Annotated in this window: 52 protein-coding genes (1 of these 52 only partly in view); 28 read left to right on the top strand and 24 right to left on the bottom strand. The window is 59.5% G+C overall.

Features of this window, described 5'->3' with window-relative positions; all coding sequences use genetic code 11:
- Window positions 1-256: 256 nt before the first annotated feature.
- The 6 genes from BLT54_RS18860 to BLT54_RS18835 form a co-directional block, all read right to left on the bottom strand.
- Complete coding sequence (locus BLT54_RS18860; RefSeq protein WP_074646777.1) at window positions 257-985, bottom strand: SDR family oxidoreductase; 729 nt, start codon at window positions 983-985, stop codon at window positions 257-259.
- 23 nt (window positions 986-1,008) lie between these two features.
- The gene (locus tag BLT54_RS18855; RefSeq protein ID WP_074646775.1) at window positions 1,009-1,263 is read right to left on the bottom strand and encodes a nucleoside/nucleotide kinase family protein; all 255 of its coding nucleotides are present in this window, start codon (window positions 1,261-1,263) and stop codon (window positions 1,009-1,011) included.
- The gene (locus BLT54_RS18850; protein ID WP_074646774.1) at window positions 1,256-1,816 is read right to left on the bottom strand and encodes an AAA family ATPase; all 561 of its coding nucleotides are present in this window, start codon (window positions 1,814-1,816) and stop codon (window positions 1,256-1,258) included. The genes BLT54_RS18855 and BLT54_RS18850 overlap by 8 nt, the downstream gene beginning before the upstream one ends.
- Entirely contained in the window at window positions 1,813-2,712 is a 900-nt protein-coding gene (locus tag BLT54_RS18845) for an ROK family protein (RefSeq protein ID WP_074646772.1), read from the bottom strand. The genes BLT54_RS18850 and BLT54_RS18845 overlap by 4 nt, the downstream gene beginning before the upstream one ends.
- Window positions 2,696-3,601, bottom strand: coding sequence for a tagatose-bisphosphate aldolase (locus BLT54_RS18840; protein ID WP_074646770.1), 906 nt, complete (start codon window positions 3,599-3,601; stop codon window positions 2,696-2,698). The genes BLT54_RS18845 and BLT54_RS18840 overlap by 17 nt, the downstream gene beginning before the upstream one ends.
- 278 nt (window positions 3,602-3,879) lie before the next feature.
- Window positions 3,880-4,821, bottom strand: a complete 942-nt coding sequence (locus BLT54_RS18835) for a sugar-binding transcriptional regulator (RefSeq protein WP_083351903.1) — start codon at window positions 4,819-4,821, stop codon at window positions 3,880-3,882.
- Between the two features lie 307 nt (window positions 4,822-5,128).
- Here BLT54_RS18835 and BLT54_RS18830 point away from each other — a divergent pair, with 307 nt between their 5' ends.
- The 5 genes from BLT54_RS18830 (at window position 5,129) to BLT54_RS18810 (ending at window position 10,198) form a co-directional block, all read left to right on the top strand.
- A complete protein-coding gene (locus tag BLT54_RS18830; RefSeq protein WP_074646767.1) occupies window positions 5,129-6,100 on the top strand; it encodes an ABC transporter substrate-binding protein in 972 nt (323 codons plus the stop codon).
- Window positions 6,101-6,156: 56 nt separating this feature from the next.
- Complete coding sequence (locus BLT54_RS18825) at window positions 6,157-7,128, top strand: ABC transporter permease (protein WP_083351902.1); 972 nt, start codon at window positions 6,157-6,159, stop codon at window positions 7,126-7,128.
- Window positions 7,125-7,865 carry an ATP-binding cassette domain-containing protein gene (locus BLT54_RS18820; protein WP_074646761.1) on the top strand — a complete coding sequence of 247 codons (741 nt, stop codon included), beginning with the start codon at window positions 7,125-7,127 and terminating at the stop codon, window positions 7,863-7,865. The genes BLT54_RS18825 and BLT54_RS18820 overlap by 4 nt, the downstream gene beginning before the upstream one ends.
- A gap of 72 nt (window positions 7,866-7,937) precedes the next feature.
- Window positions 7,938-8,900, top strand: coding sequence for a tagatose kinase (locus tag BLT54_RS18815; RefSeq protein WP_074646758.1), 963 nt, complete (start codon window positions 7,938-7,940; stop codon window positions 8,898-8,900).
- Entirely contained in the window at window positions 8,897-10,198 is a 1,302-nt protein-coding gene (locus tag BLT54_RS18810; RefSeq protein WP_074646754.1) for a D-tagatose-bisphosphate aldolase, class II, non-catalytic subunit, read from the top strand. The genes BLT54_RS18815 and BLT54_RS18810 overlap by 4 nt, the downstream gene beginning before the upstream one ends.
- 168 nt (window positions 10,199-10,366) lie before the next feature.
- On the opposite strand, the gene BLT54_RS18805 is transcribed toward BLT54_RS18810, so the two are convergent.
- From BLT54_RS18805 to BLT54_RS18755, 11 genes are all read right to left on the bottom strand, one after another.
- The gene (locus tag BLT54_RS18805; protein WP_074646749.1) at window positions 10,367-11,305 is read right to left on the bottom strand and encodes a LysR family transcriptional regulator; all 939 of its coding nucleotides are present in this window, start codon (window positions 11,303-11,305) and stop codon (window positions 10,367-10,369) included.
- A gap of 63 nt (window positions 11,306-11,368) precedes the next feature.
- Entirely contained in the window at window positions 11,369-12,169 is an 801-nt protein-coding gene (locus tag BLT54_RS18800; RefSeq protein WP_074646746.1) for an SDR family NAD(P)-dependent oxidoreductase, read from the bottom strand.
- Entirely contained in the window at window positions 12,169-13,047 is an 879-nt protein-coding gene (locus BLT54_RS18795) for an amidohydrolase family protein (RefSeq protein ID WP_074646743.1), read from the bottom strand. Before BLT54_RS18795 ends, BLT54_RS18800 begins: the two co-directional genes overlap by 1 nt.
- Window positions 13,034-13,609 carry a carboxymuconolactone decarboxylase family protein gene (locus tag BLT54_RS18790; protein ID WP_074646739.1) on the bottom strand — a complete coding sequence of 192 codons (576 nt, stop codon included), beginning with the start codon at window positions 13,607-13,609 and terminating at the stop codon, window positions 13,034-13,036. The genes BLT54_RS18795 and BLT54_RS18790 overlap by 14 nt, the downstream gene beginning before the upstream one ends.
- Window positions 13,606-14,238: a glutathione S-transferase family protein gene (locus BLT54_RS18785; RefSeq protein ID WP_074646734.1), complete on the bottom strand. Its 633-nt coding sequence runs from the start codon at window positions 14,236-14,238 to the stop codon at window positions 13,606-13,608. The genes BLT54_RS18790 and BLT54_RS18785 overlap by 4 nt, the downstream gene beginning before the upstream one ends.
- Before the next feature lie 3 nt (window positions 14,239-14,241).
- Window positions 14,242-15,549 (bottom strand): TRAP transporter large permease, encoded by a 1,308-nt coding sequence (locus BLT54_RS18780; protein WP_074646733.1) that lies wholly within the window; start codon window positions 15,547-15,549, stop codon window positions 14,242-14,244.
- Window positions 15,546-16,070, bottom strand: a complete 525-nt coding sequence (locus BLT54_RS18775; protein ID WP_074646731.1) for a TRAP transporter small permease subunit — start codon at window positions 16,068-16,070, stop codon at window positions 15,546-15,548. The genes BLT54_RS18780 and BLT54_RS18775 overlap by 4 nt, the downstream gene beginning before the upstream one ends.
- 115 nt (window positions 16,071-16,185) lie before the next feature.
- Entirely contained in the window at window positions 16,186-17,193 is a 1,008-nt protein-coding gene (gene dctP / locus BLT54_RS18770) for a TRAP transporter substrate-binding protein DctP (protein ID WP_074646729.1), read from the bottom strand.
- Between the two features lie 166 nt (window positions 17,194-17,359).
- The gene (locus BLT54_RS18765) at window positions 17,360-18,424 is read right to left on the bottom strand and encodes an AbrB family transcriptional regulator (protein WP_245708060.1); all 1,065 of its coding nucleotides are present in this window, start codon (window positions 18,422-18,424) and stop codon (window positions 17,360-17,362) included.
- Between the two features lie 295 nt (window positions 18,425-18,719).
- Window positions 18,720-19,514 carry an alpha/beta fold hydrolase gene (locus BLT54_RS18760; RefSeq protein WP_074646722.1) on the bottom strand — a complete coding sequence of 265 codons (795 nt, stop codon included), beginning with the start codon at window positions 19,512-19,514 and terminating at the stop codon, window positions 18,720-18,722.
- Window positions 19,507-20,559: an acyl-CoA dehydrogenase family protein gene (locus BLT54_RS18755; protein WP_245708059.1), complete on the bottom strand. Its 1,053-nt coding sequence runs from the start codon at window positions 20,557-20,559 to the stop codon at window positions 19,507-19,509. The genes BLT54_RS18760 and BLT54_RS18755 overlap by 8 nt, the downstream gene beginning before the upstream one ends.
- Between BLT54_RS18755 and BLT54_RS18750 the strand changes: the two genes are divergently transcribed.
- The 3 genes from BLT54_RS18750 to BLT54_RS18740 are packed head-to-tail and all read left to right on the top strand — an operon-like array spanning window position 20,558 to window position 21,473.
- On the top strand, window positions 20,558-20,827 hold the full coding sequence (locus BLT54_RS18750; RefSeq protein WP_074646720.1) for a tripartite tricarboxylate transporter TctB family protein: 270 nt from the start codon (window positions 20,558-20,560) through the stop codon (window positions 20,825-20,827). The genes BLT54_RS18755 and BLT54_RS18750 overlap by 2 nt on opposite strands.
- 10 nt (window positions 20,828-20,837) lie before the next feature.
- Window positions 20,838-21,218 carry a hypothetical protein gene (locus BLT54_RS18745; RefSeq protein ID WP_074646718.1) on the top strand — a complete coding sequence of 127 codons (381 nt, stop codon included), beginning with the start codon at window positions 20,838-20,840 and terminating at the stop codon, window positions 21,216-21,218.
- An 18-nt stretch (window positions 21,219-21,236) separates the two neighbouring features.
- A complete protein-coding gene (locus tag BLT54_RS18740; protein ID WP_143026885.1) occupies window positions 21,237-21,473 on the top strand; it encodes a type 2 periplasmic-binding domain-containing protein in 237 nt (78 codons plus the stop codon).
- Window positions 21,474-21,655: 182 nt separating this feature from the next.
- Here the strand turns inward: BLT54_RS18740 and BLT54_RS18735 are convergent, their stop codons facing one another.
- Window positions 21,656-22,231 carry a helix-turn-helix transcriptional regulator gene (locus BLT54_RS18735; protein WP_083351898.1) on the bottom strand — a complete coding sequence of 192 codons (576 nt, stop codon included), beginning with the start codon at window positions 22,229-22,231 and terminating at the stop codon, window positions 21,656-21,658.
- Between the two features lie 325 nt (window positions 22,232-22,556).
- On the opposite strand from BLT54_RS18735, the gene BLT54_RS18730 reads away from it, so the two are divergent.
- Window positions 22,557-24,143, top strand: coding sequence for an alpha/beta fold hydrolase (locus tag BLT54_RS18730; RefSeq protein ID WP_074646712.1), 1,587 nt, complete (start codon window positions 22,557-22,559; stop codon window positions 24,141-24,143).
- A 22-nt stretch (window positions 24,144-24,165) separates the two neighbouring features.
- Here the strand turns inward: BLT54_RS18730 and BLT54_RS18725 are convergent, their stop codons facing one another.
- Both BLT54_RS18725 and BLT54_RS18720 read right to left on the bottom strand, forming a co-directional pair.
- Entirely contained in the window at window positions 24,166-25,440 is a 1,275-nt protein-coding gene (locus BLT54_RS18725) for a surface lipoprotein assembly modifier (RefSeq protein ID WP_143026884.1), read from the bottom strand.
- Between the two features lie 99 nt (window positions 25,441-25,539).
- Complete coding sequence (locus BLT54_RS18720; protein WP_074646708.1) at window positions 25,540-26,109, bottom strand: hypothetical protein; 570 nt, start codon at window positions 26,107-26,109, stop codon at window positions 25,540-25,542.
- A gap of 313 nt (window positions 26,110-26,422) precedes the next feature.
- Between BLT54_RS18720 and BLT54_RS18715 the strand changes: the two genes are divergently transcribed.
- The 10 genes from BLT54_RS18715 (at window position 26,423) to BLT54_RS18670 (ending at window position 38,245) form a co-directional block, all read left to right on the top strand.
- Window positions 26,423-28,048, top strand: coding sequence for an ABC transporter ATP-binding protein (locus BLT54_RS18715; protein WP_074646795.1), 1,626 nt, complete (start codon window positions 26,423-26,425; stop codon window positions 28,046-28,048).
- A gap of 231 nt (window positions 28,049-28,279) precedes the next feature.
- Window positions 28,280-28,783: a MarR family winged helix-turn-helix transcriptional regulator gene (locus BLT54_RS18710; protein ID WP_074646706.1), complete on the top strand. Its 504-nt coding sequence runs from the start codon at window positions 28,280-28,282 to the stop codon at window positions 28,781-28,783.
- Window positions 28,774-29,484 (top strand): SDR family NAD(P)-dependent oxidoreductase, encoded by a 711-nt coding sequence (locus BLT54_RS18705; protein ID WP_074646698.1) that lies wholly within the window; start codon window positions 28,774-28,776, stop codon window positions 29,482-29,484. Before BLT54_RS18710 ends, BLT54_RS18705 begins: the two co-directional genes overlap by 10 nt.
- Window positions 29,484-30,815 carry an NAD(P)/FAD-dependent oxidoreductase gene (locus BLT54_RS18700; RefSeq protein ID WP_074646695.1) on the top strand — a complete coding sequence of 444 codons (1,332 nt, stop codon included), beginning with the start codon at window positions 29,484-29,486 and terminating at the stop codon, window positions 30,813-30,815. The genes BLT54_RS18705 and BLT54_RS18700 overlap by 1 nt, the downstream gene beginning before the upstream one ends.
- Before the next feature lie 106 nt (window positions 30,816-30,921).
- On the top strand, window positions 30,922-32,586 hold the full coding sequence (locus BLT54_RS18695; protein ID WP_074646694.1) for a peptide ABC transporter substrate-binding protein: 1,665 nt from the start codon (window positions 30,922-30,924) through the stop codon (window positions 32,584-32,586).
- A gap of 114 nt (window positions 32,587-32,700) precedes the next feature.
- Entirely contained in the window at window positions 32,701-33,651 is a 951-nt protein-coding gene (locus BLT54_RS18690; RefSeq protein ID WP_074646693.1) for an ABC transporter permease, read from the top strand.
- A 14-nt stretch (window positions 33,652-33,665) separates the two neighbouring features.
- Window positions 33,666-34,547 carry an ABC transporter permease gene (locus tag BLT54_RS18685; protein WP_074646692.1) on the top strand — a complete coding sequence of 294 codons (882 nt, stop codon included), beginning with the start codon at window positions 33,666-33,668 and terminating at the stop codon, window positions 34,545-34,547.
- A gap of 1 nt (window position 34,548) precedes the next feature.
- Complete coding sequence (locus BLT54_RS18680) at window positions 34,549-35,874, top strand: NAD(P)/FAD-dependent oxidoreductase (RefSeq protein WP_074646691.1); 1,326 nt, start codon at window positions 34,549-34,551, stop codon at window positions 35,872-35,874.
- 65 nt (window positions 35,875-35,939) lie between these two features.
- On the top strand, window positions 35,940-37,292 hold the full coding sequence (locus BLT54_RS18675) for an NAD(P)/FAD-dependent oxidoreductase (protein ID WP_074646690.1): 1,353 nt from the start codon (window positions 35,940-35,942) through the stop codon (window positions 37,290-37,292).
- A 32-nt stretch (window positions 37,293-37,324) separates the two neighbouring features.
- Window positions 37,325-38,245, top strand: coding sequence for a 2-hydroxyacid dehydrogenase (locus BLT54_RS18670; RefSeq protein ID WP_074646689.1), 921 nt, complete (start codon window positions 37,325-37,327; stop codon window positions 38,243-38,245).
- A gap of 202 nt (window positions 38,246-38,447) precedes the next feature.
- Here BLT54_RS18670 and BLT54_RS18665 read toward each other — a convergent pair whose 3' ends face one another.
- Complete coding sequence (locus tag BLT54_RS18665) at window positions 38,448-38,663, bottom strand: YjiS-like domain-containing protein (protein ID WP_074646688.1); 216 nt, start codon at window positions 38,661-38,663, stop codon at window positions 38,448-38,450.
- A 305-nt stretch (window positions 38,664-38,968) separates the two neighbouring features.
- Between BLT54_RS18665 and kdsA the strand changes: the two genes are divergently transcribed.
- The 3 genes from kdsA (at window position 38,969) to BLT54_RS18655 (ending at window position 40,558) form a co-directional block, all read left to right on the top strand.
- On the top strand, window positions 38,969-39,832 hold the full coding sequence (gene kdsA / locus BLT54_RS18660) for a 3-deoxy-8-phosphooctulonate synthase (protein WP_074646687.1): 864 nt from the start codon (window positions 38,969-38,971) through the stop codon (window positions 39,830-39,832).
- Between the two features lie 143 nt (window positions 39,833-39,975).
- A complete protein-coding gene (locus tag BLT54_RS23050) occupies window positions 39,976-40,104 on the top strand; it encodes a hypothetical protein (RefSeq protein ID WP_281241910.1) in 129 nt (42 codons plus the stop codon).
- 115 nt (window positions 40,105-40,219) lie between these two features.
- Window positions 40,220-40,558 (top strand): TfoX/Sxy family DNA transformation protein, encoded by a 339-nt coding sequence (locus BLT54_RS18655; protein ID WP_074646686.1) that lies wholly within the window; start codon window positions 40,220-40,222, stop codon window positions 40,556-40,558.
- Between the two features lie 131 nt (window positions 40,559-40,689).
- Here the strand turns inward: BLT54_RS18655 and ndk are convergent, their stop codons facing one another.
- A complete protein-coding gene (ndk, locus tag BLT54_RS18650; protein ID WP_074646685.1) occupies window positions 40,690-41,112 on the bottom strand; it encodes a nucleoside-diphosphate kinase in 423 nt (140 codons plus the stop codon).
- A 156-nt stretch (window positions 41,113-41,268) separates the two neighbouring features.
- Between ndk and BLT54_RS18645 the strand changes: the two genes are divergently transcribed.
- From BLT54_RS18645 to BLT54_RS18635, 3 genes are all read left to right on the top strand, one after another.
- On the top strand, window positions 41,269-43,128 hold the full coding sequence (locus BLT54_RS18645; protein WP_074646684.1) for an ABC-F family ATP-binding cassette domain-containing protein: 1,860 nt from the start codon (window positions 41,269-41,271) through the stop codon (window positions 43,126-43,128).
- A 12-nt stretch (window positions 43,129-43,140) separates the two neighbouring features.
- Entirely contained in the window at window positions 43,141-43,761 is a 621-nt protein-coding gene (locus BLT54_RS18640; RefSeq protein WP_074646683.1) for a MarC family protein, read from the top strand.
- 73 nt (window positions 43,762-43,834) lie between these two features.
- Entirely contained in the window at window positions 43,835-44,413 is a 579-nt protein-coding gene (locus tag BLT54_RS18635; protein WP_074646682.1) for a retropepsin-like aspartic protease family protein, read from the top strand.
- Between the two features lie 19 nt (window positions 44,414-44,432).
- Here the strand turns inward: BLT54_RS18635 and BLT54_RS18630 are convergent, their stop codons facing one another.
- Window positions 44,433-44,885, bottom strand: coding sequence for a DNA polymerase III subunit chi (locus tag BLT54_RS18630; protein WP_074646681.1), 453 nt, complete (start codon window positions 44,883-44,885; stop codon window positions 44,433-44,435).
- Window positions 44,886-44,891: 6 nt separating this feature from the next.
- Window positions 44,892-46,358, bottom strand: a complete 1,467-nt coding sequence (locus BLT54_RS18625) for a leucyl aminopeptidase (protein ID WP_074646680.1) — start codon at window positions 46,356-46,358, stop codon at window positions 44,892-44,894.
- A 199-nt stretch (window positions 46,359-46,557) separates the two neighbouring features.
- On the opposite strand from BLT54_RS18625, the gene BLT54_RS18620 reads away from it, so the two are divergent.
- The 3 genes in view from BLT54_RS18620 to BLT54_RS18610 are tightly spaced (at most 3 nt apart) and all read left to right on the top strand, a layout consistent with a single transcriptional unit that may run on beyond the window.
- A complete protein-coding gene (locus BLT54_RS18620; protein ID WP_074646679.1) occupies window positions 46,558-47,688 on the top strand; it encodes an LptF/LptG family permease in 1,131 nt (376 codons plus the stop codon).
- Window positions 47,685-48,782 (top strand): LPS export ABC transporter permease LptG, encoded by a 1,098-nt coding sequence (gene lptG / locus BLT54_RS18615; protein WP_074646678.1) that lies wholly within the window; start codon window positions 47,685-47,687, stop codon window positions 48,780-48,782. The genes BLT54_RS18620 and lptG overlap by 4 nt, the downstream gene beginning before the upstream one ends.
- A gap of 3 nt (window positions 48,783-48,785) precedes the next feature.
- On the top strand, window positions 48,786-49,680 hold the beginning of the coding sequence (locus BLT54_RS18610; protein ID WP_083351897.1) for an LPS-assembly protein LptD. Its footprint extends 1,313 nt past the window's final position; the window shows 895 of its 2,208 coding nt (coding positions 1-895); its start codon is at window positions 48,786-48,788; its stop codon lies beyond the right edge, outside the window.

Genomic DNA, 49,680 nt, shown 5'->3' with positions numbered 1-49,680 from the left:
CGCCCGCTGAGGTCTTTGAAAGCAACCTGATGGAAATACAGAACCGGTTGGAGTAAAACGAGATATCAAGAACTGCACTTCACTGTGAGTTCACAACCGGCCACTCCCAACCATCCCGTTCGACTTGGCCGATCAGCATGTGGTTCAGGTCCGTTCCCCCCGCTTCGAGCCAGACGATATGGCTTACGCAATGCATGATCACCGCGCGGCGCGCAGCACCTTCAGCTCGATCACACCGGCAGAGGTCATGTCCGCCTCATACCGCCGTATAGCCGCCGTCGATTGGCAAGGCCACGCCGGAAATCATCGACGCCCCCTCACTCAACAGAAAGGCGATTGGCGCCGCGATGTCCGCCTCGGTGGCCCAACGGCCCAACGGCATCTGGCTTAAAAACGGCCCCTCAATCTCGGGTCGTCCCCAGTACCACGCGGACATCGGCGTCATCACCACAGTCGGATGCACCCCGTTCACCCGGATGTCGTGAGGACCCAGTTCCAAGGCGGAGACGCGGGTGATATTGTCGAGGGCCGCCTTTGACGAGCCGTAGGAAATATGCCCCTTCAGTCCGACCAGAGAGGCCTGACTCGACACATTCACGATCGCGCCACCACGGCCCAGACGGATCATCGAGCGCGACGTGTATTTCGTCACAAGCAACGCGCCGCGCGCATTGATCGAAATGACCTTGTCAAAAACCGAGATGTCTGTCTCCATCGGCGTTGCGATCTCACCGCCGAACCCACCGCAATTCACCACTCCCCACAGATCCAGATCACCGAGTGCCGCCGCAACGCTGTCTTCCGAGGTCAGGTCGAAAACCAAGGTCCGGCAACCGGTTTCATGCGCCAGTTCTGCAAGTTTTTCCTCGTTCTGGCCAGCAGCGATCACATCCGCCCCCTTGTGACACAGCAAACGCACGGTTGCGCCGCCGATACCGCCGCTGGCACCGGTTACAAGAAGTGCTCCCTTGTCATAATCCGCCATCTGTCTTCCTCCCATGGTGTTTCTCAGGGTTGAATGAGCACCGCATCATCGTAATGAAACCCATCCATCGGCAAGACGGATGCAGAGCGACCCAACCGTACGAGCCTCTCGCAAAGCTGGTCGGCTGTGGTGGACTTGCCCGATCCGGGTGGACCGGCCAACGCAATGAGCCGACGCTGCCCCGGCCACGCCGCGAGAAAACCCGCAAGTTCCGCCAGACGCAGTTTTTGCCCGTCACGTTGCCTGTCACGTTGCCCGTCACCTTGTCCGTCAGACATCACCGCCCTCCCCGTTCAGCGCCGCCAGAACCCGCGCACCAAGATCGTCCGGTATCGGCGCATCCCCATCGACCTCTATCACCGGGCCCAATGCGCGCGGTCGGGCCACGCTTGCTAGCTCGTAAAGCTCATCGGCATAGGAGGCGGGCAAATGGCCGGCATGTCGCCCGCTTGAACGCGCACGGTATCGCTCTGCCGCCAAATCGGGCGGTATGGCCACCCAGATCTCAGCCACCCGCTCAATCCCGGCCCGCCTGATATGCGCGCGCAGAACCTCTTCGGCTTGAAATCCGTGCCACGCGTCGATCACCGGGATCAGGCGCTGCGGAAAGGCAGAAATGGAATTGAAAATGGCGTGGTAGCTCGCACGACCCAGCATCCGGTTATGGTCCCGGTCGCCGGTGCCGATATGCGCAAAAAGGCCTTCTTTTACCGTATCGAGGCTCAGTGGCACCGCCGCAATACCTGCTGCGTCAAACTGAGCCACCAGCGCTGTTGCGACGGTGGATTTGCCGCTTGCCGGCACCCCGTTGACCAACACCGCGCATCTCATCGGATTTGCCCCGTCATCTCCGAGGCAATGCCGAAGGCGGCGAGGCCTGCACCGATCACCCCCGCAGTGTCGCCCAAACGCGCCGGTTCGACCGGCACCGTGAACCAATGCGACTCGTCCGCCAGATGCGCCAGAGCCGCAGACATTTCGTGCCCAAGCCCCCCGCCCACCAGGATCAGTTTTGGATCCGCCATCGACACCAGAGATTGCAAGGCCCGTTGAAGCGGCGCCGCCCAAACATCGAGCAGGACCCGCGCTTGACCGTCCCCGGCTTTGGCGCGGGACAGCACATCCTCTGCGCGAATGTCCTTGGGCATACCGGCCTCGGCCATCAATCGCCCAAGGGCCGTGCCGGAACTGAATGTCTCGACACACCCGCGGCGTCCGCATTTGCACAGGGGCCCGCCAGAAGAGACGACGATGTGACCAAACTGACCCGACAGGCCACCGCCGTACCACGGCTGACCATCAAGGAGCGCAGCACCGCCGATGCCCGTGCCGATCGTCACCATAAAGATCAACCCGTCACGCCCGCCCGTGCGGCTGAAACCCTCGGCAATCAGCGCCATGGTCGCATCATTTTCAACCCGGACGGGTAGCCCTGTCGCCCGTCGCACCTCTGCCGCAAGATCAAGCCCGGCGATATCCAGATAGCCCGCGGAAAGAATTTTCTGTGTGCGGCCATCAACACGGCCTGGAATGCCAATACCGATTGCCGTAGCCCCATCGCGCATCCTGTCCACCAAGCGCAAAAGTTGCGGCACAAACCCGCCAGGGTCCTGACAGACAGGTTCGATCACCCGGTCCAGAAGCGCCCCTTCTGTCGAGATCCGCGCGACGCGGATGCGGGTTCCCCCGACATCCACGCCGATCGTTGTGTTAGCGCTTGTCCGCATGGCGTTCCAAGATATCCTGGATTTGCTTGAGCCGTTCACTGGCAATCTTTTCCAGATTGTCCGCGTTGACCTCCGGGGTCAACGAAATGCAATCTTTCCAAAGGGCGCGCCCGGCGATGACACCTGAGGCCCCGTTTTGCATCGCGGTTTCGACCTGACCGATGAAAGTGTCGTGGTCAACACCAGCAGACAGCACGGCCCAAGGCACATCCCCACAAAGCGCAGAGATTTCGGCACAGGCCTTAGCCGTCCCCGGATAAGGCAGCTTGAGCACTTTGGAACCAAGCTCCAACGAAATCCGCGCGCTCTCGACGATGAGGCTTGGGAAGGTCGCGCGATAGGCCTCATCGCTTTCACCGTCGAGTTGGTAGGTCAGGATTTCGACAACCAGAAGAAGGTCTTCGGCGGCGAAATCCGCGATGCAATCCTTGATGATCCCGATGTTGATCTCATTGGCGTCCGGCCGATCGGGCCGCAGGTAAACCATGAGCTTCGCACCCGTCCCGCCCAGCTCACGCACACGGCGCGCCGTGATGCCCGGCACGAGTTTCGATATTTGGTAGCCGTTCTCGTCAGTGTCCCAGCCCGAGGCATCCAGACCGATCAACAGGCCCGTGTCGCGGGACAGCGTCCCGTCGTCCACAACCCCCGGCACGGCGCATACCGCGTCGAGCAGCACGCAGGAGGCCTTGTTCGCCAAATGACGCACTATGCCGGATTTCACCACACCAAGCATGGCTTCGTCGATGGCCGATTGGGCCTTTGGGGTGTCGGCCAAGACCTTGCGCATCCCACCGCGTTGGTCACAGGCAACAACCATCATCAAGCCGTTGTCCCCGCAAATCTGCCGGTACCCACGGCGTTCGGCTGTCGTCATCAATTTGGTCATTCGGGTTGATCCTTGTCTCGTATCATCTCGCCATCCGGCGCATGCCGGTCACTCAGGCTGCGGGCACCACAGACAGGGGCACGACAGGCGAACCTGTCATGGCATCTCGCATTTCTGCTGAGATCCCTCCCCCTGCAATCGGTAGAGGCCCTGCAATCGGTACAGGTGATGCGATTCTCATTCGGAATCCCTCCAACACCCGCAGCTTGCCTAAGCAGTAGCGGTCGCAGAGTTCATTCTCAACAATTTTTTTCAGAAATAAATTTCTACATTGGGCGCTAGATACTTTCGCTGCTTTCCAGCAGGTCAAGCACCTGGCTTGCCGCCCGCGTGTCTGTCACCAGAGCGTTGATCATCCCAGAACGTGCGGCACCGATGATGGACGCCGCCTTCTCGCGCCCCATGGCAACGCCGATAGACAGCGGAATGCGTTCGAGTTGCGCCCGGCCAATCGACATCTGGTTCTCCTGCCCCGGCCAACGGATTTCACACCCTTCCCTGTCAAAATAGTGCCGCACGACATCACCGGACACCCGTGCTGCCTCCGCCGCGCTGAAGCCCATGCTGGTATTCGTCCCGTCACGCAAATAGGCCCCAAGGCCCACGATTGCCACGTCGACCCGCGCCCAAAGGTCAATAAGCTGGGCCGTACGCGGATCGCGCAGGAGAACGGAATGCAACTCAGGTGACACCATCGAGGGGGCATAGAGAAACCGTGGTTCCCCGCCCATCTGTTCCGCCGCCATGCGCACGAATTCATTGATCTGAAAGTGAGACGCGGTCTCATGCATCCCGCCGGTTATAGGGACAACCACCACTTCGGGCACCTTAGGCAGACCGGCGGAGATGACGCTTTGAATCGTGCGGCCCCAGCCAATGGCCACGACAGCTCCGGGGGCAAGGTGCGCCTCAATGAGCAAAGCGCCCACCTGCGTGCTGAGCGCCACCGCCTTGTCACTTTCCGTCACCCGGACAGATTTCAGGCCCAGAGCCGCCGCAAGTTTGTTTCCCAGCCCGTCAGACTCGTCGAGGTCCAACACCTGAATGCGGACGATCCCCTCGTCACGGGCAAGGCCCAGCAGGCGAGAGATCGTCGCGGTCGACACCTCCATGCGACGGGAGACCTCAACCTGCGACAATCCTTCCAGGTAGTGTAGCTTGGCCGCCGTATGCATCATATGACGATTGAGAAGTTTGTGGGGTTTCACGCGCTTGGTCATCGGCTCTCACTGGAAATATGTTTCAGACAGAAACCTCCTGCACCAAGCGACGACAAATGGCAATCGGTCTCAGGCGGACTCGCGGATAACTTGCGGATCAAGAGGCAGATTGGAATGCGGCACCCATTTGGGTTTACACAGTTGCAGTATTTGGAAATATATTTCTGATATTTACTTCTTGCTAGGCCGGGAGAACCCCGGCAAGCTGCCGTCACCGAATTTCGGTTCTTTGATTCGCCCTGAGGAGGAAGGGGCAGATCAAGAGATGCGGCTCAATGGAGCCGTGCGAACAAGGGAGGAAACCTATATGAAAAATCTTATCAAAACCGCTGCCTTCGCAGCGGCACTCGGCTCCGCCGGAGCAGCGCAAGCACAGGAAGATCTCAGGATCACCCTTATTCCCGGCCTCACCACTGACGCCTTTTATATCACCATGAATCGTGGTGCGCAGGCGGCCGCGGACGCCCTTGGAATCACCGTCGACTTTCAGGGGGCCGAAGAATTTGATCCGGTCCTGCAAACCCCGGTCCTTGACGCCGTCATTGGCCGCGGCCCGGATGCGATCCTGATTGCTCCGACCGACAGCGTCCAGATGATCGAGCCGCTGCGCCGCGCGTCGGAAGCGGGAATTCCGGTCATCACTGTCGACACGTTCATCGACGACGGCAAGTATCAGGACGGTGCCGGAGACGGGGATTTCCCATTCTCCTACATCGCGTCGGACAACACCGCAGGCGGGCGCATGGCAGCCCGCTACATGGCCAATGAGATGGGGGGCGAAGGCAAGGTCTATGTCTCGAACGTCCGTCCCGGCATTTCGACCACGGACCAGCGTGAAGAGGGTTTCAAGGCAGAGATGGCCGAGAGCTTTCCAAGCGTCGAAGTGCTTGAAACCCAGTATAACGAAAACGACGCCTCGTTGGCGGCCTCACAGTTTCAGGCCGTTCTGGCGCGCAACCCCGACATCTCGGGCGTCTTTGGTGCCAACCTCTTTTCGGCTCTCGGTGCTGCCAACGGAGTCGAAAGCGCCAACAAAGCGGATGAGGTGACCGTGATCGCCTTTGATGCCCCCACCTCGATTGTGAACAACATCTCCTCGGGCCTCGTTGACGCGGCCATCGCCCAGCACCCGGCGGAGATTGGCTACTACGGTGTGATGACGGCCTATGCCGTTCTCACCGGCAACTCCGTTCCGGTCTCAATCGGCACCGGCTTTACCGTGATTGACGCCAACAATGTCAATGACGACGCAACTGCCAAATTCATCTACTCAGAATGACGGACAATACGGTGAACGGGAGTAACACCAACACTAAACCCGGAGGGACCTCATTCGTGAGGTCCCTGCTCAACGCATGGTCGTGGCTGTTCCTGATCCTCATCCTCGGCTTTTTCGAAATCTATGCACAAACCCAAACGGGAAGCACCCTACTTTTCCGGATCTATAACCTGCAAGCCATCTCGATTGCCGCCTCACAGATCCTTTTGCTCGGTCTTGGGCTGACGCTGGTCATCGTGGCCGGTCACATCGACCTCTCGATCGCTTTCAGCACCGGTTTCGCGGCAGTTGTCATGGCGCTGATCATTCGGACCGCGGGCGCAGACGCTGGCTGGGTCACCGTGATCCTCGCCATGCTGGCAGGCCTCGGCGCTGCCGCACTGGTCGGCGCGGTCAACGGCTGGCTTGTTGCCATCCTGAATGTGCCGAGTTTCATCGGTACGCTCGGCACCTATGGCATCGCCCGTGGCGCGGCCTTGATTGTGGCCGGAGGTGCGACGGTGTCGATCCGCAACGACCATACCCGCGCTTTCGGCAATGGTGACATCCTCGGTCTCCCGGTTCCACTGGTCGTGGCCGCCGTGCTGACGCTCATCTGTCACTACCTGCTCAAGCACACGCGATTTGGCGCCCACACCTATGCGCTCGGGGCCAACCGTGCCTCGGTGGAACGGGCTGGCGTGAATGTCAAAAAGCACCTGATCCTGCTCTTTATCCTATCGGCCTTCACGGCGGGCATTGGTGGGCTGATCTACACCAGCCGTTTTTCGGCCGGAGCCGCCAATGCGGGGGAACCGATCCTGCTTTACGCCGTCGCTGCGGTGTTCATCGGAGGTGCGTCACTCACCGGCGGTCAGGGCACCATCACCGGCACCGTCATCGGCGCCTTCATCATCGCCGTGATCCAATTTGGTCTCGTCTTCTGCGGCTTGCCCCCCTATTGGCAGTTCGTTGCGGTGGGCCTCGTGATCATTGTTGCTGTCCTTGTGGACCAGTCAAAAGACCGGCTTATGGGAGGGAAATCATGACTGCGCTTTTGAAGATCGACGGTCTCAGAAAACGGTTCGGCGGCAACGAGGCGGTCAAGAACGTCAGCTTTGAGGTCAATCCCGGCGAATGCGTCGTCCTTGCAGGCGACAACGGCGCGGGCAAATCGACCGTGATCAAAATGATCTCGGGCGTCTATCAACCCACCGACGGCAAAGTCTACATGAACGGCGCGTTGTTGACGGGGAAAACCCCCGAAGCGGTGCGCACGGCGGGGATTGAGACGATCTATCAAGATCTTGCGCTGGCCGACAATCTTGATCCGGGGCTGAACCTTTACCTCGGGCGCGAGGCGGTCAAGCATGTGCTCAGGTTCCCCTACCTCGACCGCAAGAAGATGCGGGAAGATGCGGCGAAAGTGATGCTCAGCCTCGGAATCGTGGTGCCGGACCCCGCCGCCCCGGTGCGCGAAATGTCGGGCGGTCAGCGTCAGGCGATTGCCATCGCCCGTGCGATCCACTGGCAGGCGGGCATTGTCATCATGGACGAACCGACTGCGGCGCTTGGCGTCCCCGAACAACGTGAGGTCATGGCCCTCATCGAACGCCTGAAAAAGCAGGGGGTGGGGATCATTCTGATTTCCCACAACCTGCCCGATATCTTCGCCGCTGCGGACAGGATCATCGTCCTCGCCCGCGGGGTGGTGGCCGGTGAACGCCGACCTGCCGAGACCAATGACGAGGAAATCGTCCGGATGATGATGGGCGCCACGCTCTGATCCGGGCCCCGCGCGCCCACATGGCTTGTTCGCTGTGGGCGCGCGCTTCCCGAGACCGCAACGGATATCCCAATGCCCAAAATTTTGACCGTCGGTGAAATCCTCGTCGAACTGGTGGCAACCACCAGAGGCGACGGGTTTCGCGAGCCGCAACCCCTTGTCGGCCCCTTCCCGTCCGGTGCGCCCGCCATCTTTGTCGATCAGGTCGGCAAGCTTGGCTATGAGGCGGCGATCATTGGTCGTGTCGGTGACGATGATTTCGGCCACCTGAACATCGCCCGCCTCACCCGCGATGGCGTCGATATTTCTGGCATCGACGTGGCCCCTGACGAAGTCACCGGCTGCGCCTTTGTCCGCTACCGCGAGGATGGCTCGCGCGCCTTTCTCTTCACCATGGCCCAGAGCGCCACGACGACCCTCAGCCTCACCCCGGCGGCCACCGCTTTGATGGCCAGTTGCGACCACCTGCACATCATGGGCACCGCCCTTTCCACCCCCGGCATGGCCAATGTCGCACTTGAGGCTCTGCGCCGGATCAAGGCGCGTGGCGGCACGCTCAGTTTCGATCCCAACATCCGCCCCGAAATCCTTGGTGCGCCGGGCCTGCGCGCGCACCTGCTTCAGGTTCTGGATCAGACCGACATCTTCATGCCTTCGGGCGACGAGCTTTTCCTGTTCTCGGAGCGCGCGGATGAGGCCGGTGCCATCGACGACCTCCTCGCGCGCGGCATCCGCGAGATCGTCCTGAAACGCGGCGCACAGGGGGCCAGCCATTTTAGCGTCGAGGGCCGCCATGACATGGCCGCCTTCCCGGTTCGCGAAGTCGACCCCACCGGCGCAGGCGACAGTTTTGGCGGCACTTTCGTCGCCCTGCGTCTGGCCGGTGTGCCGCCCGTCGCAGCGCTGCGTCAGGCCAATGCGGCAGGTGCCCTGGCTGTCACCCGACAGGGACCGATGGAGGGCACGTCGACCCAAGCCGCGCTCAATGCCTTTCTGAAAGACACCTTTCCTGAAGATGCGGAGATCTCCACATGACGACCCACCCGCTTGCCGATATTGCCACATGGGCAGAGACACCGGGACCAAGCGGCATCCCCTCAGTGTGTTCCGCCCATCCGATCGTTCTTGAAGCCTGCATGCGTGCGGTCCTGCCCACCCCGCTGCCTCTGCTGATCGAGGCAACCTGCAATCAGGTGAACCAAGACGGTGGCTACACCGGCATGACCCCGCAGGACTTTCGTGATCAGGTCTTTGGCATCGCAAACCGCACCGGTTTTCCGCACGAACGCCTGATCCTCGGCGGCGATCATCTGGGCCCGAACCCCTGGAAAGCCCTGCCCCCGGATGCCGCCATGCAAAAAGCCGAAACCATGATCGCCGCCTACGCCCGTGCGGGGTTCACCAAGCTGCATCTGGATTGTTCCATGGGCTGTGCCGGCGAACCGGTGGCGCTGGGGGATCACCAGACCGCCGCCCGCGCCGCCCGCCTCGCCGCCGCCGCCGAAGCCGTCTTGCCCGGCGTCCTGCCCAGTGCCCTCCCCAGTGCCCCCGTGCCACCGCCGGTCTATATCATCGGCACCGAAGTCCCGGTTCCCGGTGGCGCGATGGAGGCCCTCGACACGCTCGAAATCACCTCCCCCGCCGCCGCCCGCACCACCGTCGACATACACCGCGCGGCCTTTGCCCAGGCGGGTCTCACCGCCGTTTTCAATCGGGTCATCGGCCTCGTGGTGCAACCCGGCGTGGAATTCGGCAATCACAATGTGATCGACTACACCCCCACCGCCGCCCGCGCCCTGAGCGCCGCGCGCGCCAAACTGCCCGGCATGGTTTTCGAGGCCCACTCGACGGACTATCAAACCCCGGCGGCCCTGACCGCCCTTGTGCGAGATGGATTCGCGATTCTGAAAGTCGGCCCCGGCCTGACCTTTGCTCTGCGCGAGGCCCTTTACGGCCTTGACCTGATCGCCGAAGAACTCCACCCCGGCGTCCGACCGATCTCCCTGCGCGCCACTCTGGAGCAGGTTCTGCTCGACCACCCGGCGCATTGGCAGTCCTATTATGAGGGCACCCCGGAGGAGCAACGCCTGCTGCGGCATTTTTCGCTCAGCGACCGCATCCGCTATGTCTGGCCAGACCCAAGGGCTGACGCGGCCGTGACCACCCTGCTTGAGATGCTCGGCGCGGATGCAATCCCGGAGCCACTGATCAGCCAATATCTGGGCCAGCTTTCCGCCAGAGTTCGCGCAGGCCACCTTGCCACCGACGCAAACACCCTGTTGCAGGCGAGCATTGAAACCGCCCTCGCCCCCTATATCGCCGCAACACAGTAGCTGCGTGGCAGATGGAAAGCCTTTTTCATCGCCTCACACGCTCCACCCTCGTCACCTTGACCTTATGTGGCGCACATGATTTGGCGCAGATGCAGAAGGCGGCAAATATGGGACGCGCCTTTGAAGGCCAACACGCCATATGCGGCTGGAGACACGCCGCGCAAACGGTCACTTCCATCCCCCCTCCTCGCGCACCTCACGCATGATTTCGACGATCAAGCCCTCAATCGCGCGCACCGCGCCTTTGCGCCGCTGTTCGCGGCTTGTCGCGACACATAAAGGCCATGTCACCTCTGGGTCGGTGATCGGGCGCACATCGAGTGTCCCTTGGTGTTTTTCCACGGCAACAGCCCCGGAGGTTAACAGGGTGAAGCCGGTGCCATGGCGCACCAGTGCCTTGAGGTGCCATACCCCCTCGACCCGCTGAACGACATTGAGCGACACGCCTTGCTCATCGGCCACCCGATCCACGATCAGGCGCAGGTAATTCGGGCGCGGCGGCATCACCAAGGGCATCGCGGCGGCTTCGGCAAACGTGTAACTTTCTCGCGTCAGCGCGTCTGGCGAACCTATCAGATTGAGTTGTTCGGAAATCAGAACTTCGGAATAGATGTCGCTGCGCCGGGGCGGATCATGCATCACCGCAATCGCAATATCGCCTGAAATAAGCGCCTTTTCCAACTCTCGCGAAAAGCCTTCGACCAGCCGAAGTTCGATCTCGGGAAACCGCTCCCGTGTTCGCGTCACCAGTTCCGGCAGGATGAATTCCCCCGGCGTCGGCGGTGTGCCAAGCACGACAATGCCTTTCGGGTGTTGCGAATGGTTGGTGGTGTCCCGAAAGGCCTGAGACAGTTGGGAGAACACCGAATAGGCGTGTTGGAGGAGAATCTCCCCCGCTTCGGTCAACTCGACCCCGCGCGGCAGACGATCAAAAAGCGGAATGCCCAGATCCCGTTCAAGGCCCGCGATCTGGCGGCTAAGCGCGGGTTGGGCAATGCGCAACCGCCCCGCAGCCTTGGAAAAGCTTTGTTCCTCGGCGACACAGACGAAATAGCGCAAAGCGCGCATTTCGGGAAACCAGTCTTGACCTTGGAATTTTTGGGACATCCATGTCTCCGATATGTGACGGCACAGGGTAGCCGCGCCGCCACAGAGGATCAAGCATCCTGGTCAGTCGCAGCGCACGGACATGCCGCCATCGACGACCAATTCTGTGCCGGTGACAAAGCGCGCTTCGTCAGAGGCCAGGAACAACGCGGCGTTCGCGGTGTCGCGCCCGTCGCCCATCCAACCCATCGGGATGCGTTTGACCCGGCTGGCAAGAAGTGTGTCGACATCGCCGCCCGTACGTTGGCCAGCCAAACGGGTTTCAACCATCGGCGTGTGCAACTGGCCCGGAACCACGGTGTTCACCCGCACACCGCGCGCGGCATATTCGACCGCAACCACGCGCGAGAAATGGATGATCCCTGCCTTGGAGGCGGCATAGGCCACTTGCGGTGAACCGGTGTAGCGCATGCCTGAGGTCGATGAGGTGTTGACGATGGAACCGGCGCCCTGTTCCGCCATGATCGGCAGGACGGCGCGACAGGTCAGATAAACGCTTTTGAGGTTGAAATCCATCTGACGGTCCCAAACCTCCTCGGCAAGCTCGACAGGGCCACCTTTGGCGGAGCCGCCGACATTGTTGACGAGGATGTCAACGGTGCCAAAGCGGTCCACACAGGCGGCCACCATGGCCTCAACCGCTTTTCTGTCGGTGACATCACACAGGTAAAGTTCGACCTCGCCCCCCGCGGCTTTAACCCGCTCAAGGGTCTCGACCATCGTGTCGGATTTGAGATCAACGGCAAAGATTTTTGCGCCTTCCTCTGCAAACCGCACGCAAGTCGCACGACCGTTGCCCCAGCCCGGACCAACACATCCCGCGCCGGTGATGAGTGCGACTTTTCCGTCAAGACGACCAGCCATCAAATATTCTCCTTGAAACCGTAAAGTTGAGCAGGGTTGTCGACCATCAGCTTGTTCAACAGCGTATCGGTCGGCGCGATGTCCGCGAGCAGATCAAACAGATCACCATCATCTGGCGGATCTGCGCGAAAATTCGGGTGCGGCCAATCGGTGCCCCAAACGGTGCGGTCCGGGAACCGTTCAACGATGGTGCGCGCAAAGGGGATTGCATCCGCATAGGGCGGATCTTGGCGTGAGATGCGTTCAGAGCCGGAGACTTTCGACCAGATATGATCATGGTCCAACAGCCGCAGATAGGCTTGAAATTCCGGTTGATCGACACCTTTGGAAGCATCCACTCGCCCCATGTGATCCAAAACAACCGTCACTGGAAGGCCTGAGAGAACGGGTGCCATATCCGCGATCAGCCTGTCCTCCATATGCACCTGAAGGTGCCAGCCACGTTCGGCCAAACGCGGAGCCAGAGCGATCAATTGCGCCTCCGTTGCGCCGGGCGCAAGGTGGCTCATATAGTTGTAACGAATGCCACGAAAGCCTTGGTCATTGAGACGGTCAAGCTCCGCGTCACTCACCTCCGGCGCCGACAACGCGACGCCAAGGTAACGCCCCGGACGTTTCGCTATGGCATCGGCGACAACCCGGTTGTCAAACCCGTGGCAGCCGGACTGCACAATCACACAGCGCTCAATCCCCATCTGGTCATGCAGGCGGAACAAATCTTCGGCCACCGCCTCAGCGGGTTTGAATTTGGCCGTCGGCTCATAAGGGAATTTGTCCACCGGACCGAACACGTGACAATGCGCATCCGTGGCCCCAGAGGGCAGTTTCACCTTTGTCATCCGCGGATCTGGTTTCCAGGTCAGTTCAGGCTTTGTCATCGGGCAAGTCCCTTTCCGGCGCATCCCCCATCGGCGGGATGTCGAAAATGTTAATCGTCAAGGAAATCAAGGTGTAATAGCCAATCATCCCGACCAGATCGACCAAACGCAGATCGCCCAGAACCTCGCGGGCCTCGGCATAGAGCGCATCCCCCAAACGGCGTTCGGTATGCGCGGCAAGCGCAACCTTATAGACCATCTCCTGTTCGCGGTTCGGGAATGCCGGAGTCTGGCCCACGCGGATCGCTTCGATCACATCCGCGCCCAGCCCGGCCTTAAGCGCATGGCCTTTGTGGATTTGCCACTCGTATTCAGAGCCAAAGACCTTGCCCGTGACCATGATCGCCAATTCCGAAAGCACCGGATCAAGCGTGGTGTCATAGCGGCAATATTTGCCCAGATCCTGCGCCTTGGCGGCAAGGTCGGGACGGTGCAGCCAGACGGCCAAGGGACCGCGCACACCACCACGGGGGCCGGAGGCGATCTCATTGTGGATCTCTTGTTGCCGCGCGTTGTAGGTCGCCGGATCTGGCGCGTTGAGGCGTTGGGGAGGAAAGCTCATGCGTTCGTCCTTTCTGTCTGTGAAAATGAGGGAACGACCTGCGCAAAATGCTCAAACCATGTGACGAGGGTCGGGTGATCTTCGCGCCATGCAACCGGCGCCCGCCAATCGAGATAGCCCAAGGCACAGGCCAGGGTGATGCCGACAATATCTGCGCGGACGGCGGGGGGCTGCGCCTCGAAATCGGCAAGCGCGCGGTGAATCTTTCCCGTTTGATGGTCGAGCCACCTGGGCGAAAGGCTGTCCCGAAAACGACCCTCATAAACCATGAGCAAAGCGGCGTCCGTGATCCCGTCAGCGAGTTTGGCCCGCGTCAGCACGTGGTAGCGCGCCATCCCCTTTGCGGGGAACAAACGGTCGCGTCCCGCCAGATCGTCGAACAGATCAAGGATCACCCAACTGTCGTAAAAGACGTGATCCCCGATCAAAAGACAGGGCAGCTTGCCCAAAGGGTTCTGAAGGCGCAGGGTGTCCTGCGCGTCCAGAGTGTCGGCATGTTCGCGTGTGATGCGATCCGCAAGACCAAGTTCAATGGCCGCCATGCGCAGTTTGCGGCCAAAGGGTGAGGTTACGGAACTGCGCAAGATCACCGGAACCGCCGGGTCAAGCCATATGTTACGAATGCCCATGATCTACATCCGTGACGGCAGATAAAGCGCGATCTGCGGAAAGACGTAGAGCAGCACCAGCATGAGAAAACCCGTCAACACAAAGGGGATCAAGCCTTTGAACACATCTTCGAGTTTCACACGTCCCCCAGACGCCGCCTGCACAACGAAACAGTTGATGCCCACCGGGGGTGTCACCGCCCCGATTTCCACCAGCAACACCACAAAGACACCGAACCAGATCGGATCAAATCCAAGATCCATCATCACCGGATGGGTGATCGGAAGCGTGATTGCCAAAAGCGCGGGCGCATCCATCATCATGCCAAGCGAAAGATAGATCACAGCGACGAGAACGACGATCATCCAAACCGGCGCATCCATCCCGGTGAGAAAATCCCCGACAACATTCGCAAGACCTGACAGCGCCAGAAATTTTGAAAACAGCAGCGCCGAAATCAAAATGCCAAAGATCATCGCGGTGGTGCGCACAGTCTCCAAAAGCGTCTCATTCATCTGGATTGCTTTGAAGGATCGATGCCGGACCAGCGCCAGAAAAAGCGTGAGCGTCGCACCAACACCCCCGGCTTCGGTCGGGGTAAAGACACCTTTGTAGAGCCCCGCGACAATGGCAACGATCACCAGGACGAGCGGCCCCGCAAGGCGCAACGCCACGATCTTTTCGCGCAGGGTATATGTCGTCGTGTCCGTCGGTGCGAGGTCCGGGCGGCGTGCGACCGTGATCCAGATCGCCACACACAGCATCGCGGCAAAGACGATGCCGGGAATGAAACCCGCAATCAACAGCGCACCGATGGAGCTATCGGTCAAAATCCCATAGACCACCACAAGCGCGGAAGGTGGGATCATCACCGCAAGTGTTCCGGCAATGGCAATCGAGGCCGAGGCGAGGCTTTTGTCATAGCCGCGATCAAGCATCTCAGGCAGGGCCAGTTTGGTGAACACGGTGGCCGTGCCAACAGACGACCCGGAAGCCGCACCAAACGCCGCAGCGCCCATGGTGGTTGAGATCGCCAGACCGCCCTTCATCCCGCCAAGCCATTTGGTGGTGGCCTCAAAAAGATCTTCACCCAGACCCGCACGCATGGCGAAAAATCCCATGAGCAGGAACAGCGGAATAACGGAAAAATGAAAAGAATGCGTGGTCTCGAAGAACACATTCGACATCAAAGAGGTCGCAGCCGTAGGACCAACAAGCGCGAGAAGACCAATGCCCCCCACGAGGCCAAGAACCACCATGACGTTGATGCCCATAAGAATCCCGCCAAAAAGGCAGGCCGTGCCAATAAGGCCAATGACAACGTTGCTCATTCGAGAATCCCCTCTTCGAGTTCGTCAAGGTCATGACCGAGCGCAAAGGAAAGCGCGTCGAGCAAGAACTGGATGGTCAAAAGGACCATGCCCGCCACAACGGCGAATTTGATCGGATAGATCGGGTAGCGGATCGAACCACGCTCCACCTCGCCAATGGCAAGGGATTTCAGCGCGCCATGCCACCCGGCCCAGGCCGCCCAGGCAAAAAGCCCCGCACCCACCAACATGGCGATCACACGAAACACGCGGCGCAGGCCCGCTGGCATGTGCTGGGTCAAGATCACGACTTTGATATGGCCCTGGTGAAATTGAGTCAGCGCCAAAGACAAAAAGATGATGAGCGGAAGCGCACCTTCGGTGAGTTCCAATGTGCCGGGGATCGGGATGTTGAACCCGTAGCGCAGCACGACATTGGTCACGACCAACAGCATCACTGCAAAGGTGAGCCACCCCGAGATCAAGCCACATAAGGTCAGAATCCCGCCATAGGCCTGACGGACCCGCAACAGATTTTGCACGGCATTTCTCCTTTGAGATGAGTGCAGCGGGGTGCCTGTCATATGCATGCACGCGCTCCCCGCTCTCAATGTGCTTCGAACGTGACTGTGTTCAGAGATCTGTTCACAACTGTGCTCAGAACTTGAGTTTTGCCACGATGTCGGTCGGATTGACGCCGGCAGCCTTGGCTTTTTCGATCCATTCTGCGCGGATCGCCTGAACCTTTGGGTCTTCAACCAACGCGATCAACTCTTCGTCAGGAAAGGCGATGGTTTCAACACCCAACTCCCCGCGCCAAAGCTCTGTCACGCGTGCAATGTCTGCGTCCAAAAGGCGGGTGTATTCGACCAGATAATCCTCACCGAGTTGATCGACGATGGTTCTGGTCGCATCATCAAGCGCATTGTAGCTGTCAAGGTTCATCGCCAAAAGGTGGCCAAAGGTGGCCCCAATCGGCATGTCGATGTAGTATTTCGCCACCTCATCGTATTTCCAACCCCGTGCCAGCGCCGGACCGATCGGTGTACAATCCACGATCGCGCGCTCAAGCGCCTCATAAGTGTCGGCGGTTGTGATGGAGACAGGCGTCGCGCCCATGGCTTCGATCAATGCGGGAAAGGCAAACCCGTAAGAGCGGATGCGCTTGCCTTTGAGATCCTTCAGCGAGCGGACAGGGTCAACACACAAAAGGCCGTAGCTTTCCAGCGGGCGAAAACCGAAAGCATGCAAGTTGGACCGTTCGAGTTCTTCGGCAAACTGCGGATACTCCGCGTGCCATTGCCCCATCGCGCCACCAACCTCTTGGGTCGACATCGGTTGCGGGATAAAGAAACCGACCGCATTGTTCAGCGGCATCAGGTCCGGGAAATACGGCGTGACGATATCACCAAAATTGCCCACGCCCGCGCCAAGCGCATCCGGGATCTCGCCAGTGCTGGCCACGGAACCGCCCCAAAAAACTTTGATCTCGTGCTTGCCATCGGTGCGCTTTGCGAATTCATCCACGAGCCACTGCGTCGAGATGGCCTGTGCATCGGCGGCACCTTGCGGTTTAAAGGTCAACCATGTGAACGTGTCCGCCTGAGCGGCCGTTGCACAGATTGCAAGAGCACTTGCCGCTGCAAGCGCAGAGAAATTTTTCATGGAGATGTCCTCCCAAGACTTTGTGTTACACCCGACTCCCTTCGGGTCCGGGGACTTTCCTTCGCGCCGCGCCATAACACAAATACAATATACGCATCATATCCATGCCTAAAAAGCATACCAAACTTATAAGACTGTTCGATCAGGGCCGAGGCCAAGCGCCGCTTTAGCTCAAATACCGGTTTTCCAACCGATTTATCAGTCGGATGATCCAAGGGATATTGGGCATCAAGATAAAGATGCGCGTGAGTTGAAATGCCGTAACCAGTGCCAGATCAATCCCAAGATATTTGGCCGTCAGGGCCATTTCCGTCACGCCGCCCGGCGCGGCCCCCAAGACAAGGACTTCCCAATCCTGCCCGGTCAGCGAGGACACGCCAACCGCAATCGCCGAGACCACAGCAAGCAAAAGCAGGGCGCTCGACAGGCAGGTGATCACCAATCGTCCGCCATCGAGAAAGAGTTCACGCCGAAACGTGCTGCCGAGCCAGGTTCCAAGCACGATCTGTGCAATCGAGAGAATCAAACCAGGAAACGCCATAAGCTCGAACCCGCTCGCCGTAACCGCCGCCGAAAACGCAAGCGGGCCAAGGAAAAACGGATTGGCAAGCCGCAGTTTTCGAAACACAAAGGCCCCCGCGATGGCCGTCAGTGCCAAAATCCCGTTGCCAACGGGGTCAAACACCCCCCCGCGCATGACCTCGCTCCGGTCGGGAAACCCGTCGACGATAAAGAGCGAGATCGGGATCAAAACCACCACCGCCGCAATGCGCATGGTTTGCGACAAGATGATCGGCGCCGGGTCGCAATCGAATTTCTCGGCCATGACAGCCGCCTCAACGGGGCTTGTGGGAAAGCTCGACAAGAACGCCTGTGTCAGGCGAATCCGCCCGACACGCGCCATCAAAATGGCCACAACACTGGCACAGACCGCCGTCACAAGCGCCATTCCAACAAGCAATGGCGCGAGCGTCAGCAAAGCCCCGAATGCCGCGGGCGTAAAGGCCAGTCCGACCTGCACCGCGACGGTCATCTGACCAAAGGGCCGTGTCTCTACCGGCACGCGTGTCTTCATGATCCCGGTGACATAGCAAAGCGCCGACAGGATCAGCGGGCCGATCATCCACGGCAGCGGAAGCCCGATCCGGCTAAACGCCCATCCCGCCCCTGTGGTGCAAACGTAAAGGAGCGTGATGGAAACGATCGGTTTGAGACGCTCAATCGAGATCATGTTGGGTCCTTCCGTTGCGCATGCGCTCAGTTTGTAGTGACAAGGTTGCGGTTGGCCTCATCTGCCAAACGGACATCGTGCCCATGTGCGAAGAGTCATAGAGGTTGCAATCTCTCCGCCGCACCGTGTTGGCGCACTGTTTGTGTTTGCGTAATATGTGTTGGCGCACTGTATACAACAGAATACTAAACCGAGATCGCCAGCAAGGGAAAGCGTCGCCGCCATGGCGTGCCCCTCTGTCCAACCTGACAAGAGATCAGACCTCCCTGAGTATTCCTTTGAGTATTCCTTTGCCTCACGCCCCCGAAATTGGCGACAAAAACCCGGCAACCGCCGCATTGAACGCCGCCGGACAGTCAACATTGATCGAATGTCCGCCCGCCAGATCAACGATGCGCATGTCCGGGCATGCTTGGGCAAGCCAATCTCGTGTGGGCTGAAACCGCCGCTCGCGCAGCCCGTTCACAAGCATGGTCGGAACCGTCAACCTGTCGAGTTCAGAGCGCACAGACATCCGTGGCGTCGCCTCCTGCAACAGCAACGCCAGTCCCGCCGGATCAATCGCATCCGCCGCCGCCGCAAGGGCATCGCGCACCTCGGGGTCGAACCGGCGCGCCAGACGCGGGTGATAGGGCATTCGGGCAATGGCATCGTGACCGCGCGCTTTCACATCGGCCACCAAAGCCTCATGCGACCGCCGATATGCATCACTCCATGGTTCACGCCATGCTCCATTGGCATTGGTGAAGACATGGCAGAGGCATCTGTCAGGAAAATCAATTGCATAACGCAGGGTCATCGCCGCGCCAAAGCTCTGGCCACACAGGTGCCACCGGTCGATCCCAAGCTCTGCGCGCACCGCCTCCAACCCCGCCGCAATGGACTTTGGACGGGCCTGGTGCGGCGTAACAGGCGCTGGGCTTGCCCCATGCGCCGGAAGGTCAACACGGATCACACGAAACCGCTCAGACAGCGCGGCATTGCCCTCCCAAACCCGCCGATCCACCAACAAACCATGCACCAACAAAAGCGGCGGCAGGTCGCGGTGTGGCGGATCGGCGTCATAGGCAAATTTTGGCAGCTCAGACACTGGGGCACCTCTCGGATTGGTTTGGCCTTACATTGGCACTGACACTGGCACTGGCACTGGCACTGGCATCGCCGGATCGTGCTGGCTTCGCCAAACGGCATGGATGCGGGCCAGACAAAACATGCCGCACCGCCTCGTTGGCCGCGAAATACCCCGCCTCGTTGCAGGCCAGTTTCGCCATCGCCGTATCATGGGCATTCGGCAAACCGTCGCCCGCATTGACCGCAGCCCGCATCAACAGCAGTTGCGCGGATTCAAGTTTGAGCGACATCTCGGCCATTTTCCACTGCAAGCCCTGAAACTCACACAACGCACGTCCGAACTGTTTGCGCTCCAACGCATGTGCGCGCGCAAGGTTGAACGCGTGACGCCCCACGGCGACCGCGCGCGCGGCATTGCCCAAACGCTCGACATTGAACCCCGAAATCTGTTTGCGAAACCCGCCTTCCCCCAAAACGACATTCTCTTTGGGGATGCGCATAGTGTCAAAATAGAGCTGCGACCAATCCTCGCCGTTCATAAAGGCGGAAGGTTTGCCGATGGTGAAGCCAGGCGTGCCTTTTTCGATCAACACCGAGCCAATGCCATTGAGCCCTGGCCCAAACCGGACATAGACCAAAAACACGTCGGCCTCTGAACTGTGGGTGCCAAAAATCTTGGTGCCGTTGATCAAAAACCCGTCCCCGTCCGGCGGCGCGGAGGTCGAAAGTTCGGTCACGGCAGACCCTGCCTGCGGCTCTGTCATCCCAAGGGAAATGACGGCATGACCCGCCAGGATCGGACCAAGAAAGCGCTCTTTTTGCTGCGGCGTGCCATATTCTGCAAAGGTGCGCACCGGGCCGAAATTGCCCGCCTGGATCACATCGCCACTGCGCGGACAGACTTCCGCAACGGCTTGGATGGCGAGGATCGAGTCGACGAGTGTGCCACCACTGCCGCCGTCTTCTTCGGCAAGCGCGATCCCCATGAGGCCAAGTTCGGCCATCCGGCGCGCGACGTCCCAAGGGTAGCCCTCAGCGCGGGCGCGCTCGGCGGTCGCGATCATGGCGGTCGTGCGCCTGCTCGACAAGCTGCCGCCAAGCGCTGTCTCCATCCGCCGTCCGCCGTCGGTTTTGATTGCAGCGATCATTTTGGGCGTTGAAGGCCTCTACTTTGAACAGCTCGGCACCCTGATCAGCGTGATCGGATTCGCCTTTGCCCTCATGTTGGCCTGTGGCGAAAGACGCCCGTTACACCTGATCGCCGTGCCCATCGTTTTGGCCGGGTTCATCTACGGCATCTTCGTCATCGCCCTTTCCGTAAACTTGCCCTGAGGACATCACCATGTTTGAGAATCTCGCACTGGGGTTTGCCGCGTTCGGCGATCCAATGGTCTGGGCCGCGCTCGTGTTTGAGGCCTTCGTTGGATATATCATCGGTGCCATTCCCGGTCTCGGGCCGAGCTTCGGCGTGGCCCTGCTCATTCCCTTCTGTTTCGTCGGAGCCTATGCCTCTGAGACCACGATGTTTCCGGCCCTTGTGATGGCGTTGGGGGAAATGATGGAACCCAATTTCCGTCATGCGCTGATCTCGGCCAAAGGCGATTGGGCGATCTTTTACACCTCGCCGCTGACGGTTCTGTTGCTTTCCATCGCGGTTTTGGCCTTTGTGTTGCCGGGTCTTTCCGCTGTGATCGCCCGCCGTCGCAGGGCCCGAGCGCTTTGACCAAACGTAGGGTTGCGCTTGACTAAGGAACGGTCAGTTCACTTCACCGCGATGCTCACCAAGCTGCGCGGCACTTTTGCGCCGGACGAATTCGAATGGATCGCGCTGCCCCAAGAAGACCCGATCATGTTCTTTGCCGCCAAGGACTCCGAGATCAACGACATGCGTGATCTTGTGGCTTTGGCCAAAGAAAACGGCGGCGTGGCCAATATCGACGGGTTTGGCCCGGTGGGTTCGATGCAAAATATGGCATGACCATGCCCAAAGAAGCCGCCGGTGTGACATTCGCCCGCCGTTACAGGCGCCCGCGTTACAGGCACCGACCAAGCGCTCTCAATACTCGACACGCCCGCACGATCATTCCGCCGCTTGCGATCACCTGAAGCGATGCGGCCAAACGGGTCGCGCCGCTTTGGTCCAAAACGGTCCCCGCCCCGTCACATGTCGAGCAAATTCATCTTTGCGGCAATTGCCACCGCTTCTGATGTGGTCAAAGCCGACAGTTTTTGCCGCAGGTTGCGACAATGCATATCAACGGTCGGCAAAGAAATATTCAGCTCGTAAGCAATCCGATCCCGCCGCTGACCAGAGGCGGCCAGTCGCAACACCGATGTTTCCCGCGATGTGAGCTTTGGCAAGGCCACAGGCGTGGCATCGACCATCAGCCGAGGCAAAAACAAAACGATGCGGATGAGCTCGGGTTGGAACGGCAGAATGTTGATTTGCAACGGCGCCGCGTTCTTTTGTCCCTCTACCCGCAAAATCGACGCCCTCGGCGGCCTCTCTTTACAGGCCGCTTTCAAGGCGTTTGAAAATCGTTTGGCGGGTTGGGCGGTAAAATAGTGCTGGCTCTGCCCCCTCACAAATCGCGGATTTGCCTTGAGGAACCACGCAGCGGCTTGATCACGGGTCACGATCCGCGCGCAGGGAGTGACATCCAGACAGGCAAGCGCCGTTGCCTGCGTGGTGGGGGCCATCCCTGTGAGGTAAGAGCTGTGCCTGTCTTGTGACATCTGCGCCGCCGGTCCCTGAGAGTGCGTTTTGCCTGACGGGTTTGTCAGACCATTGTGCCGAGACTACGCAACAGGGATTGGCGCAATCGCCCCCCTTTGGGGGGGCCTGATCAAAAAAGACGCGCCATGTGCAAAATGTGCAAAATGTGCAAAAAAATCGATTTTTACCTGTACTTAGGCGCGGTGCGTTTGAAATTTGGGGTCAGAAATGCTACGCAACCTCATAGGGTTGGCTGATTTAGGGGCTGTGCATGTGCACAACACCCCGTTTTTGAGGACCGCAGGACGGCACCAACACCTGAACCTTGGAGAAATATAAGAGCCGATGAGCCACGTGTCGCAATTCATTGAAACCTTGGAGGCGGCGCTGCACACAGAGCGCAAGGTGGCTTTGCCCTCTGAGGATGCGATCTTGCTTCAGACACAGGACAAGCCCGGCAGCGAACGGTTCTTTTTCCGCAATTTTGCCCGGTGCAGCTTTCCGGCCAATCTCTACGACCAACAAGGGATGTGCCAAATCGACACATTTGGCACCGATCCCAAAGACGCCTTTCCGCCGCAGATGCGGATGCCACAAGAGGCAACAACGGGATGCGCGTTCGTGGTGGCCGATGATCATCTCTATTTCCTCTATGATCGCGTGGATCGGTGGAGCGACGCCCCGGATCATCTGGCCTTTGTCGCCGTGCGCATTGATGCGGATCGGATTGCGGCTCTAGCGGATCACGCATCCGATCTACGGCTGACCAAATCCGAATATCTATTGCTGGCGCATTTGATGACCGGGCTGGATTTGAAAAACGCGGCAACGCTTTTGGGCGCCTCCTATGACACAAAACGCAAACAGGTGCAGGTCATACAGGACAAACTCGGGGTCAAAACTCAAACCGCCCTGCTCCGCGCCCTGTCGGTCGATATCACCGCACGTATTTTGGACGAGGTTCTCCCCACCCAGCAGCGCAATTTTGAGACCGCTTTGGTCAAACGTCAGTTTGGCAAAGACGTGATCGTCAACATGGTCACAATTGGCGAAGGGCTTGAGGTGCCCGTGTGGGAGTTTGGCGCGCGCCGGGGCCGTCCGGTGTTGTATTTTCACTCGATGTTGGCCCCTCTTGTCTTTCATGATGACATGAGCGCCATCCTGCGTAATCTTGGTTTGCGCCTGATGATTGTGCCACGGCATTTCATGGGCTTTGACGGCCTGTTGGATGCCGAAACCCGCCTCAGAAAACTGACCCGAGCGCTGGCGGACACGATGGACTATCTGACCGATGAGCCGCTGATCTGTCTCGGCGAAAGCGCCGGGGTGCCGTGGCTGGCGCATTTTGCCCGGCACAATCCCGATCTGGTGTCGCATGTCATTTTGGCCGCCACGCCGCAACTGGCCGCCGCCCATCCAATGCCTGAACCAGACCACGCGCCCACGCTTTTCGTCGAAATCTCAAACCGTCTGCGCCGCGATGCGCGGGTGATTGCGGGGCTGACGCGGGTCTATAACGCGATCAGCCGTGTGCCGATGTTTGCGCAAAAGGCGCTGGCGCATATGTACCGCAAATCTCCCGCCGATCTGGCCTGTCTTGAGGATCTGTTTCGCCACCCGCATCTGTGCGAATGGCTGCGTCTGATTGCCAATCACGCGACCTTGGCCTCTGTCGATGAATTGACCAATCTGCAACGCAATTGGCCAAAGGATTTGCGCGCGCTGCAATGTGGCGTGACATTTGTACATGGCATTGAGGACCCGATCAGCCCGATCGAGGATATCCGTTCTGTGGCAAAAGCGCTACCAGACGCCGCATTTCATGCGGTTGAGAATGCGGGGCATCTCATTTTCACTCAGCATTTTAAGGACTTTGTGGACCATATTGCCACACTGGCGCGCCCTGCCCCGTCCTCGCCGGGCCGCGCCTGAGCGCCGCGCGGCCACAGCTGGGTTAAAACCGATAGGACCATCCAAGGCGGCAATCCGTCGTGGAGCTGGTGTAAAGCGCAATATTTGAGGACTGGACCTTATAGCCGCAGGACAGTTTTGGCGTGCTGCCCAGAAGTTTGATCCGACTGTCAGACAGCGAAACACCAAAGCGGTAAATCTCATCGCGGCGGGCGTAATCCACCGCCGCGAAATCGGCATCATAGAGTTTCAGCGTGGCACTCATCGACACCCCACCGCGCAGCGTGTCGGTAAGGTTTTGCGCATAGCCGACGCGCGCCGTCGCCCCCCAATAGCGGTGATAATCGAGGCTGGGTTTTGAACGCTCCACCGATCCGCCCCAGGACAGGGTCGCCCCCCGAGGCGCACCGGCCCCATCGGCCCCAAGCGCTTTCGACCATCCCGCCCCAAGCGACGCATAGGGGCCGGACAGGCTGTCCTTATCCAGATATTTCCGATATTCCGCCAAAGCCGACAGGGTGAGACGCGTGGTCTCATTCACAGTTTGCGACCAGTTTCCATGCGCGCCCAAAGCGATCCGATCCGCGCTTTGTCCGTTGACCGCGTCATAATAGATCCGATCCGCATGACTCCCGGCGCGCCACTGCGCCGCCACACCAACCCCAACGACATCCGCCGTCACCCGCCCGCGCCAATAGCGCAGCTCTGGGGCATCATACCAAATCCGGTTCAGCGCCGCCGTGATCTCAAATGACAAACCCTCCCCCAAGGGTTTGCGATAGGTGCCCCGCGCACCAAGTTCGACCCCCACGCCAGAGGTTTCCTCGCCGCCACCGTCGATCTCAAACCGCCCCAACACCGTATCAAACACCGTCTCCGAAGAGGCATTTGCGATGTTGGTGCTGGGCAAGAGTGCAATACTGGCCGAGGCAACGACAGGGTAGCGGTGTTGCAGCTTGGACAAGGCTTTGAGATAGGCGTCAACATGGTCGCCTTGCGCCGGGTCTCGCAGCAAATGCTTGAGAAACGCCTCGGATCTGGCCACTTGCCCTTGCCGAGCATAGGCTTCGGCGAGCGACAACTGCGCGCGCAGGTCCGTGGGGGCAAATATGCGCGCACGGGCAAACGCGCGCGCGGCTTTTTGCGGCGCATCCTTGGCCAAAGCCACCTGCCCCAGATGCATGAGCTGACGATAGGCCTCGGCCGCGTCAGGCCCCGTGCGCCCTCCATCCGCCTGTGCAAATGCGCCCGATCCCATCAAGATCAAACCCAAAACCCACAGCCGGATCAGCCGCGAAAAGGAAAAAGACCGCCCCATGCTCACACCGATGTCATTGAAATTCAGGACTTGGACATTCAGGACGTGCTGCGAGGTGCCCCGCAGCACGTTTCAAACAGTCACGCGTTACGGACGAACTCAGTCCGCAATCGCGGCATAGCCACCTTCTGCATATTCGTCGTCAATCGTGCCTTCGATGTCGCCATAGACCGCAAGCTCGCCCTCATATTCGTAGAACGTGCCTGCCATGGTGAGATCAACCATGTGATCCTCGCCATCATTCAACGTCCCGGCTGCATCGGCGGTCATGCCGGTGCCGGAAATCGTGCCATCAACCGACAGCGATCCGGTCATCTCTACCTCCACATCCTGCGTGTGGACGTCATAAATGGCAAAATTGTCAGCCGTCCCGGTGACCGTCCCGCCGGTGAAATTGGCGGTCAAGGACAAATCGCCAATGGCCTCCAATTCGCCGCTATCGCCAAGATCGGTCACAGCCAATGCCCCCGACAGTGTCGCCGTTCCCGCCATCATGGCCTCGGACGCCGGATCGAGATTGCCCGCTTCTGCACCGGCCACAAGGCCTTCGAGGTTGTCATATTTTGTCGGCAAGTCGGTGTCCGACATATCGCCATCGACAGCGGAGCCGCCACATGCGGCCAAGGAAAGAGAGGCCGCCGAAAGGGCCGCCAGTGTGAAGAGTTTCATGTGATATGTCCTGTCTGTGTCTATGTTCTAAAGACGATCCCGCAAGATCTTGGACAAAGATTCCACCGATGCAAAATCCAAACAACCTATAGGAAGTCATAGGTTTACAGCCCTGTGCCCCGACCTCCTCCACTTGAATGGATCAAAAACAGCACCGATTATGTGGCAAATCGCTCAACTGCCGCTCAAAGGGGCGGCGTTTATCCGCTTTTTTCCGTCAAGATCACCATCAAGATCACCGTGGCCCTTGCGCAGAGGCTGCCATCTGGTGCGAAGTGGAAGGGTATAAAAATAACAAACAATGAGAAACCTGATGACCCATATAAGCTCTGGCCCTGCGCCAGTGCTGTCGGTGCGCGATCTCTCGATTGCGCTGCCCGGCAGCCACGACCGCCCCTTTGCGGTGCAAAATATCACCTTCGACCTGAGGCCCGGCGAAATCCTGTGCATCATTGGCGAATCCGGCTCCGGTAAATCCGTGACCGCCAGCGCCGTGATGGGGCTTTTGCCCGCCGCGATGAAGATCGCGCGCGGCTCTATCTTGTTTCAGGACCGCGACATCACCACGCTCAGTGAACCCGAGATGCGCAAACTGCGCGGGCGGGCGGTGTCGATCATCTTCCAGGACCCGCTCTCGGCGCTTAACCCGTTGATGACCATCGGGGATCAGATCCGCGAGGTTTTGGACACGCATTCGGTCGGCGAACCGGCCTTGCGCGCGGCGCGCGTGGTCGAAATGTTGACCGAGGTCGGCCTGCCCGACCCGCTGTTGATCCAATATCAATATCCGTTCCGCCTTTCTGGCGGCCAACGCCAGCGGGTGATGATCGCCATGGCTCTGGCCCTTGATCCCGACATTTTGATCGCCGACGAACCCACCACCGCGCTCGACGTAACGACACAGGCACAAATCCTTGATTTGATAAGAAAAGTCCAAGAACGCAAAGGCATGAGCGTGATGTTCATCACCCATGATTTCGGCGTTGTTGCCGAAATTGCGGATCGGGTGATCGTGATGGAACAGGGCCATGTGGTCGAACAAGGTGACGCCAAACAGGTCCTGCGCGCACCCGCACACCCCTACACCCAAAAGCTGATCGCCGCCGTGCCGAAAATGCGCCAAAAGGACCGCGTGCGTGACACCGAAAAGCCGGTGGTGATGCAGGTGCGTGGGTTGCAAAAAACCTACCGCACCCGCAGTGGCTTTCTGGGACGGATGCGCGAGGTCAAAGCGGTGAACAACATCAGCTTTACCCTGCGCCGCGGAGAAACCCTTGGAATTGTGGGTGAATCTGGCTCTGGAAAATCCTCCATGGGCAAGGTTTTGATGAAATTGACCGAGGCCGACGGCGGCGAAATTCATTTTCAGGGCGAAGACACGCTGAAACTGAACGAGGAAAATTTTCGCCCGCTGCGCCCGCGCATTCAGATGATTTTCCAAGACCCCTATGCCTCGCTCAACCCGCGTTTCACCATCGGGCAGGCCCTGACCGTTGGCCCGATTGCCCATCGTTTGATGACCCATCGCGACGCTCGCACCCGTGCCGAAGACATCCTGCGCATGGTCGGCCTCGACGCCTCAGCCTATGATCGCTACCCGCATGAATTCTCCGGCGGCCAACGGCAACGCGTCGGCATTGCGCGCGCTTTGATGTTTGATCCCGAGGTGATTGTGGCCGACGAAGCCGTCTCCGCCCTCGACGTCTCGATCCAGGCGCAGGTGCTTGAACTGCTCGACAGCATCCGCAAAGAGCGCAAACTGGCCATGGTGTTCATCACCCATGATCTACGGGTCGCCAGCCAGATTTGCGATGAAATTCTGGTGATGCACCGGGGGGACATGGTGGAATTTGGCCCACCGTCACAGATTTTCCAAAACCCGCAACATGCCTACACGCGGGCGCTGGTGGAGGCGATCCCCGGCAGAAACGCCGCCTGACGGTCACATTAAATCACCACAGGTCAACACAGGTTAACACGGGGCGGCGCAGGTCGCCCCTTTTTATGGTGCGCCATCTGACGCCATTCACCGCACATCTGCCGCGAAAATTGGTCAGAAATTGGGCATTAATTGTGTTTCACAATTATTTGGTTGTTTTTCACAACTTTATTCTTGCCCGAAGCCCAATCTGGCAAAAAGCTAACCCATACCCATAGAAAAGCGCCTTATATGACTGACACACCGCCCCTCTCAAACGACCAGGACCCGCCGATCATGATCGGAGGTCTTCAGATTGACGTGCTCGAAGGGGCGTTCAGTTGGTACATTCGAACGCTTGACTCCTTCGTGTCGCGTGACCTCGACAGACGGATGAAAAATCTCGAAATCGCCCGCGGCAAAGGCAAAATCACCGCGCTGTTTTTGATCGACGACTATCCCGGCATCCGCCCCTCGCAAATTTCCGAAGTCCTGATGCGCGATCGCCCGGCCACCGGGCGGATCATCGACACTTTGGTCAACGCAGGCTTGGTGCAACGCGACATCGACCCCGACGATCAACGCGCCCAAGCGCTCTCGATCACCGAAAAAGGCCATGACGTGTCGCAACAGGTGCGCGAGATCATCCGCGCCCAAGAGACTGAATTTTTTGACTTTATCGCGCCAGAAGACCGTGCAGATTTCATGCGGATGCTCAAACGCGCCTATCTGAACATGAGGAAAAAATGGGACTGACATCGACGAAAGTTGCGCTGATTTCCGGCGCCAGTCGCGGCATCGGGGCGGCCGTGGCCAAGCGGCTGTTTGACGCCGGTTGGACCGTCTCCTTGGGGATGCGCCGCCCAGATTTGCCCGATTGGGCCGCCTCAAACCCAGAACGCGTGCATCTCTTTGCCTATGAGGCCGCCTCCCCCGACAGCGGCACCGATTGGTCCAGTGCGGTGATGGCGCAGTTTGGCCGGATCGACGCGGTGGTGGCCAATGCGGGCATTTCCATCCCCAAAAGCGCGGTCGAGATCACGGACGCGGAGATGGCCGAAATGTTGGAGATCAACGTGCAAGCGCCGCGCCGTCTTGTCGCCGGATGTTGGGACGCCCTGGCCCAGTCCGGTCGTGGACGCGTGATCCTTTTGGCCTCGCTGTCGGGTCAGCGGGTCAAATCGGCACGCTCCGGTGCCTATTCCGTCTCGAAATTCGCGGTGGTCGGACTGGCCCATGCCCTTCGCCACGCGGGCTTTGATCAGGGCATCCGCGCCACCGCGATCTGTCCCGGATTTGTCGCCACCGACATGGCCATAAGCCTCACGGAGCGCGCCCCCGACACGATGACCCAACCCGAAGATTTGGCGCGGGTGATCGACATGCTGATCGACCTGCCCAATGAGGCCAGCGTCGCGGAATTTTGTGTGAATTGCCAACTGGAGGAGTCATTTTAATGCCCGGTCCCTATGTCGTGCCCGTTTTTGGCGATGCCGAGTTGCCCAAAAAAGTCGATGTCGTCGTCATCGGCGGTGGGATCATTGGCTGTTCCACAGCCCTTGAATTGGTCGAGCGCGGCCTTTCGGTGGCGCTGTGTGAAAAGGGCGGGATTGGCCATGAACAATCCAGCCGCAATTGGGGCTGGGTGCGCATCACCCGGCGCGATCCACGCGAAGTGCCGTTGATGGCGGAGGCGTTGCGGATTTGGTCGGGCTTGGGCGAACGGACGGGCCGTGATCTGGGCTATACCCAATCGGGCATCGCTTTCGCCTGTGCCACGGACAAGGAATATGACGACCACGAGCGCTGGCTTGATGCGCTCAAGGATTACCAAATCGACAGCCGGATGCTGTCAGCCGCGGAATTTGCCCAGATGACGCCGGGCGGGCGGATGGACGTCAAAGGCGCGCTTTACACCTCTGTTGATGGTCGGGCCGAGCCGCAAAAAGCCGCCCCTGCCATTGCCGAGGCGGCGCGGGACCGGGGCGCGCATATCCTGACCGAATGCGCGGTGCGCGGGATTGAAACCTCCGCCGGGGCCGTGTCCGGCGTGGTGACGGAACGCGGCGAGATTGCGTGTGAACAGGTGGTTTTGGCGGGCGGCGCATGGTCGAGCCTGTTTGCCCGCAACACCGGGCTGCGCCTGCCTCAGCTCAAGGTGAAAAACTCGGTGATCCGCACCAAACCCCTTGAGGGCGGACCGGACTGTGCGATTTGGTCGGAGCATTTTTCCATCCGCAAACGCCAGGATGGCGGCTACACCATCGCTGACGGGTTCCGCAATATCGTCGATATCGTGCCCGACAGTTTCCGCTATATGCGCGACTTCCTGCCCGCACTTGGAGCAGAATGGAAATCCTTGATGCTACGCTTTGGTGGCCGGTTTTACGACGAGGCCCGCATCCCCAACCGTTGGCGGATGGATGAGGCCAGCCCGTTTGAATATTGCCGCGTTCTGGACCCAAAACCGGCATTCTCCCTGCAAGACAAGGCGTTGGACAATCTGCGCCGGGCGTTTCCGGTGTTTGAAAAGGCCGAAATCGCGCAACGCTGGGCGGGCGCGATTGATGTGACCCCCGATGCAATCCCGGTGATCTCTGGCGTCGATACCATCGCGGGGTTTTACCTCGCCACCGGGTTTTCGGGCCATGGCTTTGGCATTGGACCTGCGGCGGGCAAACTGGCCGCCGATCTGGTCACGGGCCGCCCCCCTGTGGTCGATCCGACCCCCTACCGTTTCAACCGTTTCACCGATGGCACCAAAATCGAGATCATCAGCGGTTTCTGATCTGTCCTGGCCTCTTCTGCCGGGGCCTGGGCCAAATGGGCGATGTGACAGACGCAAGGGCGCGTCGCCTTTATCAAACCTTGCGACACACACAGGGAAATTCACCATGACAGACACAGAGAAGACCACGTCTCATCTCACGCGCCGCCAAGCGCTCATGTTGATGGGAGCTGCCGGAGCAACAGGCCTGATGGGACCGATGGCGATTGGCCGCGACCGCGCCTTTGCCGCCAATGCCGATCCAAGCGGCCAACTGGTCCTGGCTTTTTCGCAAGAACCCACTGTTTTCAACCCGTTGATGCCGCATATTGAGGTGGACGAAGGCGTCTATTACGCCGTCTATGACCCGCTGTTCGATTTCGACCCAAGCGGTGAATTCTTTGCCATTCTGGCCGCCGACGTGCCCACCGTGGCCAATGGTGGCATCTCCGCCGATGGTCTGAACTGGGCTCTGACGCTCAAAGAGGGCGTGACATGGCATGACGGCACGCCGTTCACCGCCGAGGATGTGAAATTCTCACTCGAACTGACCATGGACCCGGAATTCCGTTCTTTCCGCTCCACCGGCTATAAGTTGATGAAAAACATCACCGTGGTGTCCGACACCGAGTTGACATGGGAGATGGCCGAGCCCTTCGCGCCGATGGCCGCAATCCTGGCCTCGACCTATATCATCCCAAAACATGTGTTTGATGGCGTTGCCGACAAAAACGACAGCCCGCTCAACACCGCGCCCATCGGCACCGGCCCGTTCAAGTTCAAAAACCGCATGGCGGGCGATCACATCGAGCTTGAGGCCAATGCCGATTACCACATGGATGGTCCCTATCTCAAAACGCTGATCATCAAATATGTGCCAGATCTCAATGTGATGTATACACAGTTCAAATCCGGCGACATCGACGTGATCGGCCTGCAATACATCACCCCGGACCATCTGGCTGAGGCGGAAACGCTGGAGGGCAAAGTCGTCAAAATCTCGGGTCAGGCGACATTTGAATCCATCGGCCTGAACACGACCCGACCGCAGTTTCAGGAACTGGCGGTGCGTCAGGCGCTTTACGCCGCGATTGACAAAACTTCGATCATCGACGCGCTGTACTACGGCGTGCCAACCCCGACCGAAACCTACATGCCGCAGCAGTCCTATTATTATAACCCGGACCTGCCCAAGCATGAGTTCAACATCGACAAAGCCAACGCTTTGCTGGACGAGGCCGGTTGGGTGCGCGGGGCCGATGGCATCCGCGAAAAAGACGGCGTGAAACTGGCCTTTTCCAACTCGACCACAGCGGGCAACCACCTGCGCGAACAGGCGCAGCAGTTCATCCAACAGACCTTCCTTGAAATCGGTGTGGCGATGGAGATCAAAAACCTGCCCCCCGCGGTCATGTGGGGCGATTACTGGATGAATTCCGAATTCGATTCCGTGGTTGTGGGTCTCAATACGCTCGCAGGGGCCGACCCGGACACCTCAGATTACTTCATGTCCACCGCCTCTCCGGTGCTTGGTGGTGCGGGCCAAAACACCTTTGCCTATAACAGTGCCAAAGTGGATGAGCTGCTCACCAAGGGCGCTTTGAGCTTTGTCCCCGAAGACCGCAAAGCCATCTACCAGGAGATGCAGGCCGTGATCCGCGATGATCTGCCCTTCCTGCCTATGTTCCAATATTCGGTGATCAAAGGTTGGAAAGACGATGTGACCGGCCCGGCGCCGAACGTGAACAACCGCATCGACAGTTGGAACGTGCGCGACTGGAAACGCAGCTAAGCGCGCGTTCCCTTGGGCGCGGCGGTCCTCCCCCCGCCGCGCCCTCATCGGAGCCGGTCCCACGCGAAAGAGGCCGGATCTCAATCCAAACCTCGCACAAAGAGGGCGCCCGCCATGCTGCGCTACATCTTATCCCGGCTCGGCCAGAGCCTTATTTTGTTGCTGATCGTGTCTTTCATTGGCTTTGCCGTTCTGACCCTGGCCCCCGGTGGGCCGCTGTCGCAATTCGCGCTCAGTCCCGGCATGACCCAAGAACAGATCGACAAGATCACCGAACAAATGGGCCTCAACCGCCCGCTTTGGGTGCAGTATATCGACTGGTTCACCCATATGATCACCGGCGATTGGGGCACCTCCTATCGCGATGGCCAACCCGTTTTGCATGTGATCGGCAGTCACCTTTTTGCCACGCTGTTGTTGATGGGCACCGCCACAACGCTTTCGGTCAGCATCGGCAGCTCCATCGGCATCCTCAGCGCGATCCGGCGCGGGTCCCTCTTTGACACCACAATGACCGTTGCCGCGATGATCGCCCTCTCAATCCCGACCTTTTGGTTTGGCCTGATCGCCATCTATATTTTCTCGCTCAACCTCGGTTGGTTGCCGGCGGGGAATATGTACAACATCGGCGATCAATCGGTGCTCGATTACCTGCGCCACCTGATCCTGCCTGCCAGTGTTCTGGCCCTGGTCGATGTGGCGATCTGGAGCCGCTATATGCGCACCTCCACCCTCAATGTGATCCATCAGGATTTCGTCCGCACCGCCCGCGCCAAAGGCCTGAGCTCGCGCCGGGTTTTGCTCAAACACATCGTTGGCAACTCCTTGGTGCCAATGATCACCTTGGCCGGGCTTCAGGTGCCGATGGTCTTGGGCGGCGCTTTGGTGACGGAAACCGTGTTCACATGGCCCGGCATGGGGCGGCTGTTCCTCGATAGCCTGGGCTATTCCGATTACCCGGTGGTGATGGGGCTGTTGATGGCCTCCGCCTTGCTCGTTCTCATCGGCAATCTCGCCGCCGACCTCCTGATCGCCCAGATCGACCCGCGTGTCCGGCTGGACTAAGAAAGGCCACTCTCATGACCTCTGCCCCGCTCACGTCACCTGCCCGCCGCCCGGTCATCCAGTCGCGCGCGCTGCGTCGGTTTCTTTCGCATCGTTTGGCCCTGATCGGGGTGATCATGGTGCTGTCGCTGACACTGGCCTGTTTCATCGGCCCGCATCTCTTGCCCTATGACGAATTGCACATCGACCTGCGCGCCCGCTTCGCGCCCCCCGGCACCGGAGGCCATATTTTTGGCACCGATCCGCTGGGCCGCGACATTGCCGCGCGGCTGTTTCACGCGGGCCAGATCTCCATGGCCGTGGGGTTTGCGGTGATGATCATCGCCACCGCGTTCGGCTCCGTCGTTGGGGTGATCTCCGGCTATTACGGCGGGCGGGTCAGCGCGGTGCTGATGCGCATCGTTGATGCCTTCCTGTCTTTCCCTTCGGTGTTTTTGCTCTTGGCTCTGGCCGCGTTCATCCAACCCAGCCCGGTGATGATCGCCCTGATCATATCGGCGACAAGTTGGATGGAGGTCGCCCGGATCGTCGAGGCCGAGGTCAAATCCCTGCGCAATCAGGACTTTGTGCAGGCCGCGCATATGTTGGGTCTGTCCGGGCGCTGGATCATGTTCCGCGAGCTTTTGCCCAATGCCATCGGCCCGATCATTGTCGCCGCCAGCCTGACTGTGGCCCGCGCGATCTTGCTTGAGGCCTATATCAGCTTTCTGGGCTACGGCATTCAACCGCCGTTGCCAAGCTGGGGCAATATGCTCAATGGCGCACAGCAATATCTGGCCTCCGCACCCTGGCTCGCCATCGTGCCGGGTGTGGCAATCACCATCGCTGTGACCGGGTTCAACTTTATCGGCGACGGGCTGCGCGATGCCTTTGACAGTCGCAGTGGTGGACGCTGAGATGAGCCGCAAATTTTCAAAATTCGAAGACACGCTGTGGCATGCGACCGCGAGCGCCGCGCCCAAAACCGCGCCGCTTGCGGGCACGGTCACGACCGATGTCTGCATTGTTGGGGCGGGGTATTCCGGGTTGAGCACCGCTTTGGAACTGGCGCGGCAAGGCGTGTCTGTGGTGATGCTGGAGCGCAAGGAGATCGGCTTTGGCGGCTCCGGGCGCAACGCCGGGCATTGCACCCCGACCTTCACCCATTACAGCCTGCCCGAGCTGCGCCGCGTGTTGGGCGCGCCTTGGGCCGAGCGTCTGATCCATCGCCAAACCCGCGCCAATGACAAGGTGAGCGCCATGATCAGCCGCTACGGCATCGACTGCGAATGGGAGCATAACGGCTATGTTCAGGGCGCGCTCTTTCCCAGCCATTTGAAAACACTGGAAAAACGCGCGCAGGAGTATAACAGCATCGGCGCGCGCACCCGGATGTTGGACCGCGAGGAGACCCGCGCGATCACCGGATCGTCGCGGTTCTATGGCGGCTGGCTTCACGAGGAAGCGGGCGGGCTGAATGCGCTTGGCTATGCCCGTGGCCTTGGCCGCGCGGTCCAAACAGAGGGCGGGCGCATTTTCACGGACACCGAAGTCACCGGCTGCGTGCGCGAAAACGGCGCATGGGTCGTGCGCACGCCGCATGGCGCGGTGCAGGCCGAAAAAGTGATCTACACCACCGGCGCTTACACCGTTTCGGGCTGGCCGAAACTCGACCAAACCTTTCGCATCATGCGGGTGTTCGTGGCCGCAACCCAACCTCTGTCCGAGGCCGCTCAGGCGGTGGTTTTGCCCAAACGCACCACCATCCAGGACGGGCGCGGCGACATTTACGTCTATAAATACAATGCCCAAAACCGCATCGTCGCCTCGATGTTCCCGATGGGACAGCGCGGCCGCGATCCCAAATTCACCCGCCAAGTGCTCTCGGACCGGCTGAAATGGCTGCACCCGGAGCTGCGCGAAGACCTCAGCTGGAAATTCTTTTGGTATGGCGAACTGGATATGCAGCGCAAAACCATCCCGCGGCTTTACAGCCTCGCCCCCGGCGTGGTTGCCATGACGGGTCTGTCCGGGCGCGGTGTGCCGACCGGGTCGATGATCGGCGGCATCCTGTCCGAGTGGGCCATGGGCGTGGCGGAGGCCGATCTGGACCTCAAAATCGAACCGCTCCATGCGCAACCGCTCTATATGTCCGTCGCCCCACAGGCGGCCTTGCGCGGATACCGTGTGCGCGATTGGGCGCGCGCGAAAACACAAGGGGCCCCCTTGCCGCCTCATGCTTAGACCCCCGTTTCAACTCAACCGAAATATCGCGGTGCCCGAGTGGACCGCAACAGGAGTGAAGACCCATGCCAGGACCTAAACTGGACCCCGTCACCAGCGACCCAAGCCTCCCCGGCGCCGTTGATGTTGTGATCATCGGCGGTGGCATCGTTGGGGTCTGTACCGCGCTTGAGCTGGTTGAACGTGGCCTCAAGGTGGCGATTTGTGAAAAGGGCGAGATCGGCTGTGAACAGTCAAGCCGCAATTGGGGCTGGGTCCGGCTGACCCATCGCGACCTGCGCGAAATGCCGTTGATGGTGGAATCGGTACGGCTTTGGAAAGGCCTTGATGCGCGCATCGAAGGCGACACCGGCTATCGCCAATGTGGTGTCACCTTCACCTGCGCCACCGATGCGGCACTGGCCGAAGAACGCATCTGGCTTGAGCATCTCAAAGACTATCAAATCCCCGCCAAACTTCTCACCCGCGACGAGGCTTTGGCGCAATTTGACGGGCTTGACCTCGACATCAAAGGCGCGCTTTACAATCCGCATGATGGCCGTGCCGAGCCGCAAAAAGCCGCCCCCGCGATTGCCCGCGCGGTTCAGGCGCGTGGCGGCACAGTGCATCAAAACTGTGCCGTGCGTGTGGTTGAAACCGAAGCGGGCAAGATCAGCGGCGTGGTCACCGAACAGGGCCGCATTGCCTGTTCCAAAGTCTTGGTGGCAGGCGGCGTCTGGTCGCGGCTGTTCCTTGGAAATCTGGGCATTGAGCTACCGCAACTGCGCACCAAAAGCACGGTTTTGGCAACAGATCCGGTGCCAAATGGCCCCGAAGGCACGGTCAAATTCAAAGATTTCGCCCTGCGCAAACGCCGCGATGGCGGCTATACTGTTGCCTCCGCCCTGCCGAGCAAATATCAATTGACGCCCGACAGTTTCCGCCTGTTCACCGCCTTTCTGCCGACGCTGAAAAACGAATGGCGCAACATCAATCTGGGCATCGGCCCAGCATTTTTGGACGCGTTGCGCACCCGCCGCCATTGGGGGCCAAAGGATCGCACACCGTTTGAAGACACCCGCGTGCTCGACCCCGCCCCCGACCCCGCCGCAATTGACAAGGTGTTCGACATCATCAAAGCCGCCTACCCGCTGTTTCGCAACGTTGGCGTGGCACAGCGCTGGGCCGGGTATATCGACGTGCTGCCCGATATCATCCCGGTGATTTCCCCCACCGTAGGCGTCAAAAACGGCCTGCCCGGCCTGTTTGTCGCCACCGGATTTTCCGGTCATGGCTTTGGCCTTGGCACCGGGGCGGGGCGTTTGGCGGCGGATTTGATCACCGATCACCCGCCCGTGGTCGACCCCACGCCGTTTCGGTTGCATCGCTTCTCGGATGGCTCGAAAATCACCCCTCTGAGCGGTGTGACCAGCCGATAAGACAGACCCCCACGGCCAGACAGGACAGCCGCATGACGCTTTTGCTCAACACCCGTGACACCGACCGCATCGACGCCTTTCGCGCAACCTTTGCCCGCGATCTGCCCGATGTGGCACTGGTGACCCCGCAGGAGGCCTTTGATCCGGCTCAGGTGCGCTATGTGTTTACATGGCTGCCGCTGCCGGATTGGTCGATGTTCCCGGCGCTTGAGATCGTGTTCTCGGTCAGCGCCGGAGTCGATCAATTCGCCACCTTGCCGCCGGACTTGGCCTTGATCAAAATGAGTGATCCAAACAACACGCGGATGGTGGTCGAATATGTGCTGAGCGGCTGCCTGGCCTGTCTGCGCGATCTGCCATCATATGCTTGGGCACAGCGGCATCAGGACTGGAATGCCGCTCCAGTGCGCTGTGCCGCCGACACCCATGTGGCCGTTCTGGGGCTGGGCGAAATCGGCTGTCTGGCGGCTGAGGCGCTCAGGGATATTGGGTTTCAGGTCTCCGGCTGGTCGCGCTCACAAAAGCATCTGCCCGGTGTGACCTGTGTCACCGGGATCGAGGCGCGCGATCATCTGCTCTCGCAGGCGGATATTGTGGTCTGCCTGTTGCCGCTGACGCCTGAGACGCGCGGGATTTTAAACCGCGAGACCTTTGCCAGAATGAAACCCGGTGCCAGCCTTGTCCATGCCGGGCGCGGCGCGCATTGCGACTTTGGCGCTCTGGCTGAGGCGCTGGGGCGCGGCCATCTGCGCAATGCGGTGATTGATGTGTTTGACACCGAACCCCTGCCCGAGGGCGATGCGGTCTGGGCGCTGCCCCGGACCTTTCTGACCCCGCATATTGCCGGGCGCACCGATGCGCAGACCGGGGCGCAAAACGTGGCCACCAATATTGCGCGCCACAAGGGTGGGCTTGATCTGTTGTGGCAGGTGGACCGCCGCAAAGGCTACTGAAAACACAATACAAAACCCCCGCAAGCGGAACGCAGCTTGCGGGGGGATTGGCATCACGGGAGGAGGATGTGATGCGGGAGGAGAGGTTTGATTTAAAGCCTTTTGCATTTTTCCTGAATCAGGACATGCAGCAAAGGCTCACGAGCCGTCGATGGTGTGGGCGTTTCGCCTATGATCTGGCTCAGATCAAAGGCAAAACGCTTTAGATGCGGCGGCCCGCCTCGGCGGCGATGTCGCGGATTGAGTGGCGGGAAATCCCGAGATCGGTCAATTCATACTCCGTCATCATCGAGAGTTCGCGAAACACGCGCTCTGCTTCGGTGCGTTGGGCACGACGGTGGGAAAACTCAGCGCGCAACGCAGCAAAACGATCCATAAGCGGCTGCGTGACGGCGAGGTTTTGGGTCATATAGGCCATGGTAATCGCTCCTTTGGTCTGTAGCTCTGTTTTGGGATGCATTGGCTTTCAAAGCGCTTCGATCCCCTGTCTTGTCCCTTATATGCGCCTGTTAGCGCCCTCATACCAGAGACAAGGCGCGAAGGCCGTCATGCACAAAGCGCATAGCAAACCGCGAAAGCCATGCATCAAACGAAGATGCCCCCAATCGCGCCCACACTTGCAAAACGCGCCCCCTTTATGATCTATGGGCACAGGCTTATCTATGGATCAGACAGGCTACGATCAAAGACATCAGGCCACGCACAAAGACATAAGGACCGCTCATGCCCCTCGCCCCCACGCTCGCCAAATCCGTCTCCGTCGGCCCAGAGGGCCTGAGCCGTCCGGTCACCTTATCGAACGCCCTGCCCTTTGGACTGATCGCGGGTCCGTGCCAGTTGGAAAGCCTCGATCACGCCCGCATGTTGGCCGAACGGATCGCCGAGGCCTGTGATGCAACGGGCACGCCGTTTATATTCAAAGGCTCCTATGACAAGGCCAACCGCAGCTCACTTTCGGGCAAACGCGGCCTTGGCGCCGAGGCGGGCCTGAGCATCCTGTCCAAAATTCGCGCCGAATTTGGTTGTCCGGTGCTGACCGATGTGCATGAAACCCACCATTGCGCCATGGCGGCCGAGGCGGTGGATGTGTTGCAAATCCCGGCGTTTCTGTGCCGTCAGACCGATCTGTTGCTGGCCGCTGGCGAAACCGGCAAAACCATCAACATCAAAAAGGGGCAATTTCTGGCCCCTTGGGACATGGACAATGTGGCCGCTAAAATTGCCTCGACCGGCAATAACAAGATCATGCTCTGTGATCGCGGCACCTCCTTTGGCTACAACACGCTGGTGAGCGATTTCCGCGGCCTGCCCCGCATGGCCGAAACCGGCTATCCGGTCTGTTTTGACGCCACCCATTCGGTGCAACAACCGGGCGGCAATGGCACCTCGACGGGCGGTGATCGCACCATGGTGCCGCCTTTGGCGCGCGCCGCCGTGGCTGTTGGTGTGGCTTGTCTGTTCATCGAAACCCATGAAGACCCGGACAATGCGCCCTCGGACGGGCCAAATATGGTGCGGATCGAAGATCTGGCCGGGCTGTTGTCCACCCTGCGCGCCCTGGATCAGATCGTGAAACCCGGCACCTGAACCCGGACTGGTTAAGCGCAGATGAAAGCTCAAATTTTCAGATAAGCGCCGCGCCCGTGCCGCAATTTGGTGCCGGGCGTGGCCGCATTTGGCAACAATTCTGATATGACCAACCATCAGGATGTTTCAAAGGGGTTTTCCAAATGCAAACAACGCCGCAAAAACCGCAAGCCAATCCGAAGCCGCCACAAGTGCCACAGCCGCAAGCCCGCGCGCCACTGCCGTTCATTGTCAAACGCACCGTCAGCTACACCGATTGGGCCGCACTGTAACGCAGGGTAACGCAAGGTAACGCGCGCCCCAAGAAGCCGTCAGATCGCTTGACGCCCGTGCCGTTGCCTTGGCACACTCACAGAACCGTTCCCTCCTGCTGTGCCAAGGCCCGTCATGCCCTCTCCCGTCTCTTCCATCCGCAACCTCGGCCCCTCCTCGGACGCCTCATATGCCCGCGCCGGGATCACCTCCGCCGAGGCCCTGCGCGACATCGGCCCGGATGCCGCCTATGCAAGGCTTTTGGCCCATGGCAGCCGGCCGCATTTCATCGGCTATTACGCCATGGCAATGGGGCTTCAGGGGCGGCCTTGGAATGATTGCAAAGGGGCGGAAAAAACCGCCCTACGCGCCCGGTTTGATGCGATTGTCAGTGCCGCCTTGGCCGATGACACTGCGCCGCCCATGGGGATTGAGGTGATTTTGGACACCATCGGCACCGGGCTTAGGCGTTGATCATACCCCGTTTTTACCGCGACCAAATACTCACTTATCCCAGATCAAACACTTATCCCGGATCAAACAAAAAGGCCGCCCCGGAGGGAGCGGCCTTTTGTCGTTTCAAAGCGGATTCTAAACCTTAAGGCTTAGCCAACCAGTTCGAGACCGGAGAAGAAATACGCGATTTCTGCCGCAGCGGTTTCCGGGGCGTCGGAGCCATGCACGGAGTTTTCGCCAACGGAGAGTGCGAATTCGGCGCGGATCGTGCCGGGAGCGGCGTCTGCCGGGTTGGTGGCGCCCATGATTTCGCGGTTTTTCGCGATGGCGTTTTCACCTTCAAGAACCTGAACCACAACCGGCTCGGAGATCATGAAGTCACACAGTTCGCCAAAGAAGGGACGGTCTTTGTGCACGCCGTAAAAGGTCTGTGCCTGAGCCAAGGTCATTTGAATGCGCTTGGATGCGATCACGCGCAGACCAGCTTCTTCGAATTTCGCGACGATGGCGCCGGTCAGGTTGCGTTTGGTGGCGTCAGGTTTGATGATGGAGAAGGTGCGCTGGATAGCCATGGGAGGAACCTCTTGGATCGGATTTTAAGGGAACCGGGCACGAGCCAAGCCGCACCCGAAGATTGCGCGCCGGATAGCACGGGCAGCCGCCTTTGAAAAGCAGAGTTTGAAAAGCGGTGATTGACCTTCGCCGCAGTCTCAGGCATGGCTCGCCGCATGTTGAAAATTCGCGATATCACCTATTCCGTTGACGGCCGCATTTTGATCGAGAATGCCTCCGCCACCATTCCCACCGGCCACAAGGTCGGGATTGTCGGCCGCAATGGCGCCGGCAAGACCACCCTGTTTCGCATCATTCGGGGCGAATTGGTCCTCGAAGGCGGCGTGATTGAGATGCCCGCCCGCGCCCGCATCGGCGGCGTGGCCCAGGAGGTGCCGGGCAATGAGGTCTCACTGCTGAACACGGTGCTGGCGGCGGATATCGAACGCGAAAGCCTGATGGCCGAATCCGAGACCGCAACCGACCCGCATCGGATTGCCGAAATTCAGACCCGTTTGGCCGATATTGACGCTTGGTCCGCCGAAGGCCGCGCCTCAAGCATTCTCAAAGGTCTGGGCTTCACCGAAGAAGAGATCCACATGCCCTGCTCCGCCTTTTCCGGCGGCTGGCGGATGCGCGTGGCGCTGGCGGGGGTGTTGTTCTCGCAGCCCGATCTGCTGCTCCTCGACGAGCCGACCAACTATCTCGATCTGGAAGGCGCTTTGTGGCTGGAAAGCTACCTTGGCCGTTACCCGCATACGGTGCTGTTGATCTCTCACGACCGCGCACTTTTGAACCGCGCCGTGGGCGGCATTTTGCACCTTGAGAGCAAAAAACTGACGCTCTATTCCGGCGGCTATGACGATTTCGCCAAAACCCGCGCCGCCCAACGCGCGGTTCAGGCGGCGGCGGCAAAAAAACAAGACGCGGCACGCGAGCACCTGCAAAGTTTTGTCGATCGCTTCAAAGCCAAAGCCTCGAAAGCAAAACAGGCGCAATCCCGCGTTAAGATGCTGGAAAAGATGGAAAAAATCACTGCGCCCGAAGATGCGGCGCGGGTGGTGTTCTCTTTCCCAGAACCCGAAGAATTGTCACCGCCGATCATCAACATGGAAAACGCATCCGTGGGCTATGATGGCAAACAAATCCTCGGCAAGCTCGATCTGCGCATCGACCAAGACGACCGGATCGCGCTTTTGGGCCGCAACGGCGAAGGCAAATCGACGCTCTCGAAACTTCTGTCCAACCGGCTTGCGCCGATGGGCGGCAAGATGGTGCAGCATAGCAAATTACGCATCGGGTTCTTTGCCCAACACCAAGTCGATGAGCTGTATCTGGACGAAACGCCGTTGCAGCATTTGCAACGCGCCATGCCGGATTTCCACCCGCCAAAACTGCGCGCCAAACTGGCCGGATTTGGCCTTGGGGCGGATCAGGCGGACACCGAAGTCGGACGCTTGTCCGGTGGGCAAAAAGCGCGTCTGTCACTGCTTTTAGCCACGCTCGATGCGCCGCATTTGTTGATCCTCGATGAGCCGACCAACCACCTCGACATCGAAAGCCGCGAGGCGTTGGTTGAGGCGCTGACGGCCTATACGGGCGCGGTTGTGTTGGTCAGCCACGACATGCATTTGCTCTCGCTTGTGGCGGATCGGCTGTGGCTGGTGAAAGATGGCCGGGTCTCCCCCTATGAGGACGATCTGGATGCCTATCGCCGCCTGTTGTTGACAGGCGATGACAAACCGAAAGAGGCCAAATCCAAGGCCGCCAAACAGGCCGCCGCCCCGGCAAAAAAGGCCAGCCGCGAGGAGATCCAAGCCTTTAAGGCCGAGATTCGCAAATGCGAGGAGCGTGTTGGCAAGCTCAATGACATGAGTAAAAAGCTACAGATCAAACTGGCCAACCCGGCGCTTTACGAAGACAAAGAGGCCGCCGTGATTTGGCAAAAGAAATATTCCGAAGTGGTCGACGCGTTGGAACGCGCGGAATCGCTTTGGATGGATGCGCTTGAAAAGTTAGAAAAAGCAAACGGTTAAGACAGGTCTTTGATGGATATTCAAACCCTCATCACCGCGTTTTTAACCCTGTTCGTGATCATTGATCCGATCGGGCTTGCGCCGCTGTTTGTGGCACTCACGCCCGGCGCCTCTGCCGCGCATCGGCGGGCCGTGGGCCTGCGCGCGGTGACGATTGCCTTTGTGATCCTGACGGTGTTTGGCCTGTTTGGCGATCACGTCCTGACCTTTGTTGGCATTTCCATGCCGGCCTTTCGCATCGCCGGCGGGCTTTTGTTGTTTTTGACCGCCCTTGAGATGTTGTTTGAAAAGCGTTCGAAACGGCGCGAAGAACACGCGCAGCACCCCGAACATCAGCCGGTCGAAGACCCTTCGGTCTTTCCACTGGCCACGCCGCTTTTGGCGGGTCCGGGGGCGATCACCTCGATGATCTTGCTGATTGATCAATCCGAAGGTGTCAGTGGCGTGTTTTTCGTCCTTGGCGTCTTGTTGGCCGTGCTTTTGCTGGTGCTGTTTTTCTTTATGATGAGCACCGCGATGGAGCGGATTTTGGGTGCAACCGGCATCAATGTGGTGACGCGGCTGATGGGGATGCTTTTGGCCGCGCTTTCGGTGCAATTCGTCATTGACGGGCTCAAAGCGGTGTTTTTCTAACATTTGCCTGATAGTTGCGTGACTGGCGCGTTGCCGCGCTGACAAATCCGAAAACACACCCTATCTATACCCTATGGACAGCTTTGACACCGCCCGCATTCTTTATCTGTCGCTCCTTTTGGGGGCGATTGGATTTTATTACATCGTCGCCAACCGCCGCAATCTTGGGCAGGTGTTGCGCCATGCAGCACTTTGGGCGTTGATTTTTATCGGCGCTTTGGCGGCGGTGGGACTTTGGCAAGACGTGCGCCCGCGCCTTGCGCCGGCGCAAATCATCCGCGGCGATGGCGTGATTCAGGTTGATCGTGATCCAAGCGGGCATTTTTCGCTTGTCGCCATGGTCAACGGCGCACCTGTTGAGTTTTTGGTCGATACCGGCGCGTCCAATGTCGTGCTGTCGCTCAAAGACGCCGAACGCGCCGGGATCAATGTCGACGATCTGACCTTTACTGGCCGCGCTCAAACCGCCAATGGCACCGTGCGCACCGCTCCGGTCAAGATTGACACATTGAGTTTGGGCGGCATTCAGGACGACCGGGTCCGGGCCTATGTGACGGATGGCGATCTGTTCGGATCGCTCTTGGGGATGGATTACCTGCGGCGCTATGATCGCATTGAAATCAAACAGGATAAGTTGATTTTGACCCGCTGATCGGGACCGCGCAAACCGGTTAGGCGCTTTCGGCCTTCTTTTCCCATCTGCCGCTTTCCTCGGACCAGTATTGCGCCTGAGCCCCCGCGCCTGTCAGGGATTTCCATTGCACCCGCGCCTGTTGCACCGCATCAAAGTCATGGCCATCAAACAGGATACAGACCCGATCCGCGCGTGCGACCTCGTCAGCACTGACCTCGGCACCGTCGACACTCATGATACAAGAGGCCCGGTTGGCCCCCGGCGCAAGCGTCAACAGAATGGGCTGATCGGCATCATGCGGCCCATTCGCCAGACCATGCGGTAAAAACCCGTCGCGCGCCCAAAGCGCGGTATCAAGCGCCGCAAGCATCTGGTCCGAGCGCCCCCGGACCTCAACCCGCCACCCTGCCGCGAGAGATTTCTCCGACAGGCTGGCCAAGGTCACGACCAAAGGCGCTTGGGTCAGGTGATAGAAAAAGGCAGCTCCCATAGGGGATTAGGCCTCTTTATTCATGTCATCAACGAGGCGATTCAGGGCCAAAACGCCCCAACCTGTCGCGCCTTTGGGCGCCAAATCGGTCGGAGATTTCGTCAAAGCCACGCCTGCGATGTCGAGGTGAATCCAAGGGGTTTCGTCTTTGACAAAGCGTTTGAGGAATTGCGCCGCCGTGATCGACCCTGCCGCCCGGTCGCCGACATTTTTCATATCCGCAACATCGGATTTGAGCATTTTGTCGTAGTTCGCGCCCATCGGCATCCGCCATGCGCCCTCGCCTTCGGCGCTGGCCGCTTTGAGGAAAGCGTTGCAGAACGGATCGTCGTTGGAGAAGACGCCCGCGTTCTCATGGCCAAGGCCGATGATGATCGCGCCGGTGAGGGTGGCCAGATTGACCATGGCACGGGGCGCAAAACGGTCTTGGGCGTACCACAACACATCGGCCAGAACCAAACGGCCCTCGGCGTCGGTGTTGATGATCTCAACCGTGTCGCCTTTCATCGAACGGACCACATCGCCCGGACGGGTCGCGTTGCCATCGGGCATGTTTTCAACGATGCCGACGATGCCCACCACATTGGCGGCGGCTTTGCGCAGGGCCAGCGATTTCATCACGCCCGCAACAACGCCCGCGCCGCCCATGTCCATGGTCATGTCTTCCATGCCAGCCGCCGGTTTGATCGAAATCCCGCCGGTGTCGAACACCACGCCCTTACCAACAAGCGCCAAGGGGGCTTCGTCGCGGCCACCCTTCCATTGCATCACAACCACTTTCGAGGGGCTGGTCGAGCCTTGGCCCACGGCCAAAAGCGTGCGCATTCCGAGGGCTTCAAGATCGGCCTCCTCCAGCACTTCGACCTCAAGGCCAAGAGCCTCCAAGGCTTTGAGACGATTGGCGAATTCGGTGGTGTTGAGGATGTTGGACGGCTCCATCACCAGATCGCGGGTGAAAAACACGCCTTCGCTCAGCGCCTCGATGGTGCTGAGATCGACACTCTCAGGTTTGGTCACGGCAATCGTCACCTCGGGGATGTCCTTGGCCGGGCCGTCGCCCATGTGATCGGAGAATTTGTAATGTTTGAGCGCCACGCCCAAAGCCAGCTCTTCAACGCGTTTGACACTACCCGGCAGCACCAAAGCGCCCGCTTTTGTGACCGCACCGCCAATCGCAGCACCCGCCTTGCGCGCCAGTTCAACAGAGGCCTGATTGGAGAGTTTCACCACCTGAACCGCCTCGGCCGCCATGCCCGCCGGATAGGCCAAATCTTTGGCCTCACCTTCGGCCAGATCTTCAAAGGCCTCGCTTTCCACAAACCGCGCCAACGCCCCTTTGCTCAAACGGTTGATGCGACGCGCCGATTGACCCAGCGTGCCCTCCGGGCTCACCACAACGGCAACACGCCCGCTCACGGTGGCAATCGCATCAAGGTCAAGGGCAGCAACGGTCAGCTTAACGGGTTGGGTCATCGGGAATCCTTTGTCGAATGTGTCGCGTCTGTGCGAAAGGGACAGCTCGCCGTCCCTTTGGAGCTGGCAATAAGGTAGACCGCAAAGACGGCGGTGACCAGAGCGAGATTACGGGTTTCTCCCATCCTCACAGCGCGATAAAGTCCGCGCAATCTGTCAGTGGCCTTGGGGAACGCGTTTGGGAAGATTCGACAAATACATGCTTCAGCAATTGCTGATGCTGTTCGGGTTTTTCTCGCTCGTTCTGGCTTTGGTGTTCTGGGTCAACAAGGCGGTGAGCCTTTTGGATTGGCTGATGGGCGATGGTCAATCGGCCTCGGTGTTTTTACAACTCACGCTGTTGTCCCTCCCGACGATCCTGGTCAATCTATTGCCAATCGCGGCCTTTGCCGCCACGGTCTATGTCACCAACCGTTTGTCGGCAGAATCGGAATTGGTGGTGGTTCAGGCGGCGGGCTATTCGCCTTATCGCCTCGCCCGCCCGGTGTTTTTCTTTAGCGTCATCGTGGCGCTCATGGTGGCGATTTTGGCCCATGTGTTGGTGCCGCTTTCCGTGCAAGAACTGGACATGCGCCGCAGCGAGATTGCCCGCGATGTCACCGCGCGACTGTTGACTGAGGGCACATTTGTCCACCCGACCAAGGGCATCACCTTTTATGTGCGCAACATTTCGGCGGCGGGCGAATTGGAAGACATCTACCTGTCCAACAGCCGTGATGCGAGCCAGCGCCAAAGCTTTATGGCGTCGCGTGCCCTGATCGTCAAAGGCGATGGCCGTGATGGCAGCACCGAAAACGACGCGCCGATGTTGTTGATGTTTGATGGCATGGCGCAGACCTATGAGTTCAGCGGCAAACGTCTGTCCGTCACCCGTTTTGACAGCTTCGCCTACGGGCTTGGTGGCCTGATAAACACCGATGTGGCCGGGACACGTTCGATCCGCGCGACCACCACATTTGATCTGTTGCGCGCACCCCCCGCGCTTCAGGCCGACACCGGGGTCACCAAAGATGGCATGATCGCCGAGGCCAATATGCGCATGAACAAAGCCCTTCAGAGCGTCGCGATCAGCCTGATCGGCTTTGGCACTCTGATCGTCGGCGGATTTTCGCGCTTTGGTCTGTGGCGACAGATTTTGGTCGCCATCGTGCTTTTGGTGGTGGTCAAGTCCATCGACAACACGCTCGAAGGGATGATTGACAATGACGCGCGGCTTTGGCCGTTTCGATATTTCGCCACGGTTTTGGGACTTGGCATCTCTTGGGCCTTGCTGTGGAAAGCCGCCCATCCGCGCCTGCGCCGCGCGCCTCGTTTGGGGAACGCATCATGAGGCTTGATCTCTATTTCGCCCGCCGGTTCTTGCGGGCTTTGCTGATCGTCATAGCGATTTTCGCCGGGCTGATCGTGATGGTCGAAAGCCTCGATCAAATCCGCAATTTCTCTGGCCTCGATATTGGATCTGCGGCGATTTTCTCCATGGCTTTGCTGCGCCTGCCGCGCACGATTTATGATATTCTGCCAATCATCGTGGTGATTGCGACGCTGGTGTTGTTTCTGGGTCTGGCGCGCTCCTCGGAACTGGTTGTCTCTCGGGCCTCCGGGCGCTCGGCGCTGCGGTCCTTGCTGCCGCCGGTCGTGGTGGTCTTTCTGTTTGGCCTCTTGTCGGTGGCGGTGTTGAACCCGGTGGCCTCGACCACCGCGCGCAGCTTTGAAACCCGCGAAGCGCTTTATCTCAAAGGCGAACGGCAAGTGTTTTCGGTCTCTGACGAGGGGCTATGGCTGCGAGAAGGCTCGCAAGACGGTCAAATGGTGATCCGCGCCACACGGTCCAACCTTGATGGCTCCGAATTGTTCGATGTCAGCTTTATCGGTTTCGCGCAAGCTGGCCTGCCGCTGTACCGGATCGAAGCGGAAGAGGCGCGCATCAAAGGCGGACAATGGCAGCTTGTGAACGCCAAACGCTGGCCGCTTTTGGGGGCCGCCAACCCGGAGGCGGCGGCGACCTATCACGAGACACTGACACTCAACACCACGCTGACCCTTGCGGAAATCCAAGACCGCTTTGGCACCCCGCAAGCCGTGTCGATCTGGGATATGTCGGGCTATATCAAAAAGTTGGAAACCGCAGGGTTTTCGGCGCGCAGCTATAAAATGTGGCTGCAAAGCGAATTGGCCCTGCCCTTTACCTTTGTCGCCATGCTATTGATCGGGGCCGGGTTCACCATGCGCCACACCCGGCTGGGGCGGACCTCGACCTTGGTGGTGACAGCGATCATCTTGGCCTTTGCCTTTTTCTTTCTGCGCTCTTTTGCGATCATTTTGGGGCAAAACGGGCTTTTGCCGATCTCTTTGGCGGCATGGGGGCCACCGATGGCGGTGATTTTTGCCTCTCTTGCGCTGCTGCTGCATTTGGAGGATGGATAGGCCATGACTGTCTCACCTCTCCCTCCCAAGCGCCCGCTGCGCCCTGCCCGTTTGGCGCTGGCCCTGGCCCTGAGCTTTGGCTTTGGTCTGGCCCTGCCGGACGCGCAAACCGGCGCCGCCTTGGCCCAGGACAGTCAAGACGACCAAGCCCTGCCCACGGCACTTTTGGCCGACAGCGTCAGCTTTGATGGCACTGTGCTGATCGCCACGGGCGCGGTCGAAGTGATCCAAGGCACAATGCGCCTGACGGCCAGCCGGATCACCTTTAACCAAAGCACCGGGCAATTGCAGATCGACGGCCCGATCCGCCTGACTGAAAGCGGCGGCGACACGGTGATTTTGGCCTCAAGCGCCGATCTCGATACCGGGCTTAAAAACGGCATCATGACCTCGGCGCGGATGGTCATCGACCGCCAATTGCAACTCGCCGCCGCGCGACTTGATGTGGTGGACGGGCGCTATCTGCGGCTCTCAAAGGCGGTGGCTTCGACCTGTGAAGTGTGCGCCGCCCGTCCCGTGCCCTTGTGGGAAATCCGCGCCCGCGAGGTGATCCACGACAGTGAGGCGCATCAGCTTTATTTCACCAACGCGCAATTGCGCATCGCCGATGTTCCGGTGTTGTGGTTGCCACATCTGCGCATCCCCGACCCCACCCTCAAACGCGCGCGCGGCTTTTTGACGCCAGAGTTGCATACGGATTCCACCTTGGGCACCGGGATTGAAACCCCTTATTTCATCCCACTGGGCGACAGCCGTGATCTGACGATTTCGCCCTATATCGCCACCAAAACCACCACGCTGGGCCTGCGCTATCGCCAAGCCTTTGCCCGCGGTGAGATCGAAGTAAACGGCGCGGTGAGTTCGGACGACACCCGCGATGGCACCCGGGCCTATCTCT

It is taken from the genome of Celeribacter baekdonensis (genome assembly GCF_900102315.1).
In the GTDB taxonomy this organism is placed as follows: Bacteria; Pseudomonadota; Alphaproteobacteria; order Rhodobacterales; family Rhodobacteraceae; genus Celeribacter; species Celeribacter baekdonensis.
Note: the sequence above shows the minus strand (reverse complement) of the source record. Positions and strands in the feature narration are given on the sequence as shown.

What these genes read in the sequence shown, in the direction of transcription:
- BLT54_RS18655 (WP_074646686.1), top strand. Translation starts at nt 40,220, where the DNA reads ATGCCCTCTCCCGTCTCTTCCATCCGCAACCTCGGCCCCTCCTCGGAC.
- BLT54_RS18670 (WP_074646689.1), top strand. Translation starts at nt 37,325, where the DNA reads ATGACGCTTTTGCTCAACACCCGTGACACCGACCGCATCGACGCCTTT.
- BLT54_RS18665 (WP_074646688.1), bottom strand. Translation starts at nt 38,663, where the DNA reads ATGGCCTATATGACCCAAAACCTCGCCGTCACGCAGCCGCTTATGGAT.
- BLT54_RS18675 (WP_074646690.1), top strand. Translation starts at nt 35,940, where the DNA reads ATGCCAGGACCTAAACTGGACCCCGTCACCAGCGACCCAAGCCTCCCC.
- BLT54_RS18685 (WP_074646692.1), top strand. Translation starts at nt 33,666, where the DNA reads ATGACCTCTGCCCCGCTCACGTCACCTGCCCGCCGCCCGGTCATCCAG.
- BLT54_RS18835 (WP_083351903.1), bottom strand. Translation starts at nt 4,821, where the DNA reads ATGACCAAGCGCGTGAAACCCCACAAACTTCTCAATCGTCATATGATG.
- BLT54_RS18850 (WP_074646774.1), bottom strand. Translation starts at nt 1,816, where the DNA reads ATGAGATGCGCGGTGTTGGTCAACGGGGTGCCGGCAAGCGGCAAATCC.
- BLT54_RS18725 (WP_143026884.1), bottom strand. Translation starts at nt 25,440, where the DNA reads ATGGGGCGGTCTTTTTCCTTTTCGCGGCTGATCCGGCTGTGGGTTTTG.
- BLT54_RS18690 (WP_074646693.1), top strand. Translation starts at nt 32,701, where the DNA reads ATGCTGCGCTACATCTTATCCCGGCTCGGCCAGAGCCTTATTTTGTTG.
- BLT54_RS18705 (WP_074646698.1), top strand. Translation starts at nt 28,774, where the DNA reads ATGGGACTGACATCGACGAAAGTTGCGCTGATTTCCGGCGCCAGTCGC.
- BLT54_RS18645 (WP_074646684.1), top strand. Translation starts at nt 41,269, where the DNA reads ATGTTGAAAATTCGCGATATCACCTATTCCGTTGACGGCCGCATTTTG.
- dctP (WP_074646729.1), bottom strand. Translation starts at nt 17,193, where the DNA reads ATGAAAAATTTCTCTGCGCTTGCAGCGGCAAGTGCTCTTGCAATCTGT.
- BLT54_RS18795 (WP_074646743.1), bottom strand. Translation starts at nt 13,047, where the DNA reads ATGACAAAGCCTGAACTGACCTGGAAACCAGATCCGCGGATGACAAAG.
- ndk (WP_074646685.1), bottom strand. Translation starts at nt 41,112, where the DNA reads ATGGCTATCCAGCGCACCTTCTCCATCATCAAACCTGACGCCACCAAA.
- BLT54_RS18625 (WP_074646680.1), bottom strand. Translation starts at nt 46,358, where the DNA reads ATGACCCAACCCGTTAAGCTGACCGTTGCTGCCCTTGACCTTGATGCG.
- BLT54_RS18695 (WP_074646694.1), top strand. Translation starts at nt 30,922, where the DNA reads ATGACAGACACAGAGAAGACCACGTCTCATCTCACGCGCCGCCAAGCG.
- BLT54_RS18700 (WP_074646695.1), top strand. Translation starts at nt 29,484, where the DNA reads ATGCCCGGTCCCTATGTCGTGCCCGTTTTTGGCGATGCCGAGTTGCCC.
- BLT54_RS18815 (WP_074646758.1), top strand. Translation starts at nt 7,938, where the DNA reads ATGCCCAAAATTTTGACCGTCGGTGAAATCCTCGTCGAACTGGTGGCA.
- BLT54_RS18680 (WP_074646691.1), top strand. Translation starts at nt 34,549, where the DNA reads ATGAGCCGCAAATTTTCAAAATTCGAAGACACGCTGTGGCATGCGACC.
- BLT54_RS18730 (WP_074646712.1), top strand. Translation starts at nt 22,557, where the DNA reads ATGAGCCACGTGTCGCAATTCATTGAAACCTTGGAGGCGGCGCTGCAC.
- BLT54_RS18840 (WP_074646770.1), bottom strand. Translation starts at nt 3,601, where the DNA reads ATGACCAAATTGATGACGACAGCCGAACGCCGTGGGTACCGGCAGATT.
- BLT54_RS18765 (WP_245708060.1), bottom strand. Translation starts at nt 18,424, where the DNA reads ATGATCTCGATTGAGCGTCTCAAACCGATCGTTTCCATCACGCTCCTT.
- BLT54_RS18755 (WP_245708059.1), bottom strand. Translation starts at nt 20,559, where the DNA reads ATGATCGCGACCGCCGAGCGCGCCCGCGCTGAGGGCTACCCTTGGGAC.
- BLT54_RS18710 (WP_074646706.1), top strand. Translation starts at nt 28,280, where the DNA reads ATGACTGACACACCGCCCCTCTCAAACGACCAGGACCCGCCGATCATG.
- kdsA (WP_074646687.1), top strand. Translation starts at nt 38,969, where the DNA reads ATGCCCCTCGCCCCCACGCTCGCCAAATCCGTCTCCGTCGGCCCAGAG.
- BLT54_RS18810 (WP_074646754.1), top strand. Translation starts at nt 8,897, where the DNA reads ATGACGACCCACCCGCTTGCCGATATTGCCACATGGGCAGAGACACCG.
- BLT54_RS18630 (WP_074646681.1), bottom strand. Translation starts at nt 44,885, where the DNA reads ATGGGAGCTGCCTTTTTCTATCACCTGACCCAAGCGCCTTTGGTCGTG.
- BLT54_RS18800 (WP_074646746.1), bottom strand. Translation starts at nt 12,169, where the DNA reads ATGGCTGGTCGTCTTGACGGAAAAGTCGCACTCATCACCGGCGCGGGA.
- BLT54_RS18745 (WP_074646718.1), top strand. Translation starts at nt 20,838, where the DNA reads ATGTTTGAGAATCTCGCACTGGGGTTTGCCGCGTTCGGCGATCCAATG.
- BLT54_RS18855 (WP_074646775.1), bottom strand. Translation starts at nt 1,263, where the DNA reads ATGTCTGACGGACAAGGTGACGGGCAACGTGACAGGCAACGTGACGGG.
- BLT54_RS23050 (WP_281241910.1), top strand. Translation starts at nt 39,976, where the DNA reads ATGCAAACAACGCCGCAAAAACCGCAAGCCAATCCGAAGCCGCCACAA.
- BLT54_RS18750 (WP_074646720.1), top strand. Translation starts at nt 20,558, where the DNA reads ATGGCGGTCGTGCGCCTGCTCGACAAGCTGCCGCCAAGCGCTGTCTCC.
- BLT54_RS18845 (WP_074646772.1), bottom strand. Translation starts at nt 2,712, where the DNA reads ATGCGGACAAGCGCTAACACAACGATCGGCGTGGATGTCGGGGGAACC.
- BLT54_RS18715 (WP_074646795.1), top strand. Translation starts at nt 26,423, where the DNA reads ATGACCCATATAAGCTCTGGCCCTGCGCCAGTGCTGTCGGTGCGCGAT.
- BLT54_RS18640 (WP_074646683.1), top strand. Translation starts at nt 43,141, where the DNA reads ATGGATATTCAAACCCTCATCACCGCGTTTTTAACCCTGTTCGTGATC.
- BLT54_RS18720 (WP_074646708.1), bottom strand. Translation starts at nt 26,109, where the DNA reads ATGAAACTCTTCACACTGGCGGCCCTTTCGGCGGCCTCTCTTTCCTTG.
- BLT54_RS18805 (WP_074646749.1), bottom strand. Translation starts at nt 11,305, where the DNA reads ATGTCCCAAAAATTCCAAGGTCAAGACTGGTTTCCCGAAATGCGCGCT.
- BLT54_RS18785 (WP_074646734.1), bottom strand. Translation starts at nt 14,238, where the DNA reads ATGGGCATTCGTAACATATGGCTTGACCCGGCGGTTCCGGTGATCTTG.
- BLT54_RS18620 (WP_074646679.1), top strand. Translation starts at nt 46,558, where the DNA reads ATGCTTCAGCAATTGCTGATGCTGTTCGGGTTTTTCTCGCTCGTTCTG.
- BLT54_RS18860 (WP_074646777.1), bottom strand. Translation starts at nt 985, where the DNA reads ATGGCGGATTATGACAAGGGAGCACTTCTTGTAACCGGTGCCAGCGGC.
- BLT54_RS18780 (WP_074646733.1), bottom strand. Translation starts at nt 15,549, where the DNA reads ATGAGCAACGTTGTCATTGGCCTTATTGGCACGGCCTGCCTTTTTGGC.
- BLT54_RS18820 (WP_074646761.1), top strand. Translation starts at nt 7,125, where the DNA reads ATGACTGCGCTTTTGAAGATCGACGGTCTCAGAAAACGGTTCGGCGGC.
- BLT54_RS18790 (WP_074646739.1), bottom strand. Translation starts at nt 13,609, where the DNA reads ATGAGCTTTCCTCCCCAACGCCTCAACGCGCCAGATCCGGCGACCTAC.
- lptG (WP_074646678.1), top strand. Translation starts at nt 47,685, where the DNA reads ATGAGGCTTGATCTCTATTTCGCCCGCCGGTTCTTGCGGGCTTTGCTG.
- BLT54_RS18635 (WP_074646682.1), top strand. Translation starts at nt 43,835, where the DNA reads ATGGACAGCTTTGACACCGCCCGCATTCTTTATCTGTCGCTCCTTTTG.
- BLT54_RS18735 (WP_083351898.1), bottom strand. Translation starts at nt 22,231, where the DNA reads ATGTCACAAGACAGGCACAGCTCTTACCTCACAGGGATGGCCCCCACC.
- BLT54_RS18830 (WP_074646767.1), top strand. Translation starts at nt 5,129, where the DNA reads ATGAAAAATCTTATCAAAACCGCTGCCTTCGCAGCGGCACTCGGCTCC.